General features: G+C 60.5%; 47 protein-coding genes and 1 tRNA gene. 30 read left to right on the top strand and 18 right to left on the bottom strand.

Annotated elements, in window-relative coordinates:
* Positions 1-28: 28 nt before the first annotated feature.
* The gene (gene nrdE, locus B2696_RS11050) at positions 29-2,191 is read left to right on the top strand and encodes a class 1b ribonucleoside-diphosphate reductase subunit alpha (protein WP_286955424.1); all 2,163 of its coding nucleotides are present in this window, start codon (positions 29-31) and stop codon (positions 2,189-2,191) included.
* A 5-nt stretch (positions 2,192-2,196) separates the two neighbouring features.
* Here the strand turns inward: nrdE and B2696_RS11045 are convergent, their stop codons facing one another.
* The gene (locus B2696_RS11045) at positions 2,197-2,925 is read right to left on the bottom strand and encodes a FadR/GntR family transcriptional regulator (protein WP_286955422.1); all 729 of its coding nucleotides are present in this window, start codon (positions 2,923-2,925) and stop codon (positions 2,197-2,199) included.
* Between the two features lie 335 nt (positions 2,926-3,260).
* Here B2696_RS11045 and nrdF point away from each other — a divergent pair, with 335 nt between their 5' ends.
* From nrdF to B2696_RS11020, 5 genes are all read left to right on the top strand, one after another.
* Positions 3,261-4,250, top strand: a complete 990-nt coding sequence (gene nrdF, locus B2696_RS11040) for a class 1b ribonucleoside-diphosphate reductase subunit beta (RefSeq protein WP_286955420.1) — start codon at positions 3,261-3,263, stop codon at positions 4,248-4,250.
* 42 nt (positions 4,251-4,292) lie between these two features.
* Positions 4,293-5,453 (top strand): pyridoxal phosphate-dependent aminotransferase, encoded by a 1,161-nt coding sequence (locus tag B2696_RS11035; protein ID WP_286955418.1) that lies wholly within the window; start codon positions 4,293-4,295, stop codon positions 5,451-5,453.
* A gap of 302 nt (positions 5,454-5,755) precedes the next feature.
* Positions 5,756-7,513 carry a cytochrome c oxidase subunit I gene (ctaD, locus tag B2696_RS11030; protein ID WP_286955417.1) on the top strand — a complete coding sequence of 586 codons (1,758 nt, stop codon included), beginning with the start codon at positions 5,756-5,758 and terminating at the stop codon, positions 7,511-7,513.
* Between the two features lie 163 nt (positions 7,514-7,676).
* Positions 7,677-8,867, top strand: a complete 1,191-nt coding sequence (gene serB, locus B2696_RS11025; protein ID WP_376778871.1) for a phosphoserine phosphatase SerB — start codon at positions 7,677-7,679, stop codon at positions 8,865-8,867.
* A complete protein-coding gene (locus tag B2696_RS11020; protein WP_286955414.1) occupies positions 8,860-9,600 on the top strand; it encodes a peptidyl-tRNA hydrolase in 741 nt (246 codons plus the stop codon). The genes serB and B2696_RS11020 overlap by 8 nt, the downstream gene beginning before the upstream one ends.
* On the opposite strand, the gene B2696_RS11015 is transcribed toward B2696_RS11020, so the two are convergent.
* The 5 genes from B2696_RS11015 to B2696_RS11495 all read right to left on the bottom strand — a co-directional run bounded on the left by B2696_RS11015 (position 9,583) and on the right by B2696_RS11495 (position 14,586).
* Positions 9,583-10,095 (bottom strand): GNAT family N-acetyltransferase, encoded by a 513-nt coding sequence (locus B2696_RS11015; protein WP_286955413.1) that lies wholly within the window; start codon positions 10,093-10,095, stop codon positions 9,583-9,585. The two genes, B2696_RS11020 and B2696_RS11015, sit on opposite strands and share 18 nt — an antisense overlap.
* Positions 10,092-12,068 carry an ATP-dependent DNA helicase gene (locus B2696_RS11010; protein WP_286955411.1) on the bottom strand — a complete coding sequence of 659 codons (1,977 nt, stop codon included), beginning with the start codon at positions 12,066-12,068 and terminating at the stop codon, positions 10,092-10,094. The genes B2696_RS11015 and B2696_RS11010 overlap by 4 nt, the downstream gene beginning before the upstream one ends.
* Positions 12,069-12,166: 98 nt before the next feature.
* On the bottom strand, positions 12,167-13,366 hold the full coding sequence (gene solA, locus B2696_RS11005) for an N-methyl-L-tryptophan oxidase (RefSeq protein ID WP_075730435.1): 1,200 nt from the start codon (positions 13,364-13,366) through the stop codon (positions 12,167-12,169).
* A 12-nt stretch (positions 13,367-13,378) separates the two neighbouring features.
* Complete coding sequence (locus B2696_RS11500; protein WP_312955193.1) at positions 13,379-13,882, bottom strand: hypothetical protein; 504 nt, start codon at positions 13,880-13,882, stop codon at positions 13,379-13,381.
* A complete protein-coding gene (locus B2696_RS11495; RefSeq protein ID WP_312955192.1) occupies positions 13,792-14,586 on the bottom strand; it encodes a hypothetical protein in 795 nt (264 codons plus the stop codon). Before B2696_RS11495 ends, B2696_RS11500 begins: the two co-directional genes overlap by 91 nt.
* A 420-nt stretch (positions 14,587-15,006) precedes the next feature.
* Here B2696_RS11495 and B2696_RS10995 point away from each other — a divergent pair, with 420 nt between their 5' ends.
* Complete coding sequence (locus B2696_RS10995) at positions 15,007-16,470, top strand: APC family permease (RefSeq protein ID WP_286955408.1); 1,464 nt, start codon at positions 15,007-15,009, stop codon at positions 16,468-16,470.
* Between the two features lie 72 nt (positions 16,471-16,542).
* On the opposite strand, the gene B2696_RS10990 is transcribed toward B2696_RS10995, so the two are convergent.
* Positions 16,543-17,880, bottom strand: coding sequence for a nicotinate phosphoribosyltransferase (locus B2696_RS10990; protein WP_276622992.1), 1,338 nt, complete (start codon positions 17,878-17,880; stop codon positions 16,543-16,545).
* 123 nt (positions 17,881-18,003) lie between these two features.
* Here B2696_RS10990 and clpS point away from each other — a divergent pair, with 123 nt between their 5' ends.
* From clpS to rdgB, 8 genes are all read left to right on the top strand, one after another.
* The gene (clpS, locus tag B2696_RS10985) at positions 18,004-18,330 is read left to right on the top strand and encodes an ATP-dependent Clp protease adapter ClpS (protein ID WP_286955406.1); all 327 of its coding nucleotides are present in this window, start codon (positions 18,004-18,006) and stop codon (positions 18,328-18,330) included.
* Between the two features lie 14 nt (positions 18,331-18,344).
* Positions 18,345-18,881, top strand: coding sequence for a DUF2017 domain-containing protein (locus B2696_RS10980; RefSeq protein ID WP_286955404.1), 537 nt, complete (start codon positions 18,345-18,347; stop codon positions 18,879-18,881).
* Positions 18,881-19,807 (top strand): P1 family peptidase, encoded by a 927-nt coding sequence (locus B2696_RS10975; RefSeq protein WP_286955402.1) that lies wholly within the window; start codon positions 18,881-18,883, stop codon positions 19,805-19,807. The genes B2696_RS10980 and B2696_RS10975 overlap by 1 nt, the downstream gene beginning before the upstream one ends.
* Before the next feature lie 12 nt (positions 19,808-19,819).
* Positions 19,820-20,485: a rhomboid family intramembrane serine protease gene (locus B2696_RS10970; RefSeq protein WP_286955400.1), complete on the top strand. Its 666-nt coding sequence runs from the start codon at positions 19,820-19,822 to the stop codon at positions 20,483-20,485.
* The gene (gene murI / locus B2696_RS10965) at positions 20,485-21,264 is read left to right on the top strand and encodes a glutamate racemase (protein ID WP_286955398.1); all 780 of its coding nucleotides are present in this window, start codon (positions 20,485-20,487) and stop codon (positions 21,262-21,264) included. The genes B2696_RS10970 and murI overlap by 1 nt, the downstream gene beginning before the upstream one ends.
* 125 nt (positions 21,265-21,389) lie before the next feature.
* Positions 21,390-22,157 (top strand): MBL fold metallo-hydrolase, encoded by a 768-nt coding sequence (locus B2696_RS10960; protein ID WP_286955396.1) that lies wholly within the window; start codon positions 21,390-21,392, stop codon positions 22,155-22,157.
* Positions 22,158-22,178: 21 nt separating this feature from the next.
* Positions 22,179-22,910 (top strand): ribonuclease PH, encoded by a 732-nt coding sequence (gene rph / locus B2696_RS10955; RefSeq protein ID WP_286955395.1) that lies wholly within the window; start codon positions 22,179-22,181, stop codon positions 22,908-22,910.
* Positions 22,910-23,521, top strand: a complete 612-nt coding sequence (gene rdgB, locus B2696_RS10950; RefSeq protein WP_286955393.1) for an RdgB/HAM1 family non-canonical purine NTP pyrophosphatase — start codon at positions 22,910-22,912, stop codon at positions 23,519-23,521. Before rph ends, rdgB begins: the two co-directional genes overlap by 1 nt.
* Positions 23,522-23,570: 49 nt before the next feature.
* Here rdgB and B2696_RS10945 read toward each other — a convergent pair whose 3' ends face one another.
* Positions 23,571-23,915, bottom strand: a complete 345-nt coding sequence (locus tag B2696_RS10945) for a DUF3817 domain-containing protein (protein WP_075730426.1) — start codon at positions 23,913-23,915, stop codon at positions 23,571-23,573.
* Entirely contained in the window at positions 23,912-24,340 is a 429-nt protein-coding gene (locus tag B2696_RS10940) for a hypothetical protein (protein WP_075731287.1), read from the bottom strand. Before B2696_RS10940 ends, B2696_RS10945 begins: the two co-directional genes overlap by 4 nt.
* Positions 24,341-24,544: 204 nt before the next feature.
* Here B2696_RS10940 and B2696_RS10935 point away from each other — a divergent pair.
* Positions 24,545-24,629: transfer RNA gene (locus tag B2696_RS10935), tRNA-Leu, on the top strand.
* A 1,265-nt stretch (positions 24,630-25,894) separates the two neighbouring features.
* Positions 25,895-26,566 carry a DUF6308 family protein gene (locus tag B2696_RS10930; protein WP_286955391.1) on the top strand — a complete coding sequence of 224 codons (672 nt, stop codon included), beginning with the start codon at positions 25,895-25,897 and terminating at the stop codon, positions 26,564-26,566.
* Between the two features lie 35 nt (positions 26,567-26,601).
* Here B2696_RS10930 and B2696_RS10925 read toward each other — a convergent pair whose 3' ends face one another.
* Positions 26,602-28,425 (bottom strand): N-6 DNA methylase, encoded by a 1,824-nt coding sequence (locus B2696_RS10925; protein WP_286955389.1) that lies wholly within the window; start codon positions 28,423-28,425, stop codon positions 26,602-26,604.
* 536 nt (positions 28,426-28,961) lie between these two features.
* Here B2696_RS10925 and B2696_RS10920 point away from each other — a divergent pair.
* Together B2696_RS10920 and B2696_RS10915 are read left to right on the top strand one after the other, a co-directional pair.
* On the top strand, positions 28,962-30,599 hold the full coding sequence (locus tag B2696_RS10920; protein ID WP_075730417.1) for an L-lactate permease: 1,638 nt from the start codon (positions 28,962-28,964) through the stop codon (positions 30,597-30,599).
* 436 nt (positions 30,600-31,035) lie between these two features.
* A complete protein-coding gene (locus B2696_RS10915) occupies positions 31,036-31,626 on the top strand; it encodes a hypothetical protein (RefSeq protein WP_286955387.1) in 591 nt (196 codons plus the stop codon).
* Between the two features lie 12 nt (positions 31,627-31,638).
* On the opposite strand, the gene B2696_RS10910 is transcribed toward B2696_RS10915, so the two are convergent.
* Complete coding sequence (locus B2696_RS10910; RefSeq protein ID WP_286955386.1) at positions 31,639-33,591, bottom strand: solute carrier family 23 protein; 1,953 nt, start codon at positions 33,589-33,591, stop codon at positions 31,639-31,641.
* A gap of 392 nt (positions 33,592-33,983) precedes the next feature.
* Between B2696_RS10910 and pflB the strand changes: the two genes are divergently transcribed.
* The 5 genes from pflB to B2696_RS10885 all read left to right on the top strand — a co-directional run bounded on the left by pflB (position 33,984) and on the right by B2696_RS10885 (position 39,987).
* On the top strand, positions 33,984-36,071 hold the full coding sequence (gene pflB, locus B2696_RS10905; RefSeq protein WP_075730415.1) for a formate C-acetyltransferase: 2,088 nt from the start codon (positions 33,984-33,986) through the stop codon (positions 36,069-36,071).
* Between the two features lie 138 nt (positions 36,072-36,209).
* Positions 36,210-36,461 carry an autonomous glycyl radical cofactor GrcA2 gene (grcA2, locus tag B2696_RS10900; protein WP_075730414.1) on the top strand — a complete coding sequence of 84 codons (252 nt, stop codon included), beginning with the start codon at positions 36,210-36,212 and terminating at the stop codon, positions 36,459-36,461.
* Positions 36,462-36,463: 2 nt separating this feature from the next.
* Entirely contained in the window at positions 36,464-37,333 is an 870-nt protein-coding gene (gene pflA, locus B2696_RS10895; protein ID WP_075730413.1) for a pyruvate formate-lyase-activating protein, read from the top strand.
* A 65-nt stretch (positions 37,334-37,398) separates the two neighbouring features.
* The gene (locus tag B2696_RS10890) at positions 37,399-38,670 is read left to right on the top strand and encodes an alpha/beta fold hydrolase (RefSeq protein WP_286955384.1); all 1,272 of its coding nucleotides are present in this window, start codon (positions 37,399-37,401) and stop codon (positions 38,668-38,670) included.
* A 168-nt stretch (positions 38,671-38,838) separates the two neighbouring features.
* Positions 38,839-39,987 carry an SPFH domain-containing protein gene (locus tag B2696_RS10885; RefSeq protein WP_075730411.1) on the top strand — a complete coding sequence of 383 codons (1,149 nt, stop codon included), beginning with the start codon at positions 38,839-38,841 and terminating at the stop codon, positions 39,985-39,987.
* Positions 39,988-40,032: 45 nt separating this feature from the next.
* On the opposite strand, the gene B2696_RS10880 is transcribed toward B2696_RS10885, so the two are convergent.
* The gene (locus B2696_RS10880; protein WP_286955383.1) at positions 40,033-40,878 is read right to left on the bottom strand and encodes an HNH endonuclease family protein; all 846 of its coding nucleotides are present in this window, start codon (positions 40,876-40,878) and stop codon (positions 40,033-40,035) included.
* Between the two features lie 277 nt (positions 40,879-41,155).
* On the opposite strand from B2696_RS10880, the gene B2696_RS10875 reads away from it, so the two are divergent.
* Together B2696_RS10875 and B2696_RS10870 are read left to right on the top strand one after the other, a co-directional pair.
* Positions 41,156-50,122 carry a type I polyketide synthase gene (locus B2696_RS10875; protein WP_286955382.1) on the top strand — a complete coding sequence of 2,989 codons (8,967 nt, stop codon included), beginning with the start codon at positions 41,156-41,158 and terminating at the stop codon, positions 50,120-50,122.
* Between the two features lie 52 nt (positions 50,123-50,174).
* Positions 50,175-50,585, top strand: coding sequence for a holo-ACP synthase (locus B2696_RS10870; RefSeq protein ID WP_286955380.1), 411 nt, complete (start codon positions 50,175-50,177; stop codon positions 50,583-50,585).
* On the opposite strand, the gene B2696_RS10865 is transcribed toward B2696_RS10870, so the two are convergent.
* Both B2696_RS10865 and bcp read right to left on the bottom strand, forming a co-directional pair.
* Complete coding sequence (locus B2696_RS10865) at positions 50,582-51,223, bottom strand: TetR family transcriptional regulator (RefSeq protein WP_075730408.1); 642 nt, start codon at positions 51,221-51,223, stop codon at positions 50,582-50,584. The genes B2696_RS10870 and B2696_RS10865 overlap by 4 nt on opposite strands.
* Positions 51,224-51,226: 3 nt before the next feature.
* A complete protein-coding gene (bcp, locus tag B2696_RS10860) occupies positions 51,227-51,697 on the bottom strand; it encodes a thioredoxin-dependent thiol peroxidase (protein WP_075730407.1) in 471 nt (156 codons plus the stop codon).
* Positions 51,698-51,841: 144 nt separating this feature from the next.
* On the opposite strand from bcp, the gene B2696_RS10855 reads away from it, so the two are divergent.
* Positions 51,842-52,120 carry a DUF3618 domain-containing protein gene (locus B2696_RS10855; protein WP_075730406.1) on the top strand — a complete coding sequence of 93 codons (279 nt, stop codon included), beginning with the start codon at positions 51,842-51,844 and terminating at the stop codon, positions 52,118-52,120.
* Between the two features lie 24 nt (positions 52,121-52,144).
* Here the strand turns inward: B2696_RS10855 and B2696_RS10850 are convergent, their stop codons facing one another.
* A complete protein-coding gene (locus tag B2696_RS10850; RefSeq protein ID WP_286955377.1) occupies positions 52,145-53,131 on the bottom strand; it encodes an NAD(P)/FAD-dependent oxidoreductase in 987 nt (328 codons plus the stop codon).
* A gap of 94 nt (positions 53,132-53,225) precedes the next feature.
* Here B2696_RS10850 and B2696_RS10845 point away from each other — a divergent pair, with 94 nt between their 5' ends.
* On the top strand, positions 53,226-53,804 hold the full coding sequence (locus B2696_RS10845; RefSeq protein WP_286955375.1) for a helix-turn-helix domain-containing protein: 579 nt from the start codon (positions 53,226-53,228) through the stop codon (positions 53,802-53,804).
* On the opposite strand, the gene B2696_RS10840 is transcribed toward B2696_RS10845, so the two are convergent.
* On the bottom strand, positions 53,742-54,473 hold the full coding sequence (locus B2696_RS10840; protein WP_286955374.1) for an ArsR/SmtB family transcription factor: 732 nt from the start codon (positions 54,471-54,473) through the stop codon (positions 53,742-53,744). The two genes, B2696_RS10845 and B2696_RS10840, sit on opposite strands and share 63 nt — an antisense overlap.
* A gap of 116 nt (positions 54,474-54,589) precedes the next feature.
* Here B2696_RS10840 and B2696_RS10835 point away from each other — a divergent pair, with 116 nt between their 5' ends.
* Positions 54,590-55,102, top strand: a complete 513-nt coding sequence (locus B2696_RS10835) for an MFS transporter (protein ID WP_286955373.1) — start codon at positions 54,590-54,592, stop codon at positions 55,100-55,102.
* A gap of 123 nt (positions 55,103-55,225) precedes the next feature.
* The gene (locus B2696_RS10830) at positions 55,226-55,945 is read left to right on the top strand and encodes an MFS transporter (protein WP_286955371.1); all 720 of its coding nucleotides are present in this window, start codon (positions 55,226-55,228) and stop codon (positions 55,943-55,945) included.
* Between the two features lie 41 nt (positions 55,946-55,986).
* Here B2696_RS10830 and B2696_RS10825 read toward each other — a convergent pair whose 3' ends face one another.
* Together B2696_RS10825 and B2696_RS10820 are read right to left on the bottom strand one after the other, a co-directional pair.
* Positions 55,987-56,559 (bottom strand): GNAT family N-acetyltransferase, encoded by a 573-nt coding sequence (locus B2696_RS10825; protein WP_276623011.1) that lies wholly within the window; start codon positions 56,557-56,559, stop codon positions 55,987-55,989.
* Positions 56,560-56,870: 311 nt separating this feature from the next.
* Positions 56,871-57,347 carry a GNAT family N-acetyltransferase gene (locus B2696_RS10820; RefSeq protein WP_286955369.1) on the bottom strand — a complete coding sequence of 159 codons (477 nt, stop codon included), beginning with the start codon at positions 57,345-57,347 and terminating at the stop codon, positions 56,871-56,873.
* Positions 57,348-57,671 lie beyond the last annotated feature (324 nt).

Genomic DNA, 57,671 nt, shown 5'->3' with positions numbered 1-57,671 from the left:
TAATTAACACAGAAAGGCTTCCTCAGCCGTGACTATTCAAATGGGTAAGACCGTAGCCGAGCCGGTAAAGGCGGCAGAACAGCTCGATTATCATGCGCTCAATGCCCTGCTCAATCTTTATGACGAGAATGGCAATATCCAGTTCGACAAGGACCGCGAAGCGGCTAACCAGTTCTTCCTGCAGCACGTCAACCAAAACACCGTCTACTTCCACGACTTGGAAGAAAAGATCGACTACCTGATCACCAACCAGTACTACGATCCGGCAGTAATCGCGCAATATGACTTCGCCTTCATCAAGTCCCTGTTCAAGCGTTCTTATTCTTTCAAGTTCCGCTTCAAGTCCTTCCTGGGCGCGTTCAAGTACTACACCTCTTATACGCTCAAGACCTTCGACGGCCGTCGCTACTTGGAGCGCTTCGAGGATCGCGTCTCCATGACCGCGCTCTTCTTGGCAGGTGGTGATGAGACCATTGCCGAGCACTTGGTTGATGAGATTATGACCGGGCGCTTCCAGCCGGCCACGCCTACCTTCCTCAACGCGGGCAAGGCGCAGCGCGGCGAGCTGGTTTCCTGCTTCCTCCTGCGTATCGAGGACAACATGGAGTCCATCGGGCGCTCCATCAACTCCGCCCTGCAGCTTTCCAAGCGCGGCGGCGGAGTGGCCCTGCTGCTGACGAATATCCGCGAGGCCGGCGCCCCCATCAAGCACATTGAGAACCAGTCCTCCGGCATCATTCCCGTGATGAAGCTGCTCGAGGATTCCTTCTCCTATGCCAACCAGCTCGGCGCACGCCAGGGCGCGGGTGCGGTCTATCTCAATGCCCACCACCCAGACATCTTGAGCTTCCTCGACACCAAGCGCGAGAACGCGGATGAGAAGATTCGCATCAAGACGCTGTCGCTCGGCGTTGTCATCCCTGACATCACCTTCGATCTTGCCAAGCGTAACGAGGACATGTACCTCTTCTCGCCTTATGACGTCGAGCGCGTCTATGGCAAGCCCTTCGCGGACATTTCCGTGAGCGAGCACTACGAAGAGATGGTGGAAGATCCTCGCATCACGAAGAAGAAGATCAACGCGCGCCACTTCTTCCAGACCTTGGCGGAGATTCAGTTCGAGTCCGGTTATCCCTACATCATGTACGAGGACACGGTAAACCAGGCCAACCCGGTCAAGACCGGCTGGATCAACATGTCCAACCTGTGCTCGGAGATCCTCCAGGTCAACTCGGCCTCTGAGTTCGCCGATGACTTAAGCTACAAGAAGATGGGGGAGGATATCTCCTGCAACTTGGGCTCGCTCAACATCGCCGCCACCATGGATTCGCCTGACTTCGCCCTGACAGTGGAAACCGCCATCCGCGGATTGACCGCGGTTGCGGATAAGACTGCCATCGATTCGGTTCCTTCGGTTCGCAAGGGCAACGATGACTCCCACGCCATCGGCCTTGGTCAGATGAACCTGCACGGCTACCTTGGACGCGAGCACATTGAATATGGCTCGGAGGAAGGGCTGGACTTTACCAACGCCTACTTCGCTGCGGTGCTTTATGCTGCCTTGCGGGCTTCCAACCGGATCGCCCGCGAGCGCGGCGAGTATTTTACCGAGTTCCCGCAGTCTGAATACGCCTCCGGCGAATTCTTTGACCGTTACGATCCCGCTGAGTTCGCCCCGCAGACGGACAAGGTCAAGGAGCTCTTCGCCGCTTCCTCCATTCACACCCCCTCCGCCGAGGATTGGTCGGCGCTGAAGGCGGACGTGGCCAACTACGGGCTCTACAACCGCAACCTGCAGGCCGTGCCACCAACGGGCTCGATCTCCTATATCAACAACTCCACCTCCTCGATTCACCCGATCGCCTCCAAGATCGAGATCCGCAAGGAGGGCAAGATCGGCCGCGTGTACTACCCGGCTCCGCATATGAACAACGAGAACCTTGAGTACTTCAAGGATGCCTATGAGGTGGGCTATGAGAAGATCATCGATACCTACGCCGTGGCCACCAAGTACGTCGATCAGGGACTCTCGCTGACGCTGTTCTTCAAGGACACCGCCACCACCCGCGACATCAACCGCGCTCAGATCTACGCTTGGCGCAAGGGAATCAAGACCCTCTACTACATCCGCCTGCGCCAGATGGCACTGGAAGGCACCGAGGTCGAGGGCTGCGTTTCCTGCATGCTCTAACGCTGCTAGTTCGGTGCGCCCAGCTCTTTTGTAGTGTTGGTGCGCGCCGTATCTAGAATTTCCCGCGCTAGCGTCTCGGCCTCGTCGGGACGCGAGTCGCAGATCGCGCGTGCGAGGTCTAGATGTAATTCTGCCGTGCCGCCAAGGGGGTCGCGCTTGGCGGAGCCAAAGACAGACTTGCCCTTGAGCAAGGATAAAAGTGAAGGGGCCAAGGCCGCGAACATCTCGTTGCCCGAGGCGTGCAGCACCATCGTGTGGAAACGCAGGTCTGCGGCCAACTCCTCCCCGGTCCGCGGTGATGGCGTGTTTTCCAGTTCATGGAGCTTGCGCGCTAGCGCCAAGATTTCACGGCGCTCTTCAACCGGCGCACTAGTGGCTGCTAGACGCGCCGCCATTGGCTCAATGGAAAGACGCAGTTGGTTGAGCGAGCTAACTTGCTCCTGCCGCGTTTTCTCATTGCTCAGGCGCCAGGAAATGATGGCGTGATCAAAGACCGACCATTCCTGCATGGGCAGCACTGTGATGCCCACCCTGCGTGAGGATGAAACCAAGCCGAGTTGCTCCAGCGCCCGCATGGCCTCACGCGCCACGGTGCGCGAGACATTGAAACGCTCGGAGAGACTCTGCAAGGTAAAAGTCGACCCGGGGACAATGGCGCCGCTAACAATGTCTGATCCAACACAGTCGAGGACGCTATTGAGCAGCGGCAGGGAGTGGTCCGTTGAAGTAGTCAAGGCTTATGGCCTCCAGTAGGGGATAGGGTAGAGGGTTGGGGAAGCTGAAAGCGGAGTAGCAACGAGTTAGGGGGTGAAGCTACAACGCTTAAAGCTTTAGAGATTGGAACAACGATATAAGTCTCTCTAAAATACCTTGCTTCCTGCAGCAAATCAGCGAAATGTGCAACATTTGTATCACCTTTGCATTGCTTTCTCGTTCAAGTACTGCGAATTGCTGCTTTGGCAGGTCAAGCTAATAGTTCCCGCCAGTGCGGAGGTTGAGTAGGCTGGGGTGCTGAACTAAGTTCTGTAATCTACCTCGATCTACTAGAGAGCAAGTGAGGGAATAACGCGTGTCTCACGACTACGACTCATATGTAAAAGACCACGAAAAGCCGGTTAAAGCCATTAACTGGAACACCATCCCCGATGAAAAAGACCTCGAGGTGTGGGAGCGGTTGACGGGTAACTTCTGGCTTCCTGAGAAGGTTCCAGTATCCAATGACATCCCCAGCTGGAAGACCTTGACGGAGAAAGAAAAAGAGACCACCATGCGGGTCTTCACGGGTCTGACGTTGCTGGACACCATCCAGGGCACCGTGGGTGCGGTCTCCCTGCTTCCCGATGCCGCCACGCTGCACGAGGAGGCCGTCTACACCAACATTGCGTTTATGGAGTCCGTCCACGCGAAGTCTTACTCCAATATCTTCATGACTTTGGCCTCCACCACCGTCATCAACGATGCCTTCCGTTGGTCGGAGGAGAACGCGAACCTGCAGCGCAAGGCCAAGATTGTCCTGTCCTACTACGAGGGCGAGGATCCTTTGAAGAAGAAGGCTGCTTCCACTCTGCTGGAGTCTTTCCTCTTCTACTCCGGCTTCTACCTGCCGATGTACTTCTCCTCGCGCGCGAAGCTGACCAACACTGCGGACATCATTCGCCTCATCATCCGTGACGAGGCTGTGCACGGCTACTACATCGGCTACAAGTTCCAGCAGGGTTACAAGAAACTCAGCGCCGAAGAGCAGGCGGAGCTCAAGGAGTACACCTTCGATCTCCTCTACGATCTCTACGACAACGAGATCTCCTACACCGAGGACCTCTATGATGACTTGGGCTGGACCGAGGACGTCAAGCGTTTCCTGCGTTATAACGCCAATAAGGCGCTCAATAACCTGGGATTCGAGGGCCTGTTCCCAGTGGATGAGACCCGCGTTTCGCCTGCCATCTTGTCCTCCCTTTCGCCCAACGCCGACGAGAACCACGATTTCTTCTCCGGCTCGGGTTCCTCCTATGTAATCGGCAAGGCCGAGGACACCACGGACGACGACTGGGACTTCTAAAGAGGGCGCGATAGCCGCTTATCTGCTGTTAAGGTGTCTGGCATGCCGCCTATAGCCAGTACCATTCAATCTGTTCCCGCCTCTGGCATCCGGAGGATCTTCGAGCTCGCAGCGGGAATGGAGGATGTAATCCCGCTTAGCGTCGGGGAGCCAGGCCTTGCGGTCTCGCAGGAGATTCGCGCTGCAGGGGCACGCGCTTGGCGGGAGGACCCGATAAACTACACGCCCAATAGCGGGCTGCCCGCACTGCGCAGTGCCATTCGGGGGAAGCTGGCACTGCATAATGGATACGCCGTGGAGGAGGAGCAGATCCACGTCACGGCGGGTGGCGCGCAGGCGTTGCACATGGCGATGACCTTCACGTTGAGTGCCGGCGATGAAATCCTGATTCCGGATCCGGGCTATGCCACCTTCGCCATGGCTCCGCGCTTGCTCGGGGCAGTTCCGGTGCCCTATGAGCTGCGCCAGGAGCGAGGGTTTCTGCCGGATGTGGCCGAACTAGAAAAGCTAGTGGGGCCGCGCACCCGCGTGCTGCTGGTCAATTCGCCTTCGAATCCTCTCGGCGTGATCTTCCCGGAGGAGACCGTGCGTGAGTTGGTGGGCTTCGCCGCGCGCCATGACCTGTGGATCATTAGTGACGAGGTCTATGAATACCTCACTTTTGAACCCGGCTTCACCAGCTTTGCCGCAGTAGACACCGAGGATCGGGTATTCAGTATCTATTCTTTTTCTAAGACCTATGGCCTTACCGGTGCACGGATTGGTTACCTGGTCACGCCACCCGGCCTCAGTGAGAGATTCCGCGCGGCCCAAGAAGCAATCGTCAGCTGTGTGAGCGCGCCGGGTCAAGCGGCTGCCCTAGCTGCGATCGGCGGGGATGGATCCGATATTGCTGCTGCTCGCACACATTATGCGGGCAACATTCAGGCTGCCTGTGAGCTGCTCGATTCGAAGGGAGTTTCTTATCAGCGTCCCGCAGGTGCCCTGTACCTGTGGATCGACGTTTCTTATGCCAGCGGAGGAGACGTGGCCGCCTGGGCAGAGAAGTTCCTCCTCGAGTGCAAGGTCGCTCTGGCGCCAGGCGTGGCTTTCGGGGCCGCGGGGGAAGGCTGGGTCCGAGTGTGTATTGCTGGGGAGCGCGAAGAACTGCTGCAGGGCCTGAGCAGACTGCCCTCCTCGCAGCGCATTCAAGGAGAGGACTAGAAGGGATCAATCTATTGGTTGATTCATACCGGGGGAGAAGAACAGCTCGTTTTTGAGCTCGAACTGTCCAAAAATTGTGGCCTATCCCACTTCTTAATGTGGGGGAGTGTGGACAGGCTAGATTCTGCGGCGCTACGTGCTGGGGCTATGTGACGCATGTGGCGCCTAGCGGTGGGGGTGAGTGCGCGGAGGAGTATGGCCGCAAGCTGGATAATTGATAGTGAATTCCCCTAATATAGTTCGAGTAAACCTAGGTGTCATTCGGCCTCGCCGAGTGGCACTTGTAAATCAGGAGGATTTAAATGACCGCTGTGGCGCCACGGTTGGACGATTACGTCCCACCAACACGTCCGGAGCCGACCGGCAGTTCCAAGACCGGTTCCAAGGCTTGGGTATTTCTAACCACCACCGACCACAAGCAGCTGGGCATCATGTACTTGATCATGTCCTTCAGCTTCTTCTTCCTTGGTGGCTTCATGGCACTGCTCATCCGCGCTGAGCTTTTCAGCCCGGGCCTGCAGTTCCTTTCCAACGAGCAATTCAACCAGCTGTTCACCATGCACGGCACCGTGATGTTGCTTCTCTTTGCAACGCCGGTTGTCTGGGGTTTTGCCAACTACATTCTGCCGCTGCAAATCGGTGCACCTGACGTGGCTTTCCCGCGTTTGAACGCATTTGGTTTCTGGATCACTCTGACCGGCGGCATCGTGATGCTGCTCGGCTTCGCCACCCCGGGTGGCGCTGCTGACTTCGGTTGGACTATGTACATGCCTTTGGCTGACTCCGTCCACACTCCGGGCATCGGCGCGGATATGTGGATTGTCGGTGTGGGCGCAACCGGCGTTGGTACCATTTCCTCCGCCATCAACATGCTCACCACCATCTTGACTCTTCGCGCACCGGGTATGACCATGTTCCGTCTGCCGGTATTCACCTGGTGTATCTTCACCGCTTCCGCACTGGCACTGATGATCTTCCCGCTCCTGACCGCTGCGGCGCTGGGCGTGCTCTATGACCGCAAGCTCGGCGGCCATATCTTTGACTCCGCCAACGGTGGCGCCATCCTGTGGCAGCACCTGTTCTGGTTCTTCGGCCACCCCGAGGTCTACGTCCTGGCACTTCCGTTCTTCGGCGTTATCTCCGAGGTCATCCCGGTCTTCGCCCGCAAGCCTGTCTTCGGCTATGTTGGCTTGGTCTTCGCGGTTCTCGCCATCGGCGCCCTGTCCATGGCCGTCTGGGCTCACCACATGTTCGTCACCGGCGCGGTGCTGCTCCCATTCTTCTCCTTCATGACGTTCTTGATTGCGGTTCCTACCGGCGTTAAGTTCTTCAACTGGGTCGGCACCATGTGGAAGGGGCACATCACCTGGGATACTCCGATGATTTGGGCTCTGGGCTTCATGGCTACCTTCCTCTTCGGTGGTATGACCGGCGTTATGCTTGCCTCCCCGGCGCTGGACTTCCAGCTCGCGGAGTCCTACTTCCTCATCGCGCACTTCCACTACACCTTGTTCGGCACCGTTGTATTCTCCGCTTTCGCGGGCCTGTACTTCTGGTTCCCCAAGATGACCGGACGCATGCTCGACGAGCGCCTGGGCAAGATTCACTTCTGGCTGACCTTCGTTGGCTTCCACGGCACCTTCTTGGTCCAGCACTGGGTCGGCAACATGGGTATGCCGCGTCGCTACGCTGACTACCTCGAGACCGATGGTTTCACCGTATTCAACCAGATCTCCACCATCTTCTCCTTCGTCTTGGGCGCTTCCGTTATCCCGCTGGTATGGAACGTGTTCAAGTCTTGGCGCTACGGCGAGATCGTCACCGTTGATGACCCTTGGGGCTACGGCAACTCCCTCGAGTGGGCAACTTCTTGCCCGCCGCCGCGTCACAACTTCGTCTCACTGCCGCGTATCCGCTCCGAGCGCCCCGCGTTCGAGCTGCACTACCCGCACATGGTTCAGCGCATGCGCGCGGAGGCTCACGTTGGCCACCAAGGCGTCGATCACCGCAGCGATGTTCACCAGTCGGTACCTCCTACCGAGCCGGTATCCGCTAAGTAGCGTGACCGTTATTCAACACTCCTGACAGGCCGCCTTCTCCAGAGATTCTTCTCCGGGGACGGCGGCTTTTGTGATCCGTGGTCTGAGACATTGGCGGACATAGCCAGCCATGGCAGCACAATGGCTAGATGCGATGTGTGCTTCGGCTGCGTGCGGTGGAATAATGTCCTGCGTGGATACTCTCAACGAATCTTTTGCAGTTATCACCGCCTCGGGACCAGACAAGCCCGGGGTCTCTGCCGCATTCTTTCGCGTCTTAGCCTCCTACAACATTGAGCTGGTTGATGTGGAGCAGGCCATTTTTTCTGGACGCATCTCCTTGGCTGCCTACGCTCACATCGATGCCGCCCGCGTTGAAGATATTGAACGCGGGCTGAAGAACACTCTCAGCATCTACGGGCAGTCCATCACCATCACGGTGGAGGAGGGCGCACGCGGCTCGCGTCCGCGCTCCACCCATGTCCTCGTCGTGCTGGGGTCGAGGGTTACGGCGCACGACGTCTCCTCTCTGGCGCAGACTCTGGCCAACTTCAACGCCAACATCGACCGCATTCGCGGCCTTTCCTCCAAGCCGCTGACCGGCATTGAATTCTTTGTCACCTTGGAGGGAAGCGAGGACACCGTGCGCGCTGCGCTCACGCAGCTTTCGGGCGAGCTGGGAATCGACATTGCTATAGAGCGTGCCGGCCTGCAACGCCGTTCCAAGCGCCTCATCTGCTTTGATTGCGACTCGACACTGATTACCGGTGAGGTCATCGAGATGCTTGCGGCGCATGCAGGCAAGGAGGCCGAGGTCGCCGCCGTCACGGAGCGCGCCATGCGCGGAGAGCTCGATTTCGAGGAGTCCCTGCGCGAGCGCGTGGCTACCTTGGCCGGGCTGCCCGAGTCCGTCATCGCTAAGACCGCAGCAGGCATTGAGTTGACCCCGGGCGTGCGCACGACGATTCGCACTCTCAAGCGCATGGGGTACCGGGTTGCGGTGGTCTCCGGCGGCTTCATTCAGGTCCTCGAGGGCCTGGCTCGGGAGCTCGACCTTGATTATGTTCGGGCCAACACGTTGGAGATCGAGGACGGCAAGCTTACCGGCCGAGTCGTTGGCAAGGTCGTGGACCGCAAGGCCAAGGAGGAGTTCCTCCGAGAGTTCGCCGCGGATTCCGGTTTGCAGATGAGCCAGACCGTCGCGGTGGGAGACGGCGCCAATGATATCGACATGATTGCGGCTGCGGGACTCGGCATTGCTTTCAACGCCAAGCCGGCGTTGCGTGAGGTGGCGGATGCTTCCGTCAACCACCCATATATGGATGAGGTGCTGCAGCTCCTGGGGATCCCTTCCGAGGAGATCGTTGTTGACTAACTTCGAGGTTGCACACGCGCGCCTTGTGGCCGCGGCGACCGGGCGGGATTGGCACGAGGATCCAGAGGATCCCGCACGCCCAGAGACGGTGCAGGCGATGCAGATCGTCTTGAACCTACCCAAGCAGGAGCCGCCTTCGCGCACGGTGGCGCTCGAGGCGGCGGCGCGCGCCGTGGTCTCGGTGTGTCTCGATGATCGCGCCGGCGAGGAGGGCGCTTTCTCGCAGGCGCTTGCGCACTGGTATGGCCACCGCATTCGCAAGATCGCGCGGCGGGCCCGTAACAAGGCCTGGCGCGATGTGCAGGCCCTGCCAGGGGTGAGCGTTGCAGACACCGCGCGAGCATTCGCGCCCTCGGCTCTGTCCGAGGTGGACGCCCAATTGTCCAAGCTGCAGATAGGCCACACGGAGCTCGCCCACGATGAGCCGGGCCCCGCGCTTGGCGATGTCCCCGTCATCTACATCGATGCCTCACTCCCGATGTCCGCTGGCAAGGCTGCGGCCCAGGTGGGTCATGGCTCGATGCTATTGGCCGGACACATGGATGTAGAGGAGGCGCGGGCTTGGGCCCAGCGCGGTTTCATGCTTTCGGTGCGCGAGGTGCCGACGGTGCAGTTTCGCCGCGCCTGTGCGCAACCGGGGGCCGTGGTGGTGCGCGATGCCGGATTTACCGAGATAGCCCCGGATTCCGCGACGGTCTGCGCCCTTCGTCGCCCGCTAGAGGGTTTGATTTAGCTCGCTATGCGGCGGCAACTCAACGTGGGAGTAAACCGCTAGATCGTCGAATTTGTCGTTGAGGTATTGGGCCGCCCGCGCAATTCCCTCGAGTTCAAAGCCGGCCTTTTCGGCCACACGTCGCGAGGCGAGATTGTCTACCGCGGCGCGCAGCTCCACCCGCACGTAGCCTTCGGCGTGCGCCCATGCGGTGACGGTGCGCAACGCTTGAGTTGTCATCCCGCCGCCGCGGGCCCAGGGCGCGCAGTGGTAGCCTATGTCCCCGGCCAAGCTGCCGTGTGGACGAAATTCGATGACTCCGCAGAACTTATCGTTGCCGTCGACCATGGCCCAGGCGAGGTGGTCGAGGCCGATGAAATCGATGGCCATTTCCCGGGTATATGGATGAGGGATGGTGGTGAAGCGCTGGGTGAGGGGGTCGGTGCAGGCGGTGTGGAGCAAGTCGACGTCGTCAAGCGCGAGGGGGCGCAGGCCAGCTAGAACGGGAATGTTCATCGGGTTTCCACCAATCTTTTTAGGGCGCTTTTAACCACCTGAGGATCGGTGGTCTGCCACATGGGTGGCATGGAGGCCTTGAGGAATCCACCATAGCGTTTGGTGATGAGCCGGTTGTCGAGGACTGCAACGACCCCGCGATCCTCGACCGAGCGCAACAGGCGTCCCGCACCTTGGGCCAGCAGGAGCGCGGCGTGGGTGGCGGAGACCTCCATGAAGCCGTTGCGGCCTGCTGCCTGTGCAGCCTCGGTGCGTGCCTGCATGAGTGGGTTATCCGGGCGAGGGAAGGGGATGCGGTCGATAAGAACCAGGGAACAGGCGGGTCCTGGCACGTCGACCCCCTGCCACAGGGTGAGGGTGCCAAAGAGGCAGGAGTTCTCGTTCTTGCTGAAGCGATCCACCAATGCGCCGATGGAGTCCTCGCCCTGGACAAAGATCTCGAAGGGGATCTGCCCGCGTAGTTCCTCGGCGGCTTGTTGGGCCGCGCGACGGGAGGAAAATAGCCCCAGGGTGCGTCCCCCCGCAGCCATGATGAGCTCTTTGATCTCTTGTAACGTGGCGGGCGCTATCCCATCGCGTCCGGGGTTGGGCAGGTGCTTGGCCACATAGAGGATTCCCTTCTTGGCGGGATCGAAGGGGGTGCCTGCGTCGAGGGAATCCCAGGTGCCCTTGGGCATGCCCCACTGGGCGGCCATGGCGTCGAAGCGCCCACCTAGTGCCAGGGTGGCGGAGGTGAGAACCACGGTTTGCTCGCCGAAGAGCTTGTCATGCAGCATCCCGGCGATGAAGAGTGGGGCGACGGCTAAGGTATCCGTCATGGAGCGCTCGTCTCGTTCCATCCACACCACATCCTCGTGGGCCGAGGGATTGTCGGTGGCGAAGACATCGAGGATGCGCACGACTGCCTCGGACATGGTGGCCAGGTGATTGGCCAGGTTCTGGCGCTCGGCGAAGGTCTCAGGTTCGTTGGCCTGCTCGCCCTCGGGAGCGCGGGCGATGGCGTCTTTGCATTCGCGCAGGGTATCTCCCACGGCGGTGAGCTGCTGCTTGGCGTTATCGGGCAGATCTACCCAGCGCCCCGGTTCGAATTCGCCCAAGAGCATGGCAAACTCGTCTGCTAGTTGGGACAGGCGCTGATCTTTTCCTTCCGCTCCCAAGGACTTGGCGCGATTGGAGGCCATCTTGAGCGCGCGTCCGGTGATTTCCGCTGTCGATACCGAAGTGATGCGTCCGTCGAGCTCGTGGGCCTCGTCGACGATGACGACGTCGTGCTCGGGCAGGATGTTGATGTCGGAAATGGCGTCGATAGCCAGCAAGGCGTGGTTGGTCACCACGATGTTGACGTCGGCAGCCTTACGGCGCGCAGCCTCGGCGAAGCAATCCTCGCCGTGCGGGCAGCGGCTAGCCCCCAGGCATTCTGCGGAGGTCACTGATACCTGGCGCCAGGCCAGATCGGGCACGCCCGGATCGAGATCATCGCGGTCGCCGCTTTCGGTTTCCTGCGCCCAAGAATAGACGCGCTGCATGTGGCGCCCCATGCGCGATACTTCGGCCTCGTCGATGAGGGCGTCATCACCTCCCAGGGCCTCACCCTGGGCGACTTTATTAAGGCACAGGTAGTTGGAGCGGCCCTTCATGATGGCGAAGGTCGGCGGGGTCTCCAGCACGGATTGGAGGGCCTCTACCAGGCGCGGGAGGTCGCGTTCGACCAGCTGGCGCTGTAGTGCCAGGGTCGCGGTGGAAACAATGACCGTGTGGCCGGTCTCCTGGGCATGGGCAATGGCGGGGACTAGGTATGCCAGCGACTTTCCGGTGCCAGTTCCTGCCTGTACCGCTAAATGGCGCTCTTTATGGAGCGCGGCGGTCACGGCATCTGCCATGGCCACCTGGCCTTCGCGCCGGGTGCCGCCGAGGGAGGCGACGGCGGCGTCGAGAAGCTCGGTGGTGGATAGGTTTTGGGGCTGGTCACTCACCCGAATCAGTCTAGCTTTTCGCCTCGAGTCGAGGGCGAGCTGGGGTGATGACCTGCCTGACGCTGCTTATTCCTTTCTAGTCCTATAGTCGGTGCGTTCTATGGTCGGTGCGTTGCCACGCTGAAAAACTCGGGGCGACGGGAAGGGTCCTTGCTTAGAGCCAATGTGGCAGCCAACCGGCCGAAGTAAGGCGCAAACTTCATGCCGGTGCCTGACATGCCCACAGCCATGGTCAGGGACTGTTCTGGCAGGACATCGATGATTGCGTGGCCATCTTCGGTGAATCCATCGTGGTGCATGCTCAGGCGCGCCACATCGGGGAAGAAATCTGGGATTACCTCTGCGACGCGCTGGGAGAAGGCATTGAGGGCTGGTTCGCGCACGGTGGACGGAACCTGATCCGGGTGGTCCACGGTGTCGACGAAGAACGCGTTGGTGGAGAACTTAACCGTGTATCCGTCGATGCTCGGGGCGCCGTAGATGTGAAAGCTGGAGCCATCGGGCTGAGGCTTGTCGTAGAGGAAAATGGGAAGGTTCTCGGGGCTAAATAGCTCCGGTGTGCGTGGCATGAACCACGTTAAAGGAATCGGCTTTACGCGCACCACATCCTTGGCCTCGGGGATAAGTTCGCCGGCCCATGAGCCAAGGGTGAGGATTAGATTGTGAGCCAGAACTGAGCCGCGACTGGTGCGCAAGACCGCCCCACCATCTGCCAGCCGGTCGATGCCGAGAACTTTGGTATGGGTCCATAGTTTTGCGCCGTTGTCCAGCGCCAGCTCGGTTGCGGAGGCGACCGCGACCTCTGGACGGATGCCGCCGCCTTGAGGATCGTAGATTCCAATGTCCTGCTTCGCCACTTCGAATTGCGGAAAGCGCTCGCGCAGCTCTTCGGAATCGAGGTAGCTATGGTCGAGGTCGAATTCCTCGATGACCTTTTGAGTAGACATCATGGTTTGGTAGTCGCTGGGGCCGATGCTAAGCGCGCCGATCGGCAAGAATACGTCTCGGCCGGACTTCTCGTTGAGGTCTAGCCAGAGTTCCCGAGCGCGTTGGGCGAATTCTATGAAGTCCCCGCCCTCTTTGAGCGCCACCCTAAACAGGCGGGACTCGCCGCTATAGCTACCGCGGGTGTGGAGCCGACCGAATTGCTCGATGCCTAGAATCGAGGTACCTTCCGGCGCCAGCTCGCTAAGCTGCCACAGCGCCATCGAGCCCATGGTGCCAACGCCCACCACGGCGAAGTCAACTTCTGCTACATAGTCGATGGGATTGTGATTGCCTGACTTATTGACTGTCATGTTTGGTACTCCTTAAACGAGCTCGGGGGTTTCCCAGAGGTTTACGGTGGTGCCAATGCCCAGCTCGCGGGCCTTGTCATAGATGTGGGAAGCCCAGGCAACGTCTTCGACGGGCATGCCGCCAACGGAGAATACGAAGACTTCTTCCTCACTAGTTCGTCCCGGGACGTCGCCGGAGATGATTTGCGAGATATCGGCGACCGATCCGGGGGAGATCTCGCCGTCGCGCTCCATCTCAAGGAACTTGTTGCCGATAATACCCACCTGTTCAAAGGCTGCGGGGGCGTATTCTTCCAGCCATGCTTCGTAGAGGCCGCGGTTGTCTAGGACCATGCGCACTTTGCCAGACTTGAGATACTCGTTGTCGAGATTGGCACAGCCAGGGAAAGTCAGCAGAGTGCCAGGTGAAATCCATTCCGGGGCGATCATGGGGTAGTTCTCGACACCGGCGGAAGACGTGGTGCACACGCTAACGACATCGCTGCCTTGTACTGCTTCCTCGATGGTATCGACCACCGTGATGGTGGTGAACTGACTAAGCGTGGCCTTTGTCCAGGATATGAAGTCGTCGAGGGACTTTTTCCACGGCCCTTGATCTTCAAGGTATTTAGGCTGGGGCGAGCTGCGGCGAAACCTGCTAGCGCAGTCTTTCCCATAACCCCGGGGCCGATGATTCCGGCGACCTGTGCATCCTCTTTGGCCAAAAAGCGGGCGGCGACTCCGCTGACGGCTCCGGTGCGGTAGGCAGAAAGCAGGTTTGCGCTCATGATCGCTAATGGGGCACCGGTGGTGGCGTCGTTGAGGATGAAAGTGTGGATGGAACGTGGCAGGCCGTGCTCGCGATTGGCTACGTTGGAGCCGTACCACTTGACTCCGGCGCGATTAAAGCTGCCGCCTAGGTAGGCTGGCATGGCCATAAAGCGGCGGTCGGTGCCATCGAGCGGCATATTCGGGTGGGGAGAACTCTCCGGAAAGCTGACCATCGCGCCATGGGAATTGTTATTTTGTCCGGCCATGCGGTAGTCGTCGACGCCGAGGCAAGAAAAAACCTCCTCCATGGTATCGACGCAGGCGTTCATGTCCTTTACTCCCGCGGCAATCATCTCGGGTTCGCTGAGGAAAAGGGTATCGATGCGGGTGTCGATTTGAGTTCCGATGTGAGGATCGACGTGGGGATCGATGCGGTTATCGATTTGGGTATCGACGGTTGGATGTGACATTTTCAGCCTCGTTCCATGGGTGGTAGTGAGATTGTGGTTCATCGAGTCCTCGTTTGGGTTAAAGATGCCGTGCGAGGGAGGTCGCTGTGATCCAAAAATTAGCCGTTCCTATTGAACTATAGAAAATGGGGGTAATTCATTTTATCTCTCCTGGGTGGAATTAAAACCTATCCTGACCAGTTAGTTAATTTCTATAGTATGACAAAAAATGGGGGTAAACCCTAGCTTAACTATTGGTCTATAGAAAAACGGGGTTAGCATTACGTGCATCGCTCACCGCGATATCGCGCGCCAATTACGGTCGAACTGTTGCCGCAGTCTTGCCTCATTCGCCATGGTCGGCGAGCGAGAACATCACAACTAGGGTGCACCAATGCACTTGGGTTTCAGGTGAATTCTCACCCAGAAAGGATGTGGCATATGTCCCTCACATTACTTACTCCTCCGCCTACTGCTACAGCCCCAACTTCTGACCTGAAATCAGGGTCCCTTGGAGTAGCTTCCATTGTCTTTATGGTGATTGCCGCTGCAGCCCCTCTGACTGTGATTGGAGGTGCACTGCCGATCGGCATCCTCAGCGGAAACGGAGCCGGTTACCCGGCTATGTATGCGGTATGCGCGGCAATCCTGCTCATCTTCTCCGTCGGTCTGACCACCATGGCACGAAGGATTTCCGAGCCCGGCGCGTTCTTTTCCTATGTAGAGTCTGCTACCAATCGCAAGTGGGGAATCGGAACAGCCTTTCTAGCAATCCTTACCTACACCGCGGTGCAGTTCGCCGTTTATGCTTTCCTCGGCGCGCAGCTATCTCTGGTGCTTGCTGGCATGGGCATCACCATTGCGTGGTGGATTCCTACGCTGGCTGTAGTCCTTATCGTCGGCCTACTGGGATATCGCGATATCGAACTATCCTCTAAGGCACTCGGCGTGGCTTTAGTGGCAGAAATCCTCATCACCCTCATCATGGTTGCGGGCATTATTATCAAGGGCGGCTCCGATGGCTTAAGCGCCACGTCTTTCACCCCTGAGGCATTTATGTCGGGAACTCCCGGGGTAGGCCTCATGCTGGCCTTCGCGGGCTTTATCGGCTTCGAGTCCACCACGGTATTTCGCAACGAGGCCAAGGACCCCGAACGCACCATCCCGCGCGCTACCTATATCGCGATCATGGTCATCGGCATCTTTTATACGCTCTCCGGATGGGCAATCGTGGAAGCCTGGGGCGCGGATGGCATCGTAGCTGCAGCGGCAGAGAACCCGGAGGAAATGGTCATTATGACTGCCGTGCGCTACGTCGGCCCCTGGGCGGGGTTGGCCGTGCAGGTCTTGTTGCTCACCAGCTTGTTCGCCGCAGCGCTATCCTTCCATAATGTGCTGACACGTTATCAGCACGCCGTGGCTAAGAAGGGCTGTCTACCAGCGGGGATTGCTCGCGTGCACGCCAAGTATAGGTCTCCGCACATCTCTTCTTTGGTACAGTCTGCCACCATCGCAGTATTGACATTGGTATGCGCTATCGCAGGCCTAGACCCAGTCCTAGAGGCGTTTACCTGGTTCAGCGGGCTGGCAACGTTCGCGATTGTCATCTTGATGATGATGGTTGACGTGGCAATTATCATCTATTTCCGCACCCACCCAGCGGGCAAGGACAACCTTTTCAAGCGCGTCATTGCGCCGTGGGCTAGCCTGGTTGGGCTCGGCATTGCCTGCTTTTTTATCACGACAAACCTCGTTAGCCTCGTCGGCGGCGACGTGGTCGTAGCTTGGGTCTTAGGACTCTCGGCTCCGTTGAGCGTGGCCGTGGGCTGGCTGTGCGCCGCCTTGACCCAGGATCCTTCCAAGTCGGCCTTGCTCACTTCCGCCGAGGTGAAAGAGTCAGTTTAATTCTCGGCTTAACTAAGGCTTTTAGTGGCGCGCGCCGGTAATGGAGCGCGCCGTTATTCTGCCAGCAGGGCGTTATGCTTTAAAGCCGACCATCCGGGTAGGTACCGCAGGCTCGTCGCGGGTGAGGGCGAGTCCCTCCCAAGGTAGAGTTTTACGCGCCTCGGCCAGGTAGGTACGTGATTCCTCTAAGGAAGCAAGGCCAGGGACAATCTCACCATCGCGCATGAGCGGAATAGTTATCTCGCGGGCGCTGAGGGAACCGGTATCCGGTGCGGCTTCGCCGTAGGGAAATACCACTTCCTCTACGGCCACGCCGGTAGAGCGGTAGGTACGCAAAGATTGCTTCGCGCCGGCCTGTGAGCGCTTAGAGGAAGAACGCTTGGCCACGGGATGCCCCTCGACCTCGACGATCTTGTAGACCATGCCCGCGGTCGGTGCGCCAGAGCCAGTGACAACTGAGGTGCCCACGCCGTAGACGTCCACTGGATCGCCACGCAAACCTGCGATGGCGAACTCATCCAGATCGGAAGAGACAACGACCTGCGTATTGTGATTGCCCAGATCATCGAGCTGCTTGCGCACGCGCCGGGTGACGGCGCCCAAGTCGCCCGAGTCGATGCGAACGCCGCCGAGCTGAGGCCCGGCCACCCTTACTGCGGTCTCGACGCCCTTGGTGATGTCATAGGTATCGACCAAGAGCACGGTGTCTACTCCTAGGGATTCGATCTGGGAGCGGAAAGCAGCCTCCTCATTCGGGGTGCCATCCTCATTGATGTGGGAGAGGGTCCACGCGTGCGCGGCGGTCCCCGAAACGGGGATGCCATAGCGAAAGCCTGCTTCCATGTTCGAGGTGGCGGAGAATCCTGCGAGGTAGGCTGCGCGGGCGGCAGTGACGGCGGCGTACTCGTGCGTGCGCCGCGAGCCCATCTCAATAATCGGCCGGCCGTCTGCGGCGGTCACCATGCGAGAGGCTGCCGAGGCCACTGCGGAATCGGAGTTCATGATGGAAAGCAGGACCGTCTCCAGGATCACGCACTCGCCGAAGGTTCCGTGCACCGTGAGCAGCGGGGAGTTGGGGAAGTAGAGCTCGCCTTCGCGGTAGCCATCAATCTGCCCGGAGAAGCGATAGTCACGCAGGTACTGCTTGGTGCCTTCTTCTAAGAAATCCAGCTCCGCTATCTGTTCCTCATTGAAGCGGAAGTCCCGCACAGCGTGCAGCGCTCGGTCGGTGCCCGCGACTACGCCGTAGCGGCGCTCGTTGGGCAGACGGCGGGCGAAGACCTCACAGGTCACGCGGCGCGCAGCGGTTCCGTCCCGCAGCGCCGCTTCCAACATGGTGAGTTCGTACTTGTCCGTGAGTAGAGCGGTGGAACGCTCGGTGGCGCGTGCTGAATCTGGAGTATGAGTCACATCGAGAATGCTACTCAGATTGTCGCAGCATCGCAGCAAGTCACCGCTTTCCTTGCAGGCAATAGGCCCTAGCTCATGGCAAAGGATGCTTGCAAGGATGGAAAATTGGATAGGCTATAGACCATGAATGCGCAATTCTCCGCCCCCCGCATGGGATCTCCTATGGCGACGCCCGAGCTAGATGAAGACATTAAAGTCGAGGTAGCCACCAGCGAGAACCTACCATGGCTGTGCATTGTGTGGGATGATCCCGTCAACCTTATGAGTTATGTTTCCTATGTGTTCCAGACCGTTTTGGGATATGACAAGAAGCGCGCCAGTGAGTTGATGATGCAGGTCCACACCGAGGGCAAAGCCGTGGTCTCAACTGGGGAGCGCGACAAAGTCGAGGCCGACGTGAAGAAGCTGCAAATCGCGGGCCTGTGGGCAACCATGCAGCAGGCAGGCTAGGCTTAAAAAACACTATGCAAGCGTGGAAGAAAAAGAAGTCGCTCATGCGGGCGCTCAAGTTCAGCACCGTTTTAGAGCCCATGGAGCGTGAAGTACTCGGAGACCTCACCGCCACGGTCTCGGAGGCGATCATCGCCCGAGCCCAATCCGGCCCCAAGGATGAGCTCGCTCAAATGCTGGATATGCCCACTGGGCATTCGGAAGCCCCTGAGGATCCTTCCTTGGCGCGCCTTTTTCCTGACTTTGAAAAGCCCGGAGACGAGGAATTTGAGGGCGATGCCTCGCTTCTGCGCTCCATCCACGAGAACGATATTGCTCGCGCCAAGCTCAAGAACCTACAAGTCATCAACGCTGCTTTGGGGCCCACCGGGGGCGTAGCTGTGACGATTAGCGAGCAGGAGGCTCATCACTTCCTGGCCGGACTCAATGACTTGCGCCTCTTCGTCGCAGCCGGTGAAGTAGTCGGGGAAGCAGCCAGCGCAGACCGGGACTCTCTGGTCGAGTGGCTGGCCTACTGCCAAGACTCCCTCCTCCAGGTGTTGATGGACTAGTGGCCTCTAATTTCTCCATCGGCCACATCAGTCGTGGCGATACCGGGGTCACCGTAATCTACTGCGGCCCACAGGGCGCGCTGGCCAGCGTGGACGTGCGCGGCGGCGGGCCGGGAACCAGGGAGACTGACCTGCTTGCCCCCCATAACACCGTCGAGCGAGTGCACGCGATCGTGCTCGCCGGTGGCTCGGCCTTTGGCCTGGCGGCTGCCCACGGAGTCATGGAGGAGCTGGAGAAAGAGGGAATCGGCTTCGCCGTATTCGGTGACGGCCGCCCAGGCCCGCGCGTGCCCATCGTCCCTGCGGCCGTGATCTTTGACTTGGCGGTGGGGCCCTCACGCCCGAGCGCCGCTGACGGGGCTGCTGCCCTGCGCGCCGCGCTGGCGGGGGATGATTCCTCCACGGGAAACGTCGGTGCAGGGTGCGGTGCCACGGCGGGCAAACTGCGCGGCGGCTTCGGAATCAACACCCAGGCCACGGGGGCGCACACCGTGGCTGCGGCGGTGGTGGCCAATCCGGTCGGAGAGGTTGTTGACCAAGCAACCGGCCGACTCTACGGCGCGCCGGGGCTGCCCGCAGTGGATCCGCAGCGCTATGCGCAGGTCCCCGATCCCAAAGACGCCAAGCTAAATACCACCATTGGCGCGATTATTACTGATGCCCCGATAACCAAGGCGCAGGCCAAGCGCCTCGCGCTCACGGGCCACGATGGCATTGCCAGGGCCATTCGCCCCGCTCACTCGCCCTTGGATGGGGATACGCTTTTTGCCCTGTCCACAGCCCCGGCCCCCGGCCAGGTCGATCCTCTGACTTTGGCCGGACTATGTGCCGCAGCGGCAGATGCGGTGGAAGCCGCCATCGTTGACGCAGTGGTATCGGCCCGGCCGGGATATGGTCTCACGGACTATAGCTCTTTACTCCGCTAGAGTAAGGACACTATGACTTCAGGGACTCCAGGCGGCACCTTTAACCATCACGCGGCTGCACCTTCCACGGTCAATCGCGGGGATTCGAAGAACTACACCAAGCGCGGGCGAGTAGCCACGGGCCTCAGTCTCGCGGTGGGTTTTCTCATCGTTGAGTGGGGAGTCCACTTCATCAACGCCTTCGTATTCGGCGGGACCCTGAGTAACTACGGGATCAGGCCGCTGGACTTCAACGGCATCTGGGGTATCTTTACCGCCCCTTTGCTCCACGCCAACTTCGAGCACCTAGCATCCAATTCGGTGCCCGGCGCCATCTTCTGTTTCCTCATCGGGCTCTCGGGGCGCAAAGCCTGGTGGCAGGTCACCATCGCCACCGTGCTCGTCGCGGGAGTAGGAACCTGGCTCTTCGGCGGGCCGGGCACCTCCCACATCGGCGCCTCGAGTTTGGTCTATGGATGGCTGGCATACCTGGTGGTGCGCGGCGTATTCAACCGCTCCTTGCTGCAGATCGCCTTGGGCGCTGCCCTGGGATTTGCCTACTCCGGACTCATCTGGGGCGTATTGCCCGTCTATGAGGGAGTAAGTTGGCAAGGTCACCTCTTTGGCGCCCTCGGCGGCATTCTGGCGGGGATGACCATTACCTCTGATGACCCTGTGAAAGGAACGGCGAAGCGATAGTGCCTGATGCATCTTCTCCCATTGGCATCTTTGATTCCGGCGTCGGCGGGCTGACCGTCGCGCGCGCGATAATTGAACAGTTGCCGCATGAATCAATCATTTATAAGGGCGATACCTTGCACTCCCCTTATGGGCCTAAACCCATCGCCGAAGTCCGGGAGCTGTCGATAGAGATCGCAGATGAGCTGGTTGGCCGTGGCTGCAAGATGCTCGTCATCGCCTGCAACACCGCCACCGCCGCCTTCTTGCACGACGCCAGGGAGCGCTATGACGTGCCGGTGGTCGAGGTAATTCGTCCCGCAGTGCGCCGTGCCATCGCCACCACCCGCAATGGAAAGATCGGAGTGATCGGCACGGAAGGCACCATCAAGTCCGGCGCCTATCAAGATCTCTTCGCCGTCAATCCGCAGGTGGAGGCCTTCGCCGTGGCCTGCCCCGAATTCGTCTCCTTTGTCGAGCGCGGGATAACCACCGGCCGCCAGATCCTCGGGGTGGCGGAAGGCTATCTTGCCCCGCTGCAGGATCACGGCGTGGATACGCTAGTGCTGGGCTGTACTCACTATCCGCTGTTGACTGGCGTCATTCAGTTGGCTGTGGGTGATCACGTCGCCCTAGTCTCCTCTGCGGAAGAAACCACGAAGGATGTCATTCGGATTCTCACCCAAAGAGATCTTTTGGCGCCAGAAGGCCACCAGGCCGTCCGGAAATTCGAATCCACCGGGGATTCGGAGACCTTCACACGTTTGGCTAAGCGTTTCCTCGGTCCGCAGATTGGTTAAGGCGCTCCCGCGTTAGGCACAGCACAGTCAAATGCGGGAAGTGATTCGATGAGAAATGTGCCGCGGGGCGATATTTTTCTCTCCAAGTGCAGCATTCTTATTCATTTCATGCAACGATTGTCTCCATGAAGCTGACCATCCTTGGGTGCTCGGGAAGCGTCCCGACCGCGGCCAACCCGGCATCTGGATATGTGGTGTCTTTTCCGGACTCGCCATCGATAGTGATGGATCTCGGATCCGGTACACTAGCGCAACTCGAGCTCCTCCAAAATCCGTGTGATGCCCACATCACCTTTAGTCACTTGCACGCTGACCATTGCCTGGATTTTCCCTCGCTCATGGTCTGGCGGCGTTTCCACCCCACGGCTCCTGCGGTATCGCGTAACTTTTGCATCGGGCCTAAAGACACGCCTGTCCACTTGGGCCGTCTGTCTTCCGATGAGGTAGACGGCGTCGATGACATGTCGGATACCTTTGCCTTTAGCCCCTGGGTGGCGGGCCAACGTGAGCTCGTCGATGAGGTTTATATGACGCCCTTCCCAGTACTCCACCCCGTCGAGACTTATGCGCTGCGCATGGAGCACGCCAGGACGGGCAAGATCATTGCTTACTCAGGGGATTCGGCCTATACCGACTCCCTGATTGACGCCGCCCGCGGGGCGGATATCTTCCTCTGCGAGGCAGCCTGGGGCGCGTCCTCGGAGGGCAAGGCCCCCAACATGCACATGTCTGGTGCTGATGCAGGAAGGCTGGCGCGTGAGGCGGGCGTCGCCAAGCTCGTCCTAGTCCATATCCAGCCGTGGGGAGATCCCCAGGCCACCCTCGAGGCCGCGCGCGCGGAGTTTGAGGGCGAGATCCTCCTGGGGGCAGCGGGGATGGAATTCGAGTTATAGCGAAGCTGTACCCTTGAATGCATGACTGATTTTTCCCGCGCCGACGGCCGCGCACTTGACCAACTGCGCAGCGTCCGCATCACCCGCAACTTCACCACTAATCCCGCAGGTTCCGTGCTCGTCGAGTTCGGCAACACCCGCGTCATGTGCACCGCCTCCGTCGAGTTTGGTGTCCCGCGCTTCAAGCGCGATTCCGGGGAAGGGTGGCTGACCGCGGAGTACGCCATGCTGCCTTCCGCCACCCACGTGCGCATGCCGCGCGAGTCCATGAAGGGCAAGGTCAAGGGGCGCACCCACGAGATTTCGCGCCTCGTGGGCCGTTCCCTGCGTGCCGCAGTGGACCTTTCCGAGCTGGGGGAGAACACCATCCAGCTCGATTGCGATGTCCTGCAGGCAGACGGCGGCACCCGCACCGCCGCCATCACCGGGGCCTATGTCGCCCTTGCGGATGCCATCGAGTACCTCAAGGCCGAGGGCGTTGTCCCCGGCGAGCCTCTGCTCGCCCCCATCGCCGCAGTCTCCGTCGGCGTCATCGACGGCCACATCTGCCTCGACCTGCCCTATGAGGAAGACTCGCGCGCGGAGGTTGACCTCAACGTCGTCATGCAGGAATCCGGGGACTTCGTGGAGATTCAGGGCACCGGCGAGCACGGCCTCTTCGGCCGCCAACAGCTCGGCGAGATGCTCGACGTGGCACAGCAGGGCTGCACCGAACTCATCGCGGCGCAGAAGGCCGCGCTGGGGTGGTCCTAATGCAGCTGCTCGTGGCCTCCAATAACCCTAAGAAGCTCGCTGAACTCGAGAAGATTCTGGGGGAGGCCGGCATCAATGGCGTTGAGCTCCTCGCGCTTGGCGATGTCGCCTCCTACCCCGAACCCATCGAGGACGGGCGTACCTTTGCCGATAATGCGCTGATCAAGGCGCGTGCCGGCGTGGCCGCCACTGGGATTGCTACCATCGCCGATGACTCCGGCCTCGCCGTCACCGAACTCAACGGCATGCCCGGCGTGCTTTCTGCGCGCTGGTCTGGCCGCCACGGCGACGATGCGGCTAATAACGAGCTGCTGCTCGCGCAGATGCATGATGTCCCCGATGAACGCCGTGCCGCCGCCTTCGTTTCGGTGTGCGCCCTGGTCACCCCCGATGGTGAGGAGCACATCGCCGAGGGTCGTTGGCCGGGCACGCTGCTGCGCGCCCCACAAGGTGCCAACGGCTTTGGCTACGATCCGCTCTTTATGCCTGCAGGACAGGACCACAGTGCTGCGGAGATGGAGCCGGCTCAGAAGAACGCCGTCTCGCACCGTGGCCGCGCCCTCGCGCAGTTAACCGAGGTCATCAAGGGACTGGCTGCGGCGCAAGCCTAGGGGCTCCAAGGGCCCCGAAGGGCCGCAGGACCAGAGTCCCAGAGGCCCACTAAAGCTGGAACTGGGCGATGATTTCCTTGCGGCGCTTTATCTCCATATAGAAGGAGAAGAAGGGCACCACGCCGGAAAGCGCCGTGGTGAACAGCGTTCCCACTGACCACAGCGCCCGCGGTCCCAGCACCAAAATGGACAGCAAGTACACCATGTAGGCAAAACCGTGGGCCATCGCGATATAGGTGGCCCACTCTGGCATCTCGACACCAACGATGTACTGCAGGATCATCCTGCACACGAGGATGATGAGGAATACACCGGTGACGGTGGCCGCCACGGTAAAGAACTTCAGGGGCCCGCGAATGCGGTCTTGGCGGTCAGGATGGACTTGAGTGCTCATTGACTATCTTTCTCTTTAAAGTCGTCTTCGTCGCCGCGCCTGCGGCGTGGTTGATTAAGGGCGTTGAAAGTATCGACGTCGATGCGGGGGCGCTGGGGCAAGAAGTCTTCATCGATCTTGGTGGCGCCGGCCTGGTTCTTCTTCTCGGTGACCACATCATGCTGGTAACCGTCGATGCCCTGTTCGGCGGCCTCGTTCTCTGCGTCGATGCGCTCGTTTTCATAGTTCATGGCGGTGCGGTACGCGTAGACCACGAATACCGCGAAGAGCGGCCACTGCAAGGCATAGCCCAAGTTCTGGAACGTCCCCGACCCCGAGTTAAAGCGCGACCACTGCCATAAGGCGAGAAACAAAAACAGAACGACGAATATCCCAATGAGGACGATGTGCCACCACCGGACTTTCACCTTTTTCTTTTTCTTCATGTCCTTGTTGCTCACGCATGACAGCCTACCTACTACCTCGCCGGAAGCGTAGAAACGCGGCACACCCACCTGGGACTAGCAACGCTCAGCACGCCGCCCCACAGCCCAGTTTCTTGACTGGGCCACTCACCATGTAAACTAACGCCTTGTTGCTCGCGAGTAGCCACAGTGCCCACGTGTACCGTGCATAAACCGCAGCATCTTGCGCCCGTGGCGGAATTGGCAGACGCGCTAGATTTAGGTTCTAGTGTCTTATGACGTGAGAGTTCAAGTCTCTCCGGGCGCACCACAGAAACTGCGAGGTCAAACGCTATACGACCCGCATTTTCTTCTCATTCCACGACAGTTTCACGACACTAACGTTCCTAGTGGTTCTTCGTCGTTTTAGGGGGAGGTCAATCTTCGCCTTTGAGTGGAGCAATCCCCTGACCGCACTAAGCGTTTGGGGTTATGACGGATAGGGGTTGGGCAGTCCTACGTGTAGCTGGTACTATTTAGCGACCAACTTGTCACCCCCTAGAAGCGAAAGGAGCGGGGATGGAACATGACAATAAAGAACCCGAACAAAGGGGTCTCCCGCGCATCGATGAGGGGGTGGACACGCTGAACATCCAACCTCGCAAGCTGAGGACAGAAGCGAGACTCGCGCAAGCGAATCCTACTCGAGTGATCTCGAAAGCATGGCAGCAAACGTTCGACACTCTGGACCAGAGCATAAAGAGAGTGCAGAATACCCGCTAGAAGGCGAGATTGTCTCACCCGAGGTGATGAACCAAGTGGTGAGAGCTGTCACCTCAATGTGGTCGGGTCCGACTCCGTCCCCTGAAACTCTTCGAGATTTTAATGAAGTGGACCCAACGTTTGCAGAGCGCGCTTTCAAGATGTCGGAAGAAACTGTTAGCACTGCCAATTATGAACGAAGGGTTCTAGCGGACGGAGACGTGACATCTGTCAAGCGGGGGCAGTGGATGGCTTGGAGCGGATCGTTGTTAGGAATGAGCTGCGCAATTGGATCAGTTTATCTTGGTCACGAAGTTGTCGGCCTAGCTTTCTTAACGCCCGCCTTCTTCCAGTTTTTTGGAAGCTTCATTAGAACAGTCAGAAATGGCGATAGCTCAAGTAGCTCGAGCGAGGTTGCGGAAAGCTAGCAACGAACTCACTATGCGGCGTATCCAATACGCCGACACCCATACCCATCACACGGTGGGTATTCTGCGTTTTAGGGGGTTAGTGTCTCCTGCTGAACGGTCGACAGTCCCATATACTTGAGAAACGAAAATAGCTGTTAAAGACCTAGGGCGCCATGTATTTCTTCTCGAGGATGATGAAGGTAACTACACTCGACGGGTAATTGACAAACTAACTCCTTCCAGTTCAAAGGCTTCGGAAATAAGGGTCTGCTGTAATAAGTGTCGAGGCTCAGCAGGTAATGAAGCTCGCGAAAGAGAAGCTGGCCCCTGTTTCGCCGGCATTGTTCGATGGGCAGGAGGATTCTCATGGATGCAGCATGAAGTTTGAGCATATTCCTGGTCGCATCTGAATTAGTATGAAGTGATGTCGTTTCCTGCAAAGACTCATTCCCAAGCCATAGAGCGGAGCCTCGGTGCGCTTTCCGCGCCTGACACGATGGAATTGGCCAGGACGTACTATTCCTCGACGTCGAACTATTCAGGGTTCTTGTTTACTCAATTGCCGGATGACGAGCCAAATGCGATTACTGCAGCGGATTTGTTCGCGGCCTCCACACTCAGCATTAGATTTGAAGCTGTAGCTGCAAAGAGGCTCATCTTTGATGCTGAGAAAGCTTCCAAAGTCGAAGGACTTTTTCGGAAGCTTCCTGATGTCTCTATCTCCCAGGCCACCGATGCTGACTTTGAGAAAATGTCAGCTTTGTACTCTTTCATCAAGAGCAATCTCGGACGGCCTAATGTTAAGAACTCGAATCGGTGGGTTTCTGCCAGCAAACTGGTGGCGCGTAAAAGACCGAGGATCTTCCCAGTCAGAGATAATGTGGTGAGTACTTATCTGGGAATCAATAAGACTCGGGATCACCGATGGGACTGGGGAGTCTATCGCTCAATTATGAGTGATAACGCAGTCAAGGAGGCACTGGCGGAGTTCAGGTCCAGTCTTTCTTGCGACAGAGTAGATCACGACTGTCTTGACCGGGAACCCGCTTTGCGTCTCCTTGATGTGGCTCTGTGGACGCACGCCATAAAGAAGTAGTAGCGCCGCCAGCTAGTTGTGCGGCGGGGGGGGTATTACTCTTCTACGTCCTGCGTCACCGCCCCGGAGGCAATGGCCGTGGCCACGGTTTTGTTGAGCTCGGCCCAGCGCTTGGCTTGCTGCTCGGCCGCATGCTGCTTCTGGCGAAGTTCTCGGTAGAGGGTACCCAGTTGGCGTTGCTGGGTGATGTTGAAGGTGGGGACATCGACAAGCTGGAGGTCGAAGCGGACGAAGTTGGAGACATGTGGTGCGAAGGGCGTGCGGAGGACGGCGTCGATGATGCTGGCCAAAAACCAGGGATCGAGGACCTCCGAGTCGCAGCGAATGAGGGAATCCCCGCGTGAACCGGGGTGCTCGCCGTCCTTAACACAGACGCGAGCCCAGTCCGGGGACACCGCAATATCACCGCGGAGGCATACCTCGGAGGTGGCGCGAGGAATCTGCTTGACACCGGGGAACTTAGACAAGGGGAGAGTTGCCGGGCGTTCTTCGGCGCTAAAGTGCAGCTGGGCGAGCGCTTCTTCGACGGGGGAGACAGGCTTAATTGCGGACTGCGCGGTCTCGAGTTCGCTCTTAAGTTCTGCGGCGTCGGGCTGGTTAGTTGCTGCCACCCAGTAGGAGGCGAGCAAGGGCTTGCGTGCGGCGACGACCTCGAGGCGAGGAACCTGCACTGCGGTGGCACTGGGGGAGATGGTGTGCCCGGCCATGTGCTCGGCGTAGACCCGCAAGACTTCTTCCGTATCAAGGTCCTCGACGTGGCGGTTCTTTCCTTCCTCTGCGTTTGGAACCTCGACAAAAAGGATGGACTCGCTGACCGGGCGAGGATTCTTGGTGAATACCACCAAGGCTGAGGGCATAGCGGTGGTGGGCAAAAAGTACACGGGTAGCCCGATGACGGCGAGGATTGATCCATCCGCGAGCATTGGCGCAAGTGCTGAGCCGTGGTTGCGCGGATCGAGGGCGGATTTGAATACGTTGATTACTCCCACGCCCCCGGGCTTGAGGCAGCGGTGGGCCACCTGCAGCCACTTGGTGTCATCGTTGCGGCCGGGTACGCCATAGGGCCAGCGTTCAGAGTGCATCTCGAGGCGGTCTTTGGCCACGGGAACACTAAACGGGGGAGCGGAGCAGACGAAGTCGAAGCTATCGGCGGGAAGAGCATAAGGCTCGAAGGCATCATGGTTTTCCCAGTGGGTATGGGCTTCCCACTTTCCGGAAATGGCCCGGGACTGAGCCTGCGCCAGAGCCTCGTCGCTGAGGTCGTTGCCAAAGAGCTCGGCATCCGGGAAACGCGCATTGACGGCCTGGAGGGTGCCCCCGTTTCCGCAGGCGAGGTCCAGCACTCGGGATGGAGTGCTTGGTGCGAGTTCCGCGATGAGTCGGTTCATTGATTCTGGAGAGGAGATGCCGCTCCTGTCCATCTGTAGGGAGATGGGCGATTCGGATTCTTGCAGTAGAGCGGCAACATCAAAGTCTTGGGTGAGGGCCTCGAAAGCTTGGGAGAATCCTGGTTGGGCGAGAAGCCTTTCGACGCGCTCGCGTACCAGAGCCGGCAATTCATCGAGTGTCTCGACCGTGGCATAGGCGGCGAGATAGAGCAGAGTCGAAGAGTACTCCCCGGGCTCGACAAGCCCTACTAGCGCTTCATAAGGGGTTTTCACGAGCGTGACTGGCCGGCCGTGGTTTTCTAGCCAGGCGAGGACCTCTGCGCGGTCAAAGAGTATAGAGCGCCCGATGCTGGAAAGCGGCTGGGGAAAGGAGCCGCGGTGTCGTCTGCGCCACTGGCTCACCGCCGCAGTACTGACGCCGGCGAGCTCTGCAATTTCGGTGGTGCTTATCTTGCGAATAGGGGAAGGCATGAAGAAGGGAATCTCCTGTATGTGATAGGGGCGGGGAGTGTAGGGAAATGAAGAAGCGCTGCCGATGCGGCGCTAGAACCACCATAAAACAATCCAGCCTCATGGCGCAATGTAGATAACTTAACACCGCCGTATTGGCGTTAAGTTGAGACACGGTGGTCGTGGGCTCTAGGGTAAGGGTGCAGATCAGGCGCCAAAAAGGGGGAGGGGCCAGCGTTGGAGTTGGATCCCACTCTTATGGGGGTAAATGCGGCTGGAACTTGTCCAGTCATCCTCAAAGGAGAATGTATACAACTGGATCACACCCGCAAAACCGTGTGGTTTGACTCACTGCACTGATAAAGTCATACTTGTCCAACGAACTTGCACCTCACGCCGTCGAAAAGCGGGCCTTGAGACAGGTCCCACGCCGCCGGTGTGGGCAAGCCGTTCGGTCATGCCTGTTTGTCTTGGGCAGCCGGGCAGTTGAAAGTAGTGCGGGAAGCGCCAACCGGCCTTACCGGTCTCTTAATCTAATAACTCTGAAAGTCACACCCATGTACACACCTGATTTGGCCCCTGTAGCGGACAGCCTGGCCACCTCTGCATTGATAGCGATGCTGCCGCTGGCAACGGTCTTCCTCTTGCTGGGCGTATTTAAATGGAAGGCCCACTGGGCCGGACTGACCGCCCTCGCAGTTGCAGCCGTCGTGGCGATCTTCGCCTACGGCATGCCGGTGCAGCTCACCGTCCTCTCCGCCACGCAGGGATTTGCCTTCGGTCTCTTCCCCATCATGTGGATCGTCATCAACGCCATTTGGCTCTATGATCTCACGGTTAAGTCCGGGCGCTTTGAAGATCTGCGCCTTGTTATTGACCGCGTTTCCGATGACCCCCGTATCCAGGCCATCATCATCGCCTTCTGTTTCGGCGGTTTGCTCGAGGCCCTCGCCGGCTTCGGCGCTCCTGTCGCGATTACCGGCGTGATGCTGCTGGCCGTGGGTTTCTCCCCCATGCGCGCGGCAACGACCGTGTTGCTGGCCAACACGGCCCCAGTCGCCTTCGGCGCCATCGCTATTCCGATCATCACCGCAGGTAACCTCACTGGCATCAACTACCACGAGATTGGTGCCTACGTTGGTCACCAGACTCCGCTTTTGGCCTTCATCGTTCCGCTCTTCTTGGTATTCCTTGCTGACGGCAAGCGCGGCCTGCGTGAGACCTGGCCCATCGCCCTCGTTATCGGTATCGTATTCGCCATCACCCAGTGGGTTTCTGCGACCTGGATCTCCGTCGAGCTGACGGATATCATCGCTTCCCTCTGTGGTCTGGCCGCAGCCGTCATCATGCTTCGCTTCTGGCAGCCCAAGGGCGGCGACGAGGCTCGTGAGCGTCTGCGCGCTGAGGCCGGCGAGAACGAGACCCCTGCTCGCGCTACCGGTACCCTGACCGCAGCACGTACCTGGATGGCTCTTTTCCCGTACCTGCTGGTTATCGTTATCTTCTCCGTGGCTAAGCTCTTCCCGCCGGCAGTGGAGTTCCTTTCCGCCAGCGACGTCAAGATTCAGTGGCCGGGTCTGCACGGCAACATCGTTAACTCGGACGGCGAAGTCGTCACCAGCACCATCTACAACCTGAGCTGGCTTTCCTCCCCGGGTACGTTGCTGCTCATCTGTGGCGTCATCATCGCCATTGTTTACCGCGTCGGCTTCTCTGATTCCGCGAGCATTTACGGCAAGAACCTCGTTAAGATGCGTTTCTCCATCCTCACGGTTGCTTCCGTGTTGGCTCTGGCGTACGTCATGAACCAGTCTGGTCAGACCATCACCATCGGTCACTGGATTGCTGGTACCGGCGCCGCATTCGCCTTCCTTTCGCCGATTCTTGGCTGGCTGGGCACTGCGGTTACCGGCTCCGATACCTCGGCTAACGCCCTCTTCGCCACCCTGCAGCAGGCTGCAGCGGAGCGCGTGGGTATTGACCCAACCCTCTTGGTTGCTGCCAACACCTCCGGTGGCGTTGTGGGTAAGATGATTTCCCCGCAGAACCTGACCATCGCGGCTACGGCTGTCGGCCTGGTCAACAAGGAGTCCGAGATCTTCCGCAAGGTCATCTGGTGGAGCCTTGGCCTGCTGGCCGCGATGTGTCTCATCGTTGGCCTCCAGTCCAACATCCTGGCGTGGATGCTGCCTTAAGCACTTCCCGCTAGTTCCACCTTTTACCTCGGGTGCCGCGCCATTAACTAGGCGTGGCACCCGAGGTTTCTTTATGCCCAAATAGCCGTGCTTTGCGATGCCCCCGCGAAACCAATCCCCGCCACCCGCGCGCCGCCCAGGCTGCGCCTACTTCCGGGAAGAACTGGGGAGACAATGTGCGCAGGCGGGCCCCAGCCCAGCTCCCCGGGGCGGAAATGGTGAGGGCCTGAGTCGGGGCATCGCCAAGCAGCCCCGCGAAATGTCTCCCCAGGATGGTGCCGTGGTGCCGCCCAAGGCTAAGGGCGGGGAGCGTTGTCGCGGACTTAGGGCGCGGGGGTGAAAAGGGGAAACAACTTAGCGCAAATGCATAAAAGTCTAAGGAAGTGCTGAATGATACTTCAAGAAGGAAACCACTCGAGGAGAAATCAGGTAGAAGATGAAGACTGTGCTGACCGCCGTCCTTACGGCAATCATTGTGGGGGCGGTTGCGATTGCGGCAATAGTCTTCCTGAAGCCGCAGTTCGGAATGACCACGCAGAGCGAGTCCACGAATACGCAGGTCATCAAGTCGGTGGAGCGAGAAGAACAGGTGGTATTGGTGAGCCTGGGGATTCAGGGGCTCAACCGGCAGTCGGAGAATAGAGCCTTGTGGGGCATGCAGGTGCCGGGCTCCGCGCGCACGCAGTTCATTCAATACGACTACAAGGCCAAACTCGGTATCGAGGGCAAGGATGTCCGCATCGAGGAGACTGGTGAGAACGCCTACAAGATAGCTGTGCCGGCCTTCATCTTCATCGGGCACTCGGACGAACACTTTGAGAAGGTCATGGATGACAACGGGTTGCTCAGCTGGGTGACAGATGAGATCGATCCGGCGCAACGCATAACGGAGATCCTGCAGGGTGGGGAGCAGGAGAAGAACATCGCCGATAATCGTGAGCTACTCCAGGACCAGGCGCGTCAGTTCTACACGGATATCATCACCGCGATTGAGCCGACGGCCCAGCTGGAGTTCTCCTTCGCTTAAAGGGCTCTTGTCTTAAGAGCCATCGACCTCAGTGAACTTGCGGTCCCAGGCGGAGCGGACTGGGTTGGCATCAGCAAGCAGGATATCGAAGCGGTCGTTGGCAATCTCGACGATCTCCGAGAGCACCACGCGCCTTTCCTGTTCTTCGGAGTTGGCCAAGCGGCGCAGGCCAGATTCGATGACGCGCTCCACCGTATCGTTGGTGGCCAGGTAGGCCACGAAGGGCATGTCAAAGCGCTTGCGATAGGAGGCGGAGAGCTCCGTGATGGCCTCGCTTTGCTCGGTGTCGAGCTCAGTGAGCCCCAGCGAGCCACGGTCAGCGGAGATCTCCGAGGCCTTCTCGGAAGGAATGAGCAGGAGCTCATCCATAGCGGGGTAGTCGTGGATGAGGTCCTGGCGCTTGGCATCGTCCGCGGTGAGGACGGCGACCTGAATGGCCGCACGCAGCTCGTTGATATCGGCAAAGGGGCGGGATTCCCACGCGGTCTCCAGGGGCCACGTTTCGTTATTGAACAGTGGGCGCAGGGCGGCGACGAACTCGGGCTGGGGCATCTGGTTGAGCTCCTCGAGGGAGATACCGGAGCCGGTGGCGCGCGAGACATCGCCGCCGGATTGCTTGCCCACGTGGAAGAAGAGCAGATTAAGTGCGATCGCGGTGATGGCGCCGAGGGACATGCCGGAAGATACGAAGGTCTGCGCCCAGGCCGGGAAAGCGGCTGCAATATCCGGTTTGAAGGTCACCAGCATGGCTAGCCCGAGCGCGGAGGTGACGATGGCGGCGTTGCGTCCGTCAGAAAGATCGGACTTGGCAATGGTCTGCAGGCCCACCCAGGCTACGTTGGCAAAGAGTGCGAGCGAAGCGCCGCCGAGGACGGGAGCGGGAATGGCGGCGACGATGGCGCCGGCCTTGGGAAGCAGTCCCAGCACGATCATGAAGCCGGCGGCCGCGACGGCAACCCACCGCGACTTCACCCCGGTCAGGCGGACGAGGCCGACGTTTTGCGCGAAGCAGGTATAGGGGAAGGAGTTCATCACGCCGCCGATGAGCGTGGAGACGCCATCGGCGCGGATGGCGCGGACGACGTCACCGCGCCGAATGCGCTTCTTGACGATCTCGCCGGTGGCGAAGACATCGCCGGTGGTCTCCACCATGGTGATGATCATGACGATGATGAGGGAGAAGATGGCGACGAGGTCGAAGCGCGGCAGGCCAAAGTAGAAGGGCGTCGTGATGCCGAGGGCGGGGGCGTTGCCGACCTCGGCAAAGCTGGCGTCGCCAAGCAGAAGCGCAATGGCGGTGCCGAGGACGAGGCCGATGAGGACCGCTAGTGTGCCGAGGAAGCCGCGGAAGAAACGCTGGACCAGGATGATGACGGCCAGGGTGCCGAAGCCGTAGAGGAGATCGCGGGTGGCCGGGGTGGCCTCGGCGTAGTTGATGAAGTCGTTGGCGGAAACCGCGAGCAGCGACGTGCCCATGACGAGCAGAACGGTGCCGGTGACCACGGGCGGGAAGAAGCGCAGCACCTTGCCAAAGACAGGCGCGGCGAAGAATGTGAAAAGGCCGGAGACGATAATCGCGCCATAGATGGTGGGCAGCGATTCGACGCCACCCTCGCCGTTGGTGGCACCCATGCCGATGGCGATGATGGGGGAGACCGCGGTGGTGGTCACGCCTTGGATAATCGGCAGACGCACGCCGATGTGCCGGCCGATGCCGACGGACTGAATGAGTGTGGCGATGCCGCAGGTCAACAAGTCGGCGTTGATGAGGTGGATAGTGGTTTCGGCGTCGAGGTTCAAGGAACCGGCGATGAGCAGCGGCACGATGACGGCGCCTGCGTAGAAGGCCAAAACGTGCTGCAAGCCGAGCGCCGCGAGCTTCGGCGCAGGGGGAACGACATCTACTGGGTGCCGGGGTCGTGATGGGGTGGGAGCCTGCGCCGGGGCGGCGGTATTGTCGGCCACTTCTTCTCCTCTATAGCGGAACTAGCGTGCTGTGCGGATTTAAGAGTAGATCCCTGGCAAACTTAAGAAAACTGTCCCCTCAGCCCGAGGGGTATGAGGGGTAAGGACTACCCCCGTATAACCGTATGTTCGTTTTCTATGAACTCGATGACCGGCCTTGCATACAAAAAGTATCCAAGTGTGCCCGAATGCACATCGTTTGCACTATGTGCGTAGAAAGCAGGTACCTAAAGTGGGTAATGAAAGAGGGGCTCGTCGCGAGGAGCTAAGCACCATTTGGCGGTGTTTGAGAATTGGGTAGAGCGACCAAGGCCCCATTGATAGGACTTTGAACAATCGCGCGCCTATCCCCGCACCGAGGAAACGCGCACAATATGAAGGGATTCACTTAAGTGACCACCGTTACTCAGCCGCTGCAATACTCCGCTTGGCAAGGTTTTGTCCCCGGCCCGTGGGCCGAGGAAATCAACGTGCGGGATTTCATCCAGCGCAACTACACCCCCTATGACGGAGACTCCAGCTTCCTAGCAGGCCCCACCGAAAAGACCCTGCGCACCTGGGAGACCCTGGAGAAGAAGTACCTGTCGGTCGAGCGCCAAAAGCGCATCTTCGACATCGATACTCATACCCCCTCTGATATCGACGTATTCCCCGCCGGATACATCTCCGACGATGACGATGTCATTGTCGGCCTGCAGACGGACACCCCCCTCAAGCGCGCTATGATGCCCTTCGGCGGTTGGCGCATGGTCGAGCAGGCCATTCGGGAGGCCGGGATGGAGCCGGATGAAGAGGTTAAGACCGTCTTTACCCGCTACCGCAAGACCCACAATGACGCGGTCTTCGATATCTACACCCCGCGCATTCGCGCTGCCCGTTCCTCCCACATCATTACCGGCCTGCCTGACGCCTATGGCCGTGGCCGCATCATCGGCGACTACCGCCGCGTGGCCCTCTACGGCGTGGACTACCTCATCGCCGAGAAGGAAGCCGCCAAGCACGCCGTCGGTGACCAGGAGTTCAGCGAGCACTGGGCACGCTTCCGCGAGGAGCATTCCGAGCAGATCAAGGCCCTGAAGAAGCTCAAGAAGATGGCGCAGTCCTATGGCTTCGACATCTCCGGCCCCGCCACCACTGCGCAAGAAGCGGTCCAGTGGACCTACTTTGGCTACCTGGGTTCCATCAAGTCCCAGGACGGCGCGGCCATGTCGATTGGCCGTCTCTCCGCTTTCCTTGATGTCTACTTTGAGCGCGACATCAAGGCGGGACTCATCACCGAGACCGACGCCCAAGAGATCATCGATCAACTGGTACTCAAGCTGCGCATCGTGCGCTTCCTGCGTACCGAGGATTATGACCAGATCTTCTCCGGCGACCCTTACTGGGCCACCTGGTCCGATGCCGGCTTCGGCAACGATGGCCGCCACATGGTCACCAAGACTTCCTTCCGTGTCCTGCAAACCTTGGTCAACCTTGGCCCTTCACCCGAGCCGAATATCACCGTGTTCTGGGACCCGGCATTGCCGGAAGGCTACAAGGAGTTCTGCGCCCACATCTCCATCGAGACTTCCTCCATTCAGTACGAGTCTGACCGCCAGATTCGTGAGCAGTGGGGCGACGATGCGGCGATTGCCTGCTGCGTGTCCCCCATGGAGGTAGGCAAGCAGATGCAGTTCTTCGGCGCCCGCGTCAATGCTGCAAAGGCCCTGCTCTATGCCATCAATGGTGGCCGCGACGAGGTCTCTGGCAAGCAGATTGTGGAAGGCTACCAGGCAGTTGAGGGCGACGGCCCGCTGGACTTCGACGACGTGTGGAACAAGTACGAGGACATGCTCGACTGGGTGGTCGGCACCTACGTTGAGGCCTTGAACATCATCCATTACAGCCACGACAAGTACGCCTACGAGGCCATCGAGATGGCCTTGCACGATTCCAACATCGTGCGCTCCATGGGCTGTGGCATCGCCGGCCTGTCCATCGTTGCGGACTCCTTGGCCGCCATCAAGTATGGCAAGGTCACCCCGGTGCGCGACGAGACCGGACTCATCGTTGACTACAAGACCGAGGGCGATTTCCCGGTCTACGGCAATGATGATGACCGTGCGGACGATATCGCGGCCACCATCGTGCACACCGTGATGGAGAAGATTAAGGCCATCCCGATGTACCGCGATGCCATCCCGACCCAGTCTGTGCTGACCATTACCTCCAACGTGGTCTACGGCAAGGCCACCGGTTCCTTCCCATCCGGGCACAAGGCCGGAACGCCTTTCGCGCCGGGTGCTAACCCGGAGAACGGCGCCGATAACCACGGAATGGTCGCCTCGATGCTTTCCGTGGGCAAGCTGGACTACAAGGACGCCCTCGACGGCATCTCCTTGACCAACACCATTACCCCGGCTGGCCTGGGGCGCACCCCGGAGGAGCGCATCACCAACCTGGTCGGAGTCCTCGACGCCGGCTTCCTCATGGAGAACTAGCCACAGTCACCCGCGTGGGGTGGCCGTGTTGGGGCGGCATCGCTTAGCGATGTCGGCCTTACCCGGCCTCTCCACACACCCCCACCCTGTTTCATCGCATCTGCTTCGCAATGCAATTTTTATAAGGAGAACAACACCATGGCAACCCACACTTTCGCAGACCGTCTCGCTAGCATGAAGGCTAATCGCGAGGAGCACAAGATGGACGGCGGTCTTTACCACGCCAACATCAACGTGCTGGACAAGTCCACCCTCGAGGATGCCGTCGAGCACCCAGAAAAGTACCCGAACCTGACCGTGCGCGTGTCCGGCTACGCGGTTAACTTTGTCAAGCTGAGCAAGGAACAGCAGCTCGACGTCATTTCCCGTACCTTCCACCAAGGATCCTAACTGTGGCTGATGGCATTACCGGCGTTGTTACCCTCCAACCCGAACAGGGCGAGAAGATCCGCGGCGTGGCCGCGGGCCTGGGGGATAATGCATCCTTAGACGAGATCACCCGCCCCGAGTTGATGGAGGCGCGCCGCACAGGCGATATCGCCCTCGTCCACTCCTGGGAGCTTGTGACCTCGGTGGATGGCCCAGGCACCCGCATGACCATATTCATGTCCGGTTGCCCACTGCGCTGCCTGTACTGCCACAATCCAGACACCATGGAGATGAAGGTGGGCACCTTGGAGCGCATCGAGGATGTGCTCAAGCGCATTAAGCGCTACAAGCCCATCTTCCAAGCCACCGGTGGGGGGCTCACGCTCTCCGGCGGCGAACCACTCTTCCAGATTGCGTTTGCCCGCCGTCTGCTCAAGGAAGTCCACGATGCAGGCATTCACACCACCATCGACACCTCGGGCTTCCTCGGCTCCCGCCTGCGCGACGAGGACCTAGACAATATCGATTTGGTCTTGCTCGACGTCAAGTCTGGGGACGAGGAGACCTATAAGAAGGTCACCGGCCGCACACTGCAGCCCACCATCGACTTCGGCGACCGGCTGGCTGCTAAAAGCAAGCGGGTGTGGATCCGCTTCGTCGTGGTTCCCGGACTTACCGACGCCCCGGAGAACGTCCAGAACGTGGCCAACATCGTGGCTAGGTGGCGCGACAATGTCGAGCGCGTCGAGGTCCTTCCCTTCCACAACATGGGCGCCGACAAGTGGCACGAGCTCGGTATCGATTACAAGCTCGAGGACTGCAAGCCTCCGCGCCCCGAGGACGTGGATGCCGTGCGCGAGGTCTTTCGTGAGAAGGGTCTCCAGGTCTACTAGGGCCTTACTTGGGCATACTAGGCTTGCCGCGCGGGTGTCGGGAGCGCGCACTAGACTCGGCACCCATGAGTGAATATCACCGCTTCGGCCACACCATCAAAGAGCACGTTATTACTGTGCCCTGGGACTATGACAGCCCGGAGGACTCAGCGGAGACTTTCGAGCTCTATGCCCGCGAGATCATTCCCCCAGGCGGGGAGGACAAGCCCGCGCTGCTCTATAACCAGGGCGGCCCGGGCTTTCCTGCGCCGCGGCCACTTGGTCTGTCGGGGCTCTTGGCCAAGGGCCTAGAGCGCTACCGCTGGATACTCATGGATCAGCGCGGCACCGGGCGCAGCCACCGCATCGACGGGCTCTCCCCGGAAGCGGACCGCAGCGTGGAGCGGCTCCGGCTGCTGCGCCAAGACAATATCGTGCGGGACGCGGAGCGGCTGCGTGAGCATCTGGGCCTAGAGAAGTGGAGCCTATTCGGGCAGTCCTTCGGCGGCTTTTGCATCACCTCTTATCTCTCGCTGGCGCCTCAATCTGTGGAGCGGGCCTTCCTGACCGGCGGCCTCCCCACTCTTGATAAGGGCGTCGATGATCTTTATCGCACCACCTTTGCCAAGCTCAAGTACCGTCATGACTTGTTCACCACGCAGTTTCCGTGGGTGCAGGGCCGGATCGAGGAGATTATTAACCACCTCGACAACTCGGCGGAGATCCTTCCCACGGGGGAGCGTCTGTCCTCTCGTCGTTTCCGCACCATCGGCCTAGAGCTGGGGCGAGGCAGCGGCTTTGATTCCTTGGCCTATCTTCTAGAGGAGCCTTTCCGTACGGTCGACGGGGAAAAGCGGCTGCGTTCTGACTTCTTGAGCCAAGTAGGCAGCCGGGTGAGCTTCCAATCGGGGCCACTGTATGCGGCGATTCATGAGTCCATCTATGGCGGCGTCGGCAAGCTGGGCGCTACCAACTGGGCCGCGCAGCGCATCCGCGCGGAGTTCCCCGAGTTCGCCGAGGCGGGAACCTACCTGACGGGGGAGCACATCTTCCCCTGGCAGTTCGAGGAGGACCCGGCGCTGCGGCCGTTCCGGGAGTCCGCGCAGGCCTTGGCCCAGCACGAATGGGGAGAGAAGGACGCTATGTATGATGTCGCTGCGCTGGGCGCGGCAGAACCCGTCGCCGCCGCGGCCATCTATCTGGATGATATCTTCGTTCCCTTCGAGGACTCGATGGCTACGGCCGCCACCTACAGGGATCTGCGCCCGATGGTGAGCAACCGCTACCAGCACAATGGGGTCCACGTGGACGGCGCCGGTATTCTGGGCGAGCTCTTTCGGCTTGCTGATGACCACTAGCGCAGGCAACTAGCGCTGCGCACCTGCCGCGACCACCCCGGCCCTCGAAATGTGAGCTGGGCTATGGAAGAGTAGGTATATGAAACTACCTTAGGTTCCCTTAAATCCTTTGGGTCCCTTTTTAAGTCCCTTAAAGCACCGAAAGAAAACCTACAGAAGGAAAGAAAGATGCTTACTCTTATCGTCGCTGTGGTCGTCATCATAGTGCTCGTGCTCAACGCTTTTGATGCGTTTTTCATCGTGCGCACGCGTGAGGCGGCCATCGTGGAGCGGCTCGGAAAATTCGTCAGCGTGGCACACGCTGGTCTGCACTTCAAGGTCCCGTGGGTAGACCGCGTTCGCGCGAAGATCTCCCTGCAGGTTCGGCAACTTGATGTCATGGTGGAGACCAAAACCAAGGACAATGTCTTCGTACAGATCCCGGTTGCGGTTCAATACCAGGTGGTCGAGGGCCGCGAGCGCGAGGCTTATTATATGCTCTCCAATCACGAGCAGCAGATTGTGGCCTACGTGCAAGATAATGTTCGCTCCTCCGTGGCGAATATGGACCTTGATGATTCTTTCTCCTCGAAGGACACCATCGCCCAGAACGTGGCCATGTCCCTGCGTGACAACATGGCCGCCTATGGTTGGCACTTTGTTAATACCCTGGTCACAGACATTCGCCCGGATTCCCGCGTGCGTGAGTCGATGAACTCCATCAACGCCGCGCAGCGCGAGCGTGAGGCCGCCATCGCGCAGGCTGAGGCGGAGAAGATTCGCGTGGTCAAGGAGGCGGAAGGTGCCGCAGAGGCCCGCAAACTGCAGGGTCGTGGTGTGGCAGATCAGCGCAAGGAAATCGTGGAAGGTATTGCCGCGCAGTATGAGATGCTGCGCGCCGCAGGAGTTGAGGAGTCCCCCGAGGCCCTCATGCTGGTCTCGCAGTACCTGGACGCCATGGTGGATGTCTCCCACAACGGCAACACCTCAGTTCTCTACATGCCCTCGAATCCGGCCGGCATGGGTGAGCTCTTTGGCGGCATGAGGGACGTTCTCATGGCCAATCATGTGCTGGGCACCGCCGCAGATTCCGGCCCGCAGGTGTCCAAGGCCGATGCGGCCAAGCGTAAGCGCGAGCTTGCTGAGAAGGCACGCCGGCGGCGCCAGGACTCCCAGGCGGAGGACTATTCTGCGCAGCAGTCGCTGGGGGAGGGCGCTAATCCGGTTGGGGGAGCGGCCCCCTATGTTTCAGATAGCATCGAGCAGCCCAAGGGTGCGCGCGAGTACTTCCAGCAGCTGCGTCAGCAGCTCGAGCAGGAGCGCAACAACAAAAACTAGAGCCCCTTGCTGGGGGTTTCTAGGGAGGGGATGGCGCGTGCGAGTCTACTGGCAGGCGCGCAGTAATCTATCGAGCGCAGCGTGCTCGGCCTCCGTGGTCCATAGGCCGTAGGCGGCCTTGACCTCCACTATGCGCTGGGCGTATTCGCAGCGAAAGCCCTTGTTGGGCGGCAGCCACGTTGCCGCATCCCCGGCGGATTTCTGTTGGTTGAGGCCACCGTCAACCGCGAGCAGATTACGCGGATCGTTGGCAAAGTCCCGCCTTTGTTCCGGGGTCAGCAGCTGCGCGCCCTTCTGCCATGCATCAGCCAGCGGCACAACGTGGTCGATCTGGACTGCGCTGGAGGTATCGCGGCCGCGCTGGAAGGCAATGTCTTGCCCTGAATAAGGATCATGCAGCGTGCCGGAGAGCACGACGCATCCGTGCGTGCCCTCCTTAATAAGGGCGTCGGAGATATCACGGCGCAGGATGTCGTTGCGGGTATCGCAGCCATTGTGTCCATATTCCACGCCCACATCATCTGACCACGCTTGACCAAATTGCTCGCGCTCATAGCCGGTCTTAGGCGCGCGTCCCTTGACGGGGATCGTCTCCAAGGTGCTCAGCGCCTGTTCGGCGGCGGGCTTCTCCTGGCTTGGCCCTTCTTCCGGGGAGAGACTATCTGCGGCGGCGGAGTTTTCGGGGTTCGGGGCGAAAGCTGAGCTGGGGGACTCGGGGCTTGGCTCGGTTGTGCTGCTCAGGGCGGTGGTGGGGCTTAGTGTGGCGGGGGTCGGCGCTGCGGCTTTATCGCTGCCTATGGCTAGGCATCCGCCAAGAGCGAGTGCCGCCACCGCGATGTTGAGGATTCCTGCGGCGATAAAAGGGGCGGGAATAGGGGTTCGGGAACGCATGATTCGACACAGTCTAGCGGTAGGGTGTCTTAGAAAGGGTTTCGGGCGCAGGCCTTAACGCGGGCAGGATCAGACAACGCGCATCTCTCAGCGTGCAGAGCAAGATTTTCGCCACAGAGAAGAGCATTTAGGGCATTTCTCACGGGGCACACGCCAGCAAAAGATGATGGATTCCTCATGATTCTGTGGCATGCTTTAGGCCTAACTTTTAGATCCGAAACTTTTTGGCACCTTTTGGCCGCACTCTATATAGACACCTAGTAGGAGCAGCACCACAGTGAGAACTGGCAACACCGACTTCATCACGCCCGCAACCCCGAGCGAGCGACTCATCGAGCGTTTGGACCGCGAGCCCTTTGCTCTTTCTTTCTCCGGGCAGGGCTATGCCTGGCTGCCCGGCCTGCGTGAGACGCTGGCTGGCGGCGTCGGCGCGCAGATGGCTCGGCACCTTGAGGATGCACAACAGATCCTCGAGCCGGTGGCTGCTGACATCGCCGCCCAGTTCCCGCACGGCTTTGAGCCTTTGCGGTGGGCCGAGGCCTCTGAAGATCCGAGTTTCGAGCTCACCGATGCAGCGATATCCACCCCTGGCATCCTCACCGCCCAGGTGGCTTTGCTCGAGTCGTTGCGCGCGCAGGGACTCGATTCTGCGGCTGCAGTGGCTTCTCTTGGCCACTCGCAGGGTGCGCTGGCTACCTACGTGGCACAGGGTGAGGCTGGTGCGGGCGAGGTCATTGCGCTGGCTCAGCTCATCGGCGCCGCCATCACTCGTACCGCCCGCATCCACGGCCTGGTGCGCACCGCTGCTGGTGCGCCGATGGCGGCCGTCAGCGGTGCAACCCGCCAGCAGCTGGAGGAGGCCGGTGCGACCATTGGCCTGTGCAATGGTCGCGATTCCTTCGTCATCGTCGGCACCCCAGAGGACAACGCTGCCGTGCGTCGCGGCTTAGAGCGTCTCGCCGCGGCCGATGCCAAGGCCATTGAGGCCAAGCTGCGCGGGGGCAAGGCCTTCGCGCCGCGCTTTAGTGATCTTGATGTGCAGGCCGCTTATCATCACCCGGCTATGGCTGAGGCTGTCGCACTCGTCGAGGACTGGGCACAGCGCGCAGGCCTCGACGCGGAGCTTTCCGCGCGAGGCGCTCGCGCGGTCCTCACGGACGTCGTTGACTGGCCGGAGGCCGTCACCACCGCCGTGGACGAGGGCGCACGCTGGATCCTGGAATGCGGCCCCACCGCAGGCGTGGAGCCGCTGACACGCAAGATCGTGGCCGGGCGCGGAGTGGGCACCCTGGTGGTTTCCACCGCGCAGGGCCAGGCCGCGCTTTTTGACGCCGGGCGGAGCCCGCAGTTGCCCGCTGACTGGTCCCAGTTGCGCCCGCGCCTGCACAACGGCCGCGTTTATAGCAAGTTCACTGATCTGACCGGCTACTCCCCGGTGATGTTGCCCGGCATGACCCCCTCCACCGTGGACCCGGAGATCGTCGCTGCGGCGGCCAACGCCGGATTCTGGGCGGAGCTCGCTGGTGGTGGCCAGACCACGAGCGCGATGCTTGATGAAAACCTGGCTCGCCTCGAGGAGCTGCTGGAGCCCGGAGTCAATGCGCAGTTCAACGCCATGTACCTGTCCGCCTCGCAGTGGCGCCGCCAGGTAGAAGGCCAGCGCGCCATCCCTAAGGCTCGCGCTAACGGCGCGCATATCAGCGGCATTATCGTCTCCGCGGGTATTCCGCCCTTCGACGAGGCCGTCGCGTTGCTCGAGCAGCTGCGCGCCGAGAACTTCCCCTGGATTGCTTTCAAACCTGGCACAGTCAAGCAAATCGATCAGGTCCTGCGGATTGCCGCTGCTGTGGACTTCGACATCATCATGCAGATCGAGGGCGGGCACGCCGGCGGGCACCACTCCTGGGAGGACTTGGACGAGCTGCTGATCGAGGCCTATGCCAAGATTCGCTCCCAAGACAACGTTGTCCTCGCCGTCGGCGGCGGCATCGGCACTCCGGATGTAGGCGCGGCCTACCTGACCGGTACGTGGGCGCAGAAGTACGGCCTGGCACCCATGCCTGTCGACGCCATTATGATCGGCACCGCCGCGATGGCCACCCTGGAATCCACCGCCTCGGAGTCAGTCAAGCAGGCTCTTGTCGACGCCCAGCCCGTTACGGAGAACCACGGATGGGCCGGCGCCGGATCCGCCCGCGGGGGAATCGCCTCCGGCCGCTCCCAGCTCGGCGCCGATATCCACGAGATTGATAATTCCTTCGCGCGCGCAGGCCGCCTCCTTGACGAGGTAGCAGGCGATGCGGAGGCCGTGGCGGCCCGGCGCGAGGAGATCATCGCGGCGATTGCCAAGACCGCCAAGCCTTACTTCGGCGATGTCGCCGAGATGACCTATGAGCAGTGGCTGGGCCGCTACCTCGAGCTCTCTTATCGCGGTCACTGGGTAGACATCTCCTGGGCTCAGCGGTTTGAGCGCATGGTAGAGCGCGCCGAGGCACGCCTGAGCCCGCAGGATCACGGGGAGTTCGCAGCCCGCATCGCCGTCGATGGCGAGCGTCCCTACAAGGCCGTGCGGGCCTTGGTCGCCGAGTACGGCGATGCTCCGCTCCACGTTGGTGATGTCTCCTGGTTCATCAAGCTGCTCGAGGAAAAGGGCAAGCCCGCGAACTTCGTCCCCGTCATCGACGCGGAGGTTCGTCGCTGGTGGCGCCAAGACTCGCTGTGGCAAGCCCACGATGAGCGCTACGCTGCCGACGAGGTCTGCATCATCCCCGGCACCACCGCGGTGGCCGGAATTACTCGCGCCAACGAGCCAGTCGCGCACCTGCTGGCCCGCTTTGAGGCCGCCACGGCAGAACGCCTGGAAGCAGAAACCCCGGATGCGGCCGCAGCTGCGCGTGCAGAATTAATTGAGATGTGCGAGGCCGCCTCCATCGATTGGGCCGGTCGCGCACAGGTCAACCCAGTGCGCCTAGTCATGCCCCGGATAGAGGTATCAGGAACAGGAAAGGATCTGCGTGCCCAGTGCCCGGAGACCGGAGCCTCCCTCGAGCGTGACGCGGAAGGCGGCTATGTGCTGCGCGCCCCGCTGCGCGGAGCCATTGCCGGCGCGAGCCTGCGCATTCGCCTCGAGGCCCCGCAGATTCCGGGTGCGAGCCCCACCGTGAGCGCACAGGATGCCCGCCAGGCCATGCGCGAGCTGGCACAGATTGCCGCAGGGGGCCAGTTGCCGCAGGTGGTAGACGGCACTGCGCAGTGGAAAGCACAGCTCTCGGTCGCTGATTGCGCCGATTATGAAAACGTCACCGCCGGCTATGGAAAGCTCTCAGGCCTCGCCCCCGACGTCCTCGTGGGTAAAGCCTGGCCGGCCGTCTTCGCCGTTATCGCCCATGCCCAAACGGAGCAGGGCGCGGACGTCGTCGAAGGCCTGCTCAACCTAGTGCACCTCGAGCATTCCGCGCAGCTTCACGCCGATCTTCCGCGTGAGGCGCAGCTGGAGATTAGTGCTCGCGGCACGAGCGTGCTCGACACCACCGTCGGACGCGTCGTCGAGGTCGAGGTGGAGATTTCCACCGCCGGAACCCTTCTTGCCACCCTGCGTGAGCGTTTTGCCATCCAGGGCCGTCGCGGAACCCAAGAGCTTGCCCCCGCCCCTGCCAAGGAGAGCGTGACCGACAAGCCGCGCAGCTTCCGCACCGAAGTAAACGTGGTCGCACCGGAGTCGATGCAGCCTTTCGCCGCCGTGACCGGGGACCGCAACCCCATCCACGTCTCCGCCGCCGCGGCGGCGCTGGCGGGACTTCCACACGGAGTCATTGTCCACGGCATGTGGACCTCGGCGCTGGCCCAACTGGCAGCCGGATTCGACGGTGCCTCCGTGGCCGAGTGGGAGGCAACGATGTTGGCCCCCGTTCTGCCGGGTGCACAGGTGGATTTTGTGGTTGAGCGCAGCGGCGTCGATAATCGCTCCGGGCTGGGTGAGGTCCGCACCGTGACCGCCTCGGTCGGGGATGTCCCCGTGCTGCAGGCCCAGGCCATCATGCGGGATAAGATCACCGCCTATGGCTTCCCGGGCCAGGGCATCCAGTCCCAGGGCATGGGCATGGATTCCTTCGCTTCGTCGCCTGCCGCACGTTCGGTGTGGGAGCGAGCAGATTCCCACACCAGGAGCCGGTTGGGTTTTTCCATCCTGGAAGTCGTGCGCGCGAATCCTGCCTCCGTCACCGTGGCCGGCGAGGAGTTCTCGCACCCGGATGGTGCACTCTTCCTGACGCAGTTCACGCAGGTGGCCATGGCCACGCTGGGCTGCGCGCAGATCGCGGAGATGCAGGAAGCCGGCGTCCTCGATAGCGGTGCCTACTTCGCCGGTCACTCGGTGGGCGAGTACAACGCACTTGCGGCCTATGCACAGGTCCTCTCCCTCGAGGCGGTCCTGGAGATTGTCTACGCCCGCGGGCTGACCATGCACCGCCTGGTTGAGCGCGACGAGCACGGCAATTCTAACTACGGACTGGCGGCGCTGCGCCCGAATAAGATCGGCATCAGCGCCGAGGAGGTCTTTGACTACGTCTCCGAAATCGGGGGTCGCTCCGGCGAGTTCCTCGAGATAGTCAACTACAACATCGCCGGCGTGCAGTACGCCGTGGCCGGCACTCGTGCGGGCCTAGCCGCCCTGCGAGAGGACGCCGAGTCCCGCGCGCCGGGCAAGCGCGCCTTCATCCAGATTCCTGGTATCGACGTTCCTTTCCACTCCTCCCGGCTTCTCGACGGCGTGCCCGCCTTCCGCGAGCACCTCGATTCCCTCATCCCCGCCGAGATCGACCTGGAAATCCTGCTCGGCCACTACATCCCGAACCTGGTGGCGCGTCCCTTCGGACTCGATAGCGAGTTCGTCGAATCCATTGCCCAGGTGGTCGATTCCGCAGCTATCAAGGAGATTCTGGCGGACTTCTCGGCCGCCGCGCAGGATTCAAATAAGCTCGGCCGCACCCTGCTTATCGAGCTTTTGGCCTGGCAGTTTGCCTCCCCGGTGCGCTGGATCGAAACCCAGGACCTCTTCCTGTGCTCCCCGGATGAAACCGCCGGTGCGGGCACGCCTGGGCTGGGTGTCGAGCGCTTTATCGAGATTGGCGTCGGTTCCGCACCGACCCTGGCGAATATGCTCGGCCAGACCTTGCGTCTGCCGCAGTACGCTGGTCACCCCATCGAGGTGCTCAACGTCGAGCGTGACCGTCCTACCGTCTTTGCTGAGGATGCCGTAGAGCGCCCTGAGCCTGCTGCCTCTGCAACAGAAGCTGCAGAAGTTACAGAGGCAACCTCTGCGGGGGCAACCTCTGCAGATGCTGCCACCCCCGCCGCGCCTGCTGCCCCCGCTCCTGCCCTCGCGGCGGCTCCGGCTGCTCCCACAGGCGGCGAGACTCCTGCTGACAAGGCGCTCAGCGTTGCTGACGCCGTTGAGATGCTCGTAGCCATCTGGACCAAGGTGCGCCCCGACCAGATTGGGCCCACCGATACCATCGAGCTGCTTGTCGAAGGCGTGTCCTCGCGCCGCAACCAGCTGCTGCTGGATCTGGGCGTGGAGTTTGGATTGGGCGCCATCGATGGCGCTGCCGATGCGCCTCTGGGTGATCTGCAGCAGACCGTGACCGGCATGGCCAAGGGCTATCGCGCCTTCGGTCCGGTGCTCGCGGATCAGGTTGCGGATTCGCTGCGTCGTCTGACCGGCCCAGCAGGTAAGAAGCCCTCCTACATCGCCGAGCGCGTCACCGGAACGTGGGGCTTGGGCGAAGGCTGGGTCGATCGCGTCACCGCAGAGCTGGTGCTGGGCACGCGCGAGGGCGCGTCCCTGCGCGGTGGCGAGCTGGCCACTTTGGGCACCGCGGCGCCGCACGTCAAGGAACTCGATGCTCTCATTGATGCCGCTGTGCAGGCGGCTGGCGCGCGCGCCCAGGTGTCCATCGCAATGCCTTCCACCGGCGCTGGTGCTGGCGGGGTAGTAGATTCCGCCGCGCTTGATGAGTTCTCCGCGCAGCTGACCGATTCCCTGGCCGAGACCGCCCGCACCCTGCTTAAGCGCCTTGGCATCAAGGCGCCCACCACGGAGTTCTCCACCGAGCCCGATGGGCTCGCCGATCTCGTCTCCCGCGAGCTGGGCTCCGATTGGCCGCGCCAGGTGGCCCCGGCCTTCGACGCGAACAAGGCCGTGCTTCTCGACGATCGCTGGGCATCCGCCCGCGAGGACCTCACCCGCCTCAAGCTGGGAGAGCTCTCCGAGCTCGATGTCTTCGGCGCTGGCGAGGAAGTCGCCCAGATGGCCGAGTACCTTGGCCTTGATGAGCAAGCCAGTGATGCCCGCCAGGATCCGGCGCAGCTGCCCTATAGCAGCGACGTTGCCGTGGTGACCGGCGGTTCCCCGCACTCGATTGCCGCCGCTGTTATCGCACAGCTGCTCTCGGAGGGCGCCACCGTCGTGGCCACCACCTCGCGCCTGGATCATGCCCGCCTGGAGTTCTACAAGGAGCTCTACCGTTCCCACGCTTGCGGCAACGCTGCGCTGTGGGTCGTTCCGGCCAACCTGAGTTCTTTCAGCGACGTCGATGCCCTCATCGAGTGGGTCGGCAACGAGCAGACCGCCACGGTGGGTGGAAAGTCTAAGCTGCTCAAGCCCGCCTTGGTTCCCACCTTGCTCTTCCCCTTCGCTGCACCGCGCGTGCAGGGAACGCTGGCTGATGCCGGCGCCCAGGCCGAGGCGCAGATGCGTCTGTTGCTGTGGTCCGTCGAGAAGCTCATCGCCGGCCTATCCCAGATCGGCGCGGATACCCACGTTGGCCAACGCCTGCACGTGGTCCTGCCTGGCTCGCCCAACCGTGGACGATTCGGCGGAGACGGCGCCTATGGCGAGTCCAAGGCTGCGCTCGACGCCCTGGTGACCCGCTGGCACGCCGAGCCGGTCTGGGGTGAGCGCACCTCGCTCGTGCACGCCCACATCGGGTGGGTGCGCGGCACCGGCCTGATGGGCGGCAACGATCCCATGGTCGAGCTCGTTGAGGCCAAGGGTGTTTCCACCTATTCTCCCGCCGAGATCGCTGTGCAGCTGGTGGACTCCGGCGCGCAGCACTCCGTACGCAAGAGCGCCGCACAGGCGCCAATTACCCTCGACTTCACCGGCGGCTTGGGCGAGGCAGATATCAACCTGCCGGAACTCGCCCGCGAGGCAGCGGCACGCAGCGGTGAAACCGCTCCTGCTAGTGAGGCCCCGCGCAGCGTGCGCGCGCTGCCGAGCATCCGCCGCCACATCGAGTGGACCAGCCCGGACTTTAGCGGGGTCACCCAGAACCTCGATGACATGGTCGTCATCGTCGGCGCGGGAGAGCTGGGCCCAGTGGGTTCCTCGCGTACCCGCTACGAGGTCGAGCTAAGCGGAGATCTCTCCGCTGCCGGCGTCATCGAATTGGCCTGGAGCACTGGGCTTATCGCCTGGGATGGCGGCTGGACAGTGACCGAGACCGGCGAGGAGATCTCCGAGGAAGACATCTACGAGCGCTTCCACGATGAGGTCATCGCCGGGGTAGGCGTGCGGCGCTACCACGACGACTTCGGCCCCAAGCGCCCCATGGTTGATAACCTCGCCCCCGAGCTGACCACCATCTACCTTGAGCGCGATATGACCTTCGCGGTATCGGACGAGGCCGCTGCCAAGTCCTTCGTGGAGGATGTCGAGGGTGCCAGCGCCTACTTCGACGGTGAGGAGTGGCAGGTCACCCGCCCGGCTGGTTCCGCGGTGCGCGTCCCGCGCCGCGTGGCCATGAGCCGCTTTGTGGGTGGCCAGATTCCGAAGGGCTTTGACCCTGCGGTCTATGGCATCCCGGCCGACATGATCGATAACCTCGACCGCGTGGCGCTGTGGAACCTGGTGTGCACGGTCGACGCCTTCCTCGCCGCCGGATTTAGCCCGGCGGAGCTCCTTTCGGAGGTTCACCCCTCCCGCGTCTCCTCGACCCAAGGAACCGGCATGGGCGGAATGCAGTCGCTGCGTTCCCTCTACGTCGACAAGCTTCTGGCTGAGCCACGCCCCAACGACATCCTGCAGGAATCCCTGCCCAACGTCGTTGCCGCGCACGTCATGCAGTCCTACGTCGGCGGGTACGGGCAGATGGTCCACCCGATCGCCGCCTGCGCCACGGCGGCCGTCTCCGTCGAGGAAGGCTTTGACAAGCTGCGTCTGCGCAAGGCCGATTTCGTCGTGGCTGGCGGTATTGATGATCTCTCCATCGAGGGCATCACCGGCTTCGGAGACATGGCCGCCACTGCGGACTCGCAGGAGCTGGAGGACAAGGGCATTGACCACAAGTTCTTCTCGCGCGCTAACGATAGGCGCCGCGCGGGCTTCATTGAGTCCGAGGGCGGCGGAACCATTTTGCTGGCCCGCGGTAGCCTCGCGCTCAAGCTCGGCCTGCCTGTGCTGGGTGTAGTGGCCTTCGCCGAATCCTTCGGTGATGGTGCGCATACCTCCATTCCAGCGCCTGGCTTGGGTGCCCTCTCCTCCGCACGCGGCGGCAAGGACTCGCGCCTGGCGCTTGCCTTGCGTGAGGTCGGTGTGAGCGCCGACGAGGTCTCCATCGTTTCCAAGCACGACACCTCGACCAACGCCAATGACCCCAACGAATCGGATCTGCACGAGCGCATCGCGGGTGCCATCGGGCGCAGTGCAGGCAATCCCTTCTATGTCATCTCACAGAAGAGCCTGACCGGGCACACCAAGGGCGGTGCGGCGATGTTCCAGATGATGGGGCTGACACAGGTGCTGCGCGAGGGAATCATTCCTCCCAACCGCGCGCTCGACTGCGTCGACCCAGTTCTGCGCAAGCATTCGCACCTGACCTGGTTGCGGCGCCCGCTTAATCTGCGTTCCGCCGCGCCCAAGGCCGGTCTGGTGACCTCGCTGGGCTTCGGCCACGTTTCCGCCCTGGTGGCCATCGTGCACCCCGGTGCCTTCCTGCAGGCGGTGCGCGCCGCCCACGGTGAGGAAGCGGCACAAGCCTGGGAGGACTCCGCGCAGCAGCGCGAGGACGCCGGCCTGCGGCGCCTTGACGATGCCATGCATGGCGGCGCAGCCCTCTATCAGCGTCCCGTGGACCGCAACCTCGGTGGCACGGGAGATGCGGTAAAGGAGCGCGAGGCGGCCATCTTACTCGATGGCACTGCGCGCTTGAAGAACGGCGTCCTTACCCCGGGCGCGGAGCTCTAAATATGTAAGTCGCAGCCGCACCGATTGAGGTGCGGCTGGCATAATCACGGCTATGAAGAAACTCGCCGTGGGAACCGACATCGTGTGCATACCGGAATTTGCCGCGCAGCTAGCGCAACCCGGCTCCCGCTTCGAGGCGGTGTTTAGCCCCGCGGAGCTGCGTGTGGCTGCCGGCAAGGGTGCACGCCGCGCCGAGCACCTCGCCGGGCGCTGGGCCGCCAAGGAGTCCTTCATCAAGGCCTGGTCCCAGGCAATCTACGGGCGCCCGCCGGTGATTGCTCAAGAGCGCGTCATCTGGAGTGAGGTGGAGATCCGCCCCGACGCTTGGGGGAGGGTGGACATCGCCACTTCAGGCAATGTGCGCGAGCAGGTTGCAGCCACTTTGGGCGAGGTGGAAACCAGCCTGAGCATTAGCCATGACGGGGATTACGCCACGGCGACGACGATCTTAAGCTGGGGCTAGCCGGTGGCCACCGCAAAGAGGTAGGCCACGAGCATGCGCTTAATCTCCATGACTGTGGAGTCGAAAGACTCCAAGTTTTCCGATGCCGCATAGTTGAGCATGGAGACCACCGTGTGTACGAGGAACCCGCCAAGGTTCACCCGCTGCTCGTAGTCCATCTGCGGGGCGAGAGGCTCTAGGATGCTGGCCAGTGGCTGCAGGAGTTGTAGCTCGGTATCTGCGGCCGTGGCGCGCGTGGCTGGGGTGGATTGCACGGCGTGCCAGACCGCGCGGCGGGAGGGATCCTCCCGCCACATGCGTGCCAGGTGGTCAATGAATTCATCGAGGAAGTCCGGCCATTGCAGCGCCGGAACATGCTCCGAGAAGCGCTCAATCTCACTGAGGTTCTCCGCCGTGTCTTGGCGGTCGAGCTCGCAGATCAGCACGTACTTATTGGCAAAGAATTGGTACAGAGTCCCGATGGGGACCTCGGCGCGGCGGGAGACCTCATCGAAGGTGAAGGACTCGAAACCGGTGTCTACGAGCACGCTACGCGCGGCCTTGAGGATCCTATTGAACCTCTCGCGGCTGCGCGCTTGGGCTGGCCGCCGGCGGGGGACCAGCAGTTCCGGCGTGGAAGTGGTGCTCGTTTCACTCACGGTCTAGGCGAGGCCTTTCATAACGCGGGCGACATGTCCGGTGGCCTTGACGTTGTACAAGGCCTGTCCAATGGTGCCATCCGGCTCGACCAGGAAAGTAGAGCGGATGACGCCCTGGACTACCTTGCCGTAGTTCTTCTTCTCCCCGAAGGCCCCGTAGGCGGACAAGACAGTCTTGTCAGGATCCGACAAGAGCGGGAAATTAAGCTCGTGCTCGGCGCGGAACTTGGCAATTGCCTCCGGCTTATCGGGCGAGATGCCAACGACGGCGATATCGAGCGAGTTGAGCTGCTCGAGGGAATCCCTAAAGTCACAGGCTTCCTTGGTGCAGCCGGGAGTATTGGCTCGCGGATAGAAGTAGACGAGGACGCGCTTGCCGGCGTAGTCCGATAGAGAGACGGTATGCCCGGCATCATCGGGCAAAGAAAACGCGGGGGCGGTATCTCCAACTTCTAAACGCTTAGCTTCAGTCATAGGGACAACAATACATTGCCTGGCCTTAGCCCAGGCGAACTTAGCCACTGGCCAGCTTGCTTGCCCCTCACCGACCCTGCGGGGGATTCACGCTGTAGACTGTGTGGTCGAGAAGAGAACCTAAGTAGAACTCAGGAGACAATCGTGGCACGCAACATTGACGATATTCAGCGCGATATTGAACGCACCCGCCGTCAGCTAGCTGGAACCTTGGACGAACTCGCGGATCGGAGCAAGCCACAGAACCTAGTCGGTGACGCCAAGACTGCTGCAGCCAACAAGCTGCAGCAGCGCAACGTGCAGTACGTCATCGCCGGCGTCAGCGCCGTAGTCATCGGGCTCATCGCTCTGGGCGTGACCCGCTCGCGCCGCCGCTCCAGCGATCTCAAGGAACTGCAGCGTCTTCTCGCCGAGCGCAACTAATAGGCAACTAACAGCCCTATCTCGTTACTGCTGCGCGGTGATACGGGCGTAGTCCTCTTGGATCAGAAAGCCCGCCACCGCCGGCCCAGTGGTGGCGCCGGCGCCGATGGATTGCGGCACGTTGGTCATGGGGTTGACCACGTTGCCCACCGCCCAGATTCGGGGGTGGCTCGTTTTCCCAGTCGCATCGACTTGGAGGAAAGAGCCTAGGCCGAAGGGAAGATCTTCCCTTTCAAGGTCAAGGCCCGCCAAGAATCCATCATGTGGGGTTAACGTCCCCATGGTGAAAATCGCGTCGATCTCGATTTCTTGGCCATCTTCAGTGCGCACCGCACTGATGGCGGGCTCCTGGCCCAAGACTGCGTTGACCTTAGAATCAATCACCGCGATGCCTCGCGCTCGCAGCCTGTGCAACGCAGCCTCATCGAGCGGGCCTGCACCGAAGGCGAAGAAGTTCACCTGGTTGCTCCACTGCCGCAGCATCTCTACTTGATGGAGTGAAACAGGGGAGGTGGCAAGGACACCTATGCGTTGCTCCGCAACCTCCCATCCGTCGCAGAAGGGGCAATGGAATACGCTCTTGCCCCAGCGCTCGGCGAAACCGGGCACCGCGGGCAACGTGTCCTTGACGCCGCTGGCGACGATAAGCGTGCGGGCGCGGAAGCTGTGCCCTGAAGCTAGCTTCACCTCGATGCCCGCATCGCTCTCACCGACTGTGCCAGCCAGGGAAGCTATCTCTGTGACGTCGATTGCACTCCCGCTTAAGAATTCGACGCCATAGGAAGCAAGTTCCTTTCGGCCCTGCTGGACAAAATCCAGGGGCGGCTTACCGTCATTGCCGAGCACGCCATGCATATGAGCGGCGAAGCGATTGCGTGGTGCCCCCGAATCAATGACAAGGACTCTGCGCCGTGATCTGGCGACAAGGAGTGCTGCGGAAAGCCCGGCCACTCCGCCGCCAACGACAATGGTGTCCCAGGGATCTGTCTTAGTTCTTGGTTGTGTACTCATGAACGAAGATTCTCGGTACTCTTGGCTAGGATAGCAAGACCCTTTGCTAAAACGGCAAGTAAAGGTTTGGGGCAAGAAGGCAATAGAGGCGGCAATGAGGCAAGGCAACATCAACCAAGAGTTGGCCGGGATTGGCCCTCGCCTGCGCATAGCGCGCCGAGATCGGAACTTGACCTTGGAGGAACTCGCGGGCGCTGCAGGAATCTCCGCGAGCACTCTTTCACGCCTAGAATCCGGCAAAAGGCAGGCCAACCTCGAGCTGCTCGTCCCGCTAATCCGGCAGCTGGGGATCCGTCTCGATGATCTCTTTCCTCACGAAGTCCGCGATCCCCGGGTTCGCCGCTCCTCCATTCGCCGTGGCGGGCTAGTTATTACTCCCTTGGCGCCGGATTCTTCCCCCGTTCGTACGTTCAAGATTGACTACCCACGAGCTAAGCGGCGTCCCGCAAAACGCGTTCACACGGGCTACGAGTGGATCTACGTCCTCAACGGAAGCATTCTGCTGCAGCTCGGCGATCGCGATCTCATTCTGGGGCCAGGCGAAGCCGCGGAGTTCGACACCCGCGAGCCTCATGCCATTTCGGCCACGCAGGAGGGACCTGCACAAGTCTTAAGCATCTTCAACGCCGAGGGAGTCCGGATGCATACTCATGGCGCGGGCGACGTCGAATGACGCCGCCGAGAACGCCTTGATGCCCCGTGCGGTGGGTTCGCCCGCACGGGTATCGCCCACCCGTGCAATCCAGCCGTTGGCAAAGAAGGCTGAACACAGCGCGTTCCCGAGCTCTCCTCCCATGTGAGGCAGGCGTTGGGAGGTGTCAATGCAGGGGCGCGCCGTCAGGGACTGCGCAGCGGCCACGCCCCATCGCTCCATGAGCAGGGCGCCTCGAGGCGTAACTCGGAAGTCCGCGTCGGTATAGCCTTGCGCAACGAGCCACTGCGCCAGATCTACCCCTAACCTGCCCGCCAAGTGCTTGTAGCAGGTCCGCGCAGCAGTGAAGCGTTGCGTGTGGCGAGAAGCGTTGAGGCTGTGCGGGGTATCGAAGTGGGCCGCAGAGAGTGCGCCCAACCTTTCGATGAGATCTCCTACTGCGGGGCCGGAGATCGTGACATAGCGGTGCCTTCCCTGCCTGTACTCGCGGGCTATGCCTGCCTCCACCAAAACTGTGACATGCTCGCTAGCAGTGGAGCGTGCAATGTGCGCATACGCGGCCAACTTGCCCACGGTCCAAGAGGTGCCGCTCATAAGCGCAGAACAAAGTGCCGACCGTGCGCTATTGGCAAAGACGGCGGCCAGCCGGGAAATATCCGGAGTTGGTTCGAGTAGCTGCTTGTCGTGCATGAATCCAAATCTATCGCCGCGATAGTTCGGGACAGTGCGAACAGTTGTGCGTGGATACTTCTGACTGGGAAGCGGGAATTCCTGTCCTCCGTTTCTTTAGGTTCCTCAGTCAAGGAGTGAGCACGAGCTCAAGCAGAAGCTGCCAGCTGTCGGTGGCGGTCATCATCGTTGGATACTTCGTCGTTATGCTCGATGCGACCATAGTCAATGTGTCACTTGCCGATATCGGAAGAGACATGGGGGCGTCGGTGAATCTACTGCAATGGGTGGTTAATGCCTACACGCTGGTATTTGCGGCCCTGCTCTTGGGCGGCGGCACTGCTTGTGACCGCTTCGGCGCTAAACGTGTCTATCTCATCGGATTGGCCGTATTCGCTTGCGGCTCGATGGCTTGTGCCTTGAGCGGGACAGTGGCACAGCTTATTGTCTCGAGAGCTCTGCAGGGCATAGGGGCCGCTGGTATTGTCCCCAGCTCCCTAGCTCTTATCCCCGCGGTGATAAGTGAGCGCCGACAACAGACCCGCATCATCGGCCTCTGGGGAGGGGCAGGCGGTGCGGCCGCAGCGCTCGGACCTGTGCTCGGCGGAGCCCTAGTATCAGGGAGCGGGTGCGTGCCGCATTTTGGATAAGCATCCCACTTATTGCGATAGTCATCTTCCTTGGCCAATGGGTCTTGGCTCTGAGCCGAGCCGAGAAAGACAGCCCGCCTGGATCTTCTAGGATTGTCGCTCTCCGTCGTGGGGCTAGCGCTAGTGGCTTATGTGATCATCAATATGCACAGCTCCGAGCTTTCTCCCGCTGCACAGGCAATCCTTGTTGTGGCTGCCGTTTCAATCGTTGCACTGTTTCTATTTGTTGAGACCAAAGCGCGCATGCCCATGCTTCCCATAAAACTATTTAGTTCCTCTAAGTTCGCGGTAGCATGCGCGGTGGGTCTCATTCTTAACTTCAGCTTCTTCGGCCAGCTTTTTGCGCTGTCCTTATTCTTCCAGAACTATCTTGGATTTGAAGCGTGGAAGGCTGGCCTAGCGCTAGCGCCCCAAGCGTGCAGCGCTATCGTGGCCGCTCCTCTCGGCGGACGTTACTCAGCACGGATAGGGGAGGTGAGGGTCATTGTCATGGGTCTTGTGGCAGGTGCCATTGGTTTTGCCGGACTCGCATTCTTCCAACCCTCGACGCCCTACATCCTCATAGCCTTGAGCACCTTCTTGGGCGGGTTCGGAATGGCCTTCGCCATGCCGGCAGCCACATCAATGGCCGTGCATGCCGCACCTGCTGACTATGCGGGCAGCGCCTCAGGCGTAGTAAATTGCCTGCGGCAGATCGGAAGCCTACTTGGCGTGGCTCTCTTGGGGTCCCTCGTTGCCGGCGATGAGTTTCTGCACGGCTTCCATAGAGTTTGTTTAGGTGCCAGTGTGGCTTTTGCAACTGCAATTGGGCTATGCGCTGTGGTCGCGCTGTTCAAGCACTGAAACCCGCGATGGTGGAGTCGTTCCGGAATCCTCAAAGATCTTCATTCACGTTGCATAGACCAGACTGGGGGACCACTGGGTATCTGCGTCAACGAATAGACTTGGAACTCGAGCTTTTCATAGAGTCTGACATTCCTGGGATCTGACGTCTCGAGGTGTACAGGAATGCGAGAGTTCACTTGAGAATCAAGAGAATCTATCAAATACTCGATAATTCCTGCACCGAGTCCTCGCCCTTGGTATTCAGGTCTGACACCGACAGTTGACAACTCCCAGCTATTGGAAACAGCAGCTTGCGGAAGTTCGACGACTAAATCACTTGCTTGGGAGCTCCCCAAGAGCGATGTCAAGCGCTTCCACGTCTGAGAATCTACTTTCGATTCGGCGTTAGGCGCATTGGCAGCGAGTGCTGCCGAATGATTGTCATTGGTGACAACTATCCCGTAGGGTAGGGCGATTTCCCTAAGACAAAGCTCCTGTATTTGCGCAAGCCTCGACTGATGATTATCTGGCGCAACTGTCCAATTAGTCCATGGGTAGTCGCGGAAAGCTTCGCTTAAGGTTTCAGATAAAGGCTCTATATCTTCCTCAGTCGCCACTCTGAATTTCTGCATGGAAGCAGGCTATCAAAACTGACAATTGATGAAGCGGGGACCTTGTAGATTTGATGGCCCAGCTTCCGCGACGTCGTCGCGACATGCCAAGTAATAAAGCGCCTTAATCCGCATTATCTCGCCTTAACACCAGAGCTCACAACCCTGCCCAGCTGCAAATAGCAAGGTGCACGAGAGGATGAAAGTGCGCATAGAAAACTCCCCAAAATTTGGTGTCTTGTTACTCAGTCCAACTTTCAGGGAGAAGTTCACTCGAACCCAGTGGGGCTCTTTTCGACTAAGTAGTGAGAAGTGCTGCTGGGGGGCGTGTTTTAACGGAGGCTGCGTGCGTAGCAGAGAGAAACCTGTGATCCGATGTAGTCGCCGAAGAGCGGTATGGGTGTGTAGCCGTGCTTCTCGTAGAAGCGTGAGCCATCGGGTTGGATCGTTCCGGTTTCTAGAACTAGCTTTTTAGCGCCATGAGCAGCAGCATGAGATTCGAGTGCATTTAGGATTGCTGCAGCAGCACCATTTCCGCGCGCTTTTGGATCGGCGTACATGCGCTTGATTTCCGCTACTCCCGGTCCGAGCGAGTTCTCGTCGACCATGCGTAGTCCGCCGCAGGCCATATCCTCGCCGGATGCATCTCGTGCAACGAAGAAGGCAAAAACGTCTGCCGCCGAGGGGTGGATCCCGGGCTCGTGGTCGTCGTTGCCGTACCTGGCGTCGAGTTCCGCTCGCTGCTGCTCCCGCAGACGTTTAGCGCCAGGATGGTCCCAGGTCACTTGCTCAACTAGCCAGTTTGTCATCGCCTTGCCCTTTGATGGTTGTCCGTTTTGAGCGGAATGCTACCATGCGCGATGTCGCAGCTTGAGGAGATTGAGTCCGGTGCAGTTACGGTTAGAGACCCCGTAGGATTCAATACCTGCTGGGGCCTTTTCGTTGTTTTAGGGCACGACACTTTGATGACATGCGCGGCAGTAAACCGGCTCTTCTGGTTTTAGGGTGCAATGATTTTGATTCCGCATGGGCTCAATCCTTCAGGATAGGCCGGATGGCTTTGCTACCGCACTGCCGAGTTCTGGTTAGGCGGCCCGGCTGTGGATAACTGCGTCCGGCGCGGGCGGGTTATC

Origin of the sequence: Corynebacterium sp. UBA4397 (assembly GCF_002390965.1) — a bacterium.
GTDB classification, from domain to species: domain Bacteria; phylum Actinomycetota; class Actinomycetes; order Mycobacteriales; family Mycobacteriaceae; genus Corynebacterium; species Corynebacterium flavescens.
This window is presented reverse-complemented; position numbering and strand designations above follow the sequence as displayed.

Bases quoted from the DNA above. Each gene is read 5' to 3' on its own strand.
- B2696_RS11035 (WP_286955418.1), top strand. From the start codon at position 4,293: ATGCCGCCTATAGCCAGTACCATTCAATCTGTTCCCGCCTCTGGCATC.
- ctaD (WP_286955417.1), top strand. From the start codon at position 5,756: ATGACCGCTGTGGCGCCACGGTTGGACGATTACGTCCCACCAACACGT.
- serB (WP_376778871.1), top strand. From the start codon at position 7,677: ATGTCCTGCGTGGATACTCTCAACGAATCTTTTGCAGTTATCACCGCC.
- B2696_RS11015 (WP_286955413.1), bottom strand. From the start codon at position 10,095: ATGAACATTCCCGTTCTAGCTGGCCTGCGCCCCCTCGCGCTTGACGAC.
- solA (WP_075730435.1), bottom strand. From the start codon at position 13,366: ATGACAGTCAATAAGTCAGGCAATCACAATCCCATCGACTATGTAGCA.
- B2696_RS11495 (WP_312955192.1), bottom strand. From the start codon at position 14,586: ATGTCACATCCAACCGTCGATACCCAAATCGATAACCGCATCGATCCC.
- B2696_RS10995 (WP_286955408.1), top strand. From the start codon at position 15,007: ATGTCCCTCACATTACTTACTCCTCCGCCTACTGCTACAGCCCCAACT.
- clpS (WP_286955406.1), top strand. From the start codon at position 18,004: ATGAATGCGCAATTCTCCGCCCCCCGCATGGGATCTCCTATGGCGACG.
- B2696_RS10980 (WP_286955404.1), top strand. From the start codon at position 18,345: ATGCAAGCGTGGAAGAAAAAGAAGTCGCTCATGCGGGCGCTCAAGTTC.
- B2696_RS10970 (WP_286955400.1), top strand. From the start codon at position 19,820: ATGACTTCAGGGACTCCAGGCGGCACCTTTAACCATCACGCGGCTGCA.
- B2696_RS10960 (WP_286955396.1), top strand. From the start codon at position 21,390: ATGAAGCTGACCATCCTTGGGTGCTCGGGAAGCGTCCCGACCGCGGCC.
- rph (WP_286955395.1), top strand. From the start codon at position 22,179: ATGACTGATTTTTCCCGCGCCGACGGCCGCGCACTTGACCAACTGCGC.
- rdgB (WP_286955393.1), top strand. From the start codon at position 22,910: ATGCAGCTGCTCGTGGCCTCCAATAACCCTAAGAAGCTCGCTGAACTC.
- B2696_RS10945 (WP_075730426.1), bottom strand. From the start codon at position 23,915: ATGAGCACTCAAGTCCATCCTGACCGCCAAGACCGCATTCGCGGGCCC.
- B2696_RS10940 (WP_075731287.1), bottom strand. From the start codon at position 24,340: ATGAAGAAAAAGAAAAAGGTGAAAGTCCGGTGGTGGCACATCGTCCTC.
- B2696_RS10930 (WP_286955391.1), top strand. From the start codon at position 25,895: ATGTCGTTTCCTGCAAAGACTCATTCCCAAGCCATAGAGCGGAGCCTC.
- B2696_RS10925 (WP_286955389.1), bottom strand. From the start codon at position 28,425: ATGCCTTCCCCTATTCGCAAGATAAGCACCACCGAAATTGCAGAGCTC.
- B2696_RS10920 (WP_075730417.1), top strand. From the start codon at position 28,962: ATGTACACACCTGATTTGGCCCCTGTAGCGGACAGCCTGGCCACCTCT.
- B2696_RS10915 (WP_286955387.1), top strand. From the start codon at position 31,036: ATGAAGACTGTGCTGACCGCCGTCCTTACGGCAATCATTGTGGGGGCG.
- grcA2 (WP_075730414.1), top strand. From the start codon at position 36,210: ATGGCAACCCACACTTTCGCAGACCGTCTCGCTAGCATGAAGGCTAAT.
- B2696_RS10890 (WP_286955384.1), top strand. From the start codon at position 37,399: ATGAGTGAATATCACCGCTTCGGCCACACCATCAAAGAGCACGTTATT.
- B2696_RS10885 (WP_075730411.1), top strand. From the start codon at position 38,839: ATGCTTACTCTTATCGTCGCTGTGGTCGTCATCATAGTGCTCGTGCTC.
- B2696_RS10880 (WP_286955383.1), bottom strand. From the start codon at position 40,878: ATGCGTTCCCGAACCCCTATTCCCGCCCCTTTTATCGCCGCAGGAATC.
- B2696_RS10870 (WP_286955380.1), top strand. From the start codon at position 50,175: ATGAAGAAACTCGCCGTGGGAACCGACATCGTGTGCATACCGGAATTT.
- bcp (WP_075730407.1), bottom strand. From the start codon at position 51,697: ATGACTGAAGCTAAGCGTTTAGAAGTTGGAGATACCGCCCCCGCGTTT.
- B2696_RS10850 (WP_286955377.1), bottom strand. From the start codon at position 53,131: ATGAGTACACAACCAAGAACTAAGACAGATCCCTGGGACACCATTGTC.
- B2696_RS10845 (WP_286955375.1), top strand. From the start codon at position 53,226: ATGAGGCAAGGCAACATCAACCAAGAGTTGGCCGGGATTGGCCCTCGC.
- B2696_RS10840 (WP_286955374.1), bottom strand. From the start codon at position 54,473: ATGCACGACAAGCAGCTACTCGAACCAACTCCGGATATTTCCCGGCTG.
- B2696_RS10825 (WP_276623011.1), bottom strand. From the start codon at position 56,559: ATGCAGAAATTCAGAGTGGCGACTGAGGAAGATATAGAGCCTTTATCT.
- B2696_RS10820 (WP_286955369.1), bottom strand. From the start codon at position 57,347: ATGACAAACTGGCTAGTTGAGCAAGTGACCTGGGACCATCCTGGCGCT.